General features: G+C 65.8%; 52 protein-coding genes (2 of these 52 only partly in view). 33 read left to right on the forward strand and 19 right to left on the reverse strand.

All coding sequences use genetic code 11. From position 1 onward, the window contains the following. Window positions 1-50 carry the start of an MFS transporter gene (locus tag H7A86_RS20130; protein ID WP_119132627.1) on the reverse strand. It extends 1,312 nt beyond the left edge of the window, so only the first 50 of its 1,362 coding nucleotides appear in the window; its start codon is at window positions 48-50; the stop codon falls past the left edge of the window. 440 nt (window positions 51-490) lie between these two features. On the opposite strand from H7A86_RS20130, the gene H7A86_RS20135 reads away from it, so the two are divergent. The 3 genes from H7A86_RS20135 (at window position 491) to H7A86_RS20145 (ending at window position 4,295) form a co-directional block, all read left to right on the forward strand. Further along, complete coding sequence (locus H7A86_RS20135; RefSeq protein ID WP_119132669.1) at window positions 491-931, forward strand: lysozyme inhibitor LprI family protein; 441 nt, start codon at window positions 491-493, stop codon at window positions 929-931. Window positions 932-967: 36 nt separating this feature from the next. Then, window positions 968-2,824, forward strand: a complete 1,857-nt coding sequence (locus H7A86_RS20140) for a peptidoglycan-binding domain-containing protein (protein ID WP_119132628.1) — start codon at window positions 968-970, stop codon at window positions 2,822-2,824. Between the two features lie 205 nt (window positions 2,825-3,029). Next, on the forward strand, window positions 3,030-4,295 hold the full coding sequence (locus tag H7A86_RS20145) for a phospholipase D-like domain-containing protein (RefSeq protein ID WP_164739643.1): 1,266 nt from the start codon (window positions 3,030-3,032) through the stop codon (window positions 4,293-4,295). 42 nt (window positions 4,296-4,337) lie between these two features. Here the strand turns inward: H7A86_RS20145 and H7A86_RS20150 are convergent, their stop codons facing one another. Beyond that, window positions 4,338-4,874 carry a CcdC protein domain-containing protein gene (locus H7A86_RS20150; RefSeq protein ID WP_119132629.1) on the reverse strand — a complete coding sequence of 179 codons (537 nt, stop codon included), beginning with the start codon at window positions 4,872-4,874 and terminating at the stop codon, window positions 4,338-4,340. Window positions 4,875-5,143: 269 nt separating this feature from the next. Between H7A86_RS20150 and H7A86_RS20155 the strand changes: the two genes are divergently transcribed. From H7A86_RS20155 to H7A86_RS20170, 4 genes are all read left to right on the forward strand, one after another. Continuing rightward, the gene (locus H7A86_RS20155) at window positions 5,144-5,350 is read left to right on the forward strand and encodes a hypothetical protein (protein ID WP_104586339.1); all 207 of its coding nucleotides are present in this window, start codon (window positions 5,144-5,146) and stop codon (window positions 5,348-5,350) included. After that, on the forward strand, window positions 5,337-6,443 hold the full coding sequence (locus H7A86_RS20160) for a type II toxin-antitoxin system RelE/ParE family toxin (RefSeq protein ID WP_119132630.1): 1,107 nt from the start codon (window positions 5,337-5,339) through the stop codon (window positions 6,441-6,443). The genes H7A86_RS20155 and H7A86_RS20160 overlap by 14 nt, the downstream gene beginning before the upstream one ends. Before the next feature lie 137 nt (window positions 6,444-6,580). Beyond that, entirely contained in the window at window positions 6,581-6,835 is a 255-nt protein-coding gene (locus H7A86_RS20165) for a FitA-like ribbon-helix-helix domain-containing protein (RefSeq protein ID WP_102582218.1), read from the forward strand. Then, a complete protein-coding gene (locus tag H7A86_RS20170; RefSeq protein ID WP_102582219.1) occupies window positions 6,832-7,248 on the forward strand; it encodes a type II toxin-antitoxin system VapC family toxin in 417 nt (138 codons plus the stop codon). The genes H7A86_RS20165 and H7A86_RS20170 overlap by 4 nt, the downstream gene beginning before the upstream one ends. Before the next feature lie 125 nt (window positions 7,249-7,373). Here the strand turns inward: H7A86_RS20170 and H7A86_RS20175 are convergent, their stop codons facing one another. Next, entirely contained in the window at window positions 7,374-7,934 is a 561-nt protein-coding gene (locus H7A86_RS20175) for a hypothetical protein (RefSeq protein WP_119132631.1), read from the reverse strand. Between the two features lie 697 nt (window positions 7,935-8,631). Here H7A86_RS20175 and H7A86_RS20180 point away from each other — a divergent pair. After that, on the forward strand, window positions 8,632-10,257 hold the full coding sequence (locus tag H7A86_RS20180; protein WP_119132632.1) for an alpha/beta hydrolase: 1,626 nt from the start codon (window positions 8,632-8,634) through the stop codon (window positions 10,255-10,257). A gap of 82 nt (window positions 10,258-10,339) precedes the next feature. Here H7A86_RS20180 and H7A86_RS20185 read toward each other — a convergent pair whose 3' ends face one another. Next, on the reverse strand, window positions 10,340-10,741 hold the full coding sequence (locus H7A86_RS20185) for an antitoxin Xre/MbcA/ParS toxin-binding domain-containing protein (protein WP_126968946.1): 402 nt from the start codon (window positions 10,739-10,741) through the stop codon (window positions 10,340-10,342). Window positions 10,742-11,045: 304 nt separating this feature from the next. On the opposite strand from H7A86_RS20185, the gene H7A86_RS20190 reads away from it, so the two are divergent. Both H7A86_RS20190 and H7A86_RS20195 read left to right on the forward strand, forming a co-directional pair. After that, window positions 11,046-11,501: a hypothetical protein gene (locus H7A86_RS20190; RefSeq protein WP_180707969.1), complete on the forward strand. Its 456-nt coding sequence runs from the start codon at window positions 11,046-11,048 to the stop codon at window positions 11,499-11,501. Between the two features lie 337 nt (window positions 11,502-11,838). Next, complete coding sequence (locus H7A86_RS20195) at window positions 11,839-12,597, forward strand: hypothetical protein (protein WP_119132634.1); 759 nt, start codon at window positions 11,839-11,841, stop codon at window positions 12,595-12,597. A gap of 173 nt (window positions 12,598-12,770) precedes the next feature. Here H7A86_RS20195 and H7A86_RS20200 read toward each other — a convergent pair whose 3' ends face one another. Continuing rightward, window positions 12,771-13,079 (reverse strand): hypothetical protein, encoded by a 309-nt coding sequence (locus H7A86_RS20200; RefSeq protein WP_180707970.1) that lies wholly within the window; start codon window positions 13,077-13,079, stop codon window positions 12,771-12,773. A 118-nt stretch (window positions 13,080-13,197) separates the two neighbouring features. Then, entirely contained in the window at window positions 13,198-14,076 is an 879-nt protein-coding gene (locus H7A86_RS20205) for an RluA family pseudouridine synthase (RefSeq protein WP_425509761.1), read from the reverse strand. Between the two features lie 407 nt (window positions 14,077-14,483). On the opposite strand from H7A86_RS20205, the gene H7A86_RS20210 reads away from it, so the two are divergent. From H7A86_RS20210 to H7A86_RS20245, 8 genes are all read left to right on the forward strand, one after another. Continuing rightward, on the forward strand, window positions 14,484-14,975 hold the full coding sequence (locus H7A86_RS20210) for a hypothetical protein (RefSeq protein WP_104586316.1): 492 nt from the start codon (window positions 14,484-14,486) through the stop codon (window positions 14,973-14,975). Further along, window positions 14,972-16,624 (forward strand): XVIPCD domain-containing protein, encoded by a 1,653-nt coding sequence (locus tag H7A86_RS21120; RefSeq protein ID WP_232099139.1) that lies wholly within the window; start codon window positions 14,972-14,974, stop codon window positions 16,622-16,624. The genes H7A86_RS20210 and H7A86_RS21120 overlap by 4 nt, the downstream gene beginning before the upstream one ends. A gap of 234 nt (window positions 16,625-16,858) precedes the next feature. Next, complete coding sequence (locus H7A86_RS20220; protein WP_119132636.1) at window positions 16,859-17,686, forward strand: restriction endonuclease; 828 nt, start codon at window positions 16,859-16,861, stop codon at window positions 17,684-17,686. Between the two features lie 354 nt (window positions 17,687-18,040). After that, window positions 18,041-18,649 carry a hypothetical protein gene (locus H7A86_RS20225; RefSeq protein WP_146098341.1) on the forward strand — a complete coding sequence of 203 codons (609 nt, stop codon included), beginning with the start codon at window positions 18,041-18,043 and terminating at the stop codon, window positions 18,647-18,649. Beyond that, window positions 18,646-19,311 carry a hypothetical protein gene (locus H7A86_RS20230; RefSeq protein WP_146098340.1) on the forward strand — a complete coding sequence of 222 codons (666 nt, stop codon included), beginning with the start codon at window positions 18,646-18,648 and terminating at the stop codon, window positions 19,309-19,311. Before H7A86_RS20225 ends, H7A86_RS20230 begins: the two co-directional genes overlap by 4 nt. A gap of 200 nt (window positions 19,312-19,511) precedes the next feature. Then, the gene (locus tag H7A86_RS20235) at window positions 19,512-19,844 is read left to right on the forward strand and encodes a hypothetical protein (RefSeq protein ID WP_119132637.1); all 333 of its coding nucleotides are present in this window, start codon (window positions 19,512-19,514) and stop codon (window positions 19,842-19,844) included. Between the two features lie 577 nt (window positions 19,845-20,421). After that, a complete protein-coding gene (locus H7A86_RS20240; RefSeq protein WP_104586310.1) occupies window positions 20,422-20,676 on the forward strand; it encodes an antitoxin in 255 nt (84 codons plus the stop codon). After that, on the forward strand, window positions 20,676-20,846 hold the full coding sequence (locus H7A86_RS20245) for a type II toxin-antitoxin system RelE/ParE family toxin (protein ID WP_180707971.1): 171 nt from the start codon (window positions 20,676-20,678) through the stop codon (window positions 20,844-20,846). The genes H7A86_RS20240 and H7A86_RS20245 overlap by 1 nt, the downstream gene beginning before the upstream one ends. Here H7A86_RS20245 and H7A86_RS20250 read toward each other — a convergent pair. The 6 genes from H7A86_RS20250 to H7A86_RS20275 form a co-directional block, all read right to left on the reverse strand. After that, window positions 20,784-21,158, reverse strand: a complete 375-nt coding sequence (locus tag H7A86_RS20250; RefSeq protein WP_232099354.1) for a hypothetical protein — start codon at window positions 21,156-21,158, stop codon at window positions 20,784-20,786. The genes H7A86_RS20245 and H7A86_RS20250 overlap by 63 nt on opposite strands. A gap of 352 nt (window positions 21,159-21,510) precedes the next feature. Further along, complete coding sequence (locus H7A86_RS20255) at window positions 21,511-22,566, reverse strand: virulence RhuM family protein (protein ID WP_119132638.1); 1,056 nt, start codon at window positions 22,564-22,566, stop codon at window positions 21,511-21,513. A gap of 138 nt (window positions 22,567-22,704) precedes the next feature. After that, window positions 22,705-25,119, reverse strand: a complete 2,415-nt coding sequence (recD, locus tag H7A86_RS20260; protein ID WP_119132639.1) for an exodeoxyribonuclease V subunit alpha — start codon at window positions 25,117-25,119, stop codon at window positions 22,705-22,707. A gap of 368 nt (window positions 25,120-25,487) precedes the next feature. Beyond that, window positions 25,488-29,573 (reverse strand): exodeoxyribonuclease V subunit beta, encoded by a 4,086-nt coding sequence (gene recB / locus H7A86_RS20265; RefSeq protein WP_119132640.1) that lies wholly within the window; start codon window positions 29,571-29,573, stop codon window positions 25,488-25,490. Continuing rightward, on the reverse strand, window positions 29,570-32,974 hold the full coding sequence (gene recC / locus H7A86_RS20270; protein ID WP_119132672.1) for an exodeoxyribonuclease V subunit gamma: 3,405 nt from the start codon (window positions 32,972-32,974) through the stop codon (window positions 29,570-29,572). Before recC ends, recB begins: the two co-directional genes overlap by 4 nt. 385 nt (window positions 32,975-33,359) lie before the next feature. Then, window positions 33,360-38,618, reverse strand: a complete 5,259-nt coding sequence (locus tag H7A86_RS20275) for a putative Ig domain-containing protein (protein WP_425509762.1) — start codon at window positions 38,616-38,618, stop codon at window positions 33,360-33,362. A 527-nt stretch (window positions 38,619-39,145) separates the two neighbouring features. On the opposite strand from H7A86_RS20275, the gene H7A86_RS20280 reads away from it, so the two are divergent. The 4 genes from H7A86_RS20280 to H7A86_RS20295 all read left to right on the forward strand — a co-directional run bounded on the left by H7A86_RS20280 (window position 39,146) and on the right by H7A86_RS20295 (window position 41,448). After that, a complete protein-coding gene (locus tag H7A86_RS20280) occupies window positions 39,146-39,691 on the forward strand; it encodes a phage tail protein (protein WP_119132641.1) in 546 nt (181 codons plus the stop codon). Between the two features lie 71 nt (window positions 39,692-39,762). Continuing rightward, window positions 39,763-40,290: a phage tail protein gene (locus H7A86_RS20285; RefSeq protein ID WP_115678192.1), complete on the forward strand. Its 528-nt coding sequence runs from the start codon at window positions 39,763-39,765 to the stop codon at window positions 40,288-40,290. Window positions 40,291-40,347: 57 nt separating this feature from the next. Then, window positions 40,348-40,884, forward strand: coding sequence for a phage tail protein (locus H7A86_RS20290; protein ID WP_119132642.1), 537 nt, complete (start codon window positions 40,348-40,350; stop codon window positions 40,882-40,884). 36 nt (window positions 40,885-40,920) lie between these two features. Next, window positions 40,921-41,448, forward strand: coding sequence for a GNAT family N-acetyltransferase (locus tag H7A86_RS20295; RefSeq protein ID WP_115678194.1), 528 nt, complete (start codon window positions 40,921-40,923; stop codon window positions 41,446-41,448). A gap of 6 nt (window positions 41,449-41,454) precedes the next feature. Here H7A86_RS20295 and H7A86_RS20300 read toward each other — a convergent pair whose 3' ends face one another. Then, entirely contained in the window at window positions 41,455-41,742 is a 288-nt protein-coding gene (locus tag H7A86_RS20300) for a DUF6916 family protein (protein WP_104586190.1), read from the reverse strand. A 235-nt stretch (window positions 41,743-41,977) separates the two neighbouring features. Here H7A86_RS20300 and H7A86_RS20305 point away from each other — a divergent pair, with 235 nt between their 5' ends. The 6 genes from H7A86_RS20305 to H7A86_RS20330 are packed head-to-tail and all read left to right on the forward strand — an operon-like array spanning window position 41,978 to window position 46,092. After that, the gene (locus H7A86_RS20305; RefSeq protein WP_024940544.1) at window positions 41,978-42,772 is read left to right on the forward strand and encodes an ABC transporter ATP-binding protein; all 795 of its coding nucleotides are present in this window, start codon (window positions 41,978-41,980) and stop codon (window positions 42,770-42,772) included. Next, entirely contained in the window at window positions 42,772-43,521 is a 750-nt protein-coding gene (locus H7A86_RS20310; protein WP_104535395.1) for an MlaE family lipid ABC transporter permease subunit, read from the forward strand. Before H7A86_RS20305 ends, H7A86_RS20310 begins: the two co-directional genes overlap by 1 nt. A gap of 11 nt (window positions 43,522-43,532) precedes the next feature. Next, complete coding sequence (gene mlaD / locus H7A86_RS20315; protein ID WP_104586196.1) at window positions 43,533-44,066, forward strand: outer membrane lipid asymmetry maintenance protein MlaD; 534 nt, start codon at window positions 43,533-43,535, stop codon at window positions 44,064-44,066. Beyond that, window positions 44,063-44,725: an MlaC/ttg2D family ABC transporter substrate-binding protein gene (locus H7A86_RS20320; RefSeq protein ID WP_104586194.1), complete on the forward strand. Its 663-nt coding sequence runs from the start codon at window positions 44,063-44,065 to the stop codon at window positions 44,723-44,725. The genes mlaD and H7A86_RS20320 overlap by 4 nt, the downstream gene beginning before the upstream one ends. After that, window positions 44,715-45,014 (forward strand): STAS domain-containing protein, encoded by a 300-nt coding sequence (locus H7A86_RS20325; protein ID WP_104650361.1) that lies wholly within the window; start codon window positions 44,715-44,717, stop codon window positions 45,012-45,014. Before H7A86_RS20320 ends, H7A86_RS20325 begins: the two co-directional genes overlap by 11 nt. Window positions 45,015-45,024: 10 nt before the next feature. Continuing rightward, window positions 45,025-46,092: an MlaA family lipoprotein gene (locus H7A86_RS20330; protein ID WP_119132643.1), complete on the forward strand. Its 1,068-nt coding sequence runs from the start codon at window positions 45,025-45,027 to the stop codon at window positions 46,090-46,092. A 154-nt stretch (window positions 46,093-46,246) separates the two neighbouring features. On the opposite strand, the gene H7A86_RS20335 is transcribed toward H7A86_RS20330, so the two are convergent. From H7A86_RS20335 to H7A86_RS20355, 5 genes are all read right to left on the reverse strand, one after another. After that, window positions 46,247-46,666: a lysozyme inhibitor LprI family protein gene (locus H7A86_RS20335; RefSeq protein ID WP_104585875.1), complete on the reverse strand. Its 420-nt coding sequence runs from the start codon at window positions 46,664-46,666 to the stop codon at window positions 46,247-46,249. Between the two features lie 125 nt (window positions 46,667-46,791). Beyond that, complete coding sequence (locus H7A86_RS20340) at window positions 46,792-47,343, reverse strand: glutathione peroxidase (RefSeq protein ID WP_119132644.1); 552 nt, start codon at window positions 47,341-47,343, stop codon at window positions 46,792-46,794. 153 nt (window positions 47,344-47,496) lie between these two features. Further along, window positions 47,497-47,901, reverse strand: a complete 405-nt coding sequence (locus H7A86_RS20345) for a hypothetical protein (protein WP_180708182.1) — start codon at window positions 47,899-47,901, stop codon at window positions 47,497-47,499. A 181-nt stretch (window positions 47,902-48,082) separates the two neighbouring features. After that, entirely contained in the window at window positions 48,083-49,666 is a 1,584-nt protein-coding gene (locus H7A86_RS20350; protein WP_119132645.1) for a DNA recombination protein RmuC, read from the reverse strand. 181 nt (window positions 49,667-49,847) lie between these two features. Further along, window positions 49,848-50,855 carry a zinc-binding alcohol dehydrogenase family protein gene (locus tag H7A86_RS20355; RefSeq protein WP_119132646.1) on the reverse strand — a complete coding sequence of 336 codons (1,008 nt, stop codon included), beginning with the start codon at window positions 50,853-50,855 and terminating at the stop codon, window positions 49,848-49,850. A gap of 96 nt (window positions 50,856-50,951) precedes the next feature. On the opposite strand from H7A86_RS20355, the gene H7A86_RS20360 reads away from it, so the two are divergent. The 5 genes from H7A86_RS20360 (at window position 50,952) to H7A86_RS20380 (ending at window position 55,189) form a co-directional block, all read left to right on the forward strand. Beyond that, on the forward strand, window positions 50,952-51,875 hold the full coding sequence (locus H7A86_RS20360) for a LysR family transcriptional regulator (RefSeq protein WP_104650398.1): 924 nt from the start codon (window positions 50,952-50,954) through the stop codon (window positions 51,873-51,875). 135 nt (window positions 51,876-52,010) lie between these two features. Beyond that, window positions 52,011-52,241: a hypothetical protein gene (locus H7A86_RS20365; RefSeq protein ID WP_104585887.1), complete on the forward strand. Its 231-nt coding sequence runs from the start codon at window positions 52,011-52,013 to the stop codon at window positions 52,239-52,241. Window positions 52,242-52,441: 200 nt separating this feature from the next. Then, window positions 52,442-53,062, forward strand: a complete 621-nt coding sequence (locus tag H7A86_RS20370) for a glutathione S-transferase family protein (RefSeq protein WP_119132647.1) — start codon at window positions 52,442-52,444, stop codon at window positions 53,060-53,062. 127 nt (window positions 53,063-53,189) lie between these two features. Continuing rightward, window positions 53,190-53,570 carry a hypothetical protein gene (locus tag H7A86_RS20375; protein WP_104585894.1) on the forward strand — a complete coding sequence of 127 codons (381 nt, stop codon included), beginning with the start codon at window positions 53,190-53,192 and terminating at the stop codon, window positions 53,568-53,570. 203 nt (window positions 53,571-53,773) lie between these two features. Continuing rightward, the gene (locus tag H7A86_RS20380) at window positions 53,774-55,189 is read left to right on the forward strand and encodes an amino acid permease (RefSeq protein WP_104650369.1); all 1,416 of its coding nucleotides are present in this window, start codon (window positions 53,774-53,776) and stop codon (window positions 55,187-55,189) included. A gap of 202 nt (window positions 55,190-55,391) precedes the next feature. Here H7A86_RS20380 and H7A86_RS20385 read toward each other — a convergent pair whose 3' ends face one another. After that, a protein-coding gene (locus H7A86_RS20385) for a GH92 family glycosyl hydrolase (RefSeq protein ID WP_119132648.1) crosses the window boundary here: on the reverse strand, window positions 55,392-56,576 show its 3' end. 1,293 nt of this gene lie beyond the right edge of the window; the window shows 1,185 of its 2,478 coding nt (coding positions 1,294-2,478); its start codon lies beyond the right edge, outside the window; its stop codon occupies window positions 55,392-55,394.

The raw sequence follows: 56,576 nt of genomic DNA on the forward strand, positions 1-56,576 counted from the left end.
GGGGCTGCGCCAGAACCGGCGGCGATCGGAGACGTTGGGGGTGCGCTCATGCAGTCAGAACCTCGTGGGTGGGACACCCGGGAAGTATAGGTGCGTGCTTGTGTGACGCATGTAAGCATTTCGGCGCATATACAGGCGCCGCAACCGGCATCGGTGCGCGCGCTTCAGCCCGCTTTCGATGTCGGTGCAACCGGCGATTTGCTTTGAATCCCGGGGCGGTCGAAGCAGTATGCGTGCCGCTTGCCGGCCGCCAGCCTGGCGGTAGCGATGCGTTTGACCCGCGCCTGCACCATCTGGCAAGAGGTTGCCCGGAAGATTCAAGGGTGGCGTTGCCCTCTTTACATATGCATCACGTGCATGCACTACGTCCTGGCCATCCGCTCGCCACGGGGGGGGGGGGCGAAGCCGGCTGCGATGTCGTTTGCGATACCTTAAGCATGTGCCTGCAAGGCTTCCGGCCCGGTCCGGCCTGTTCACAAAGGAGTGCATCGTGGAAAAACAAAGGTTTCAACCTCGCGTGCTGTTGCTGGCGGCACTCTCGGTCGGCGGCATGAGCTGTGCCCAGGCGACAAATGATCAGCGTACTGACGCCAGCACACCGAAAGGTCTGTCGACGACCTATCTGGCTTGTCAAAAGCAGGCGCGCGGCGCGATAGAGCACGCCGCATGTGTCTCCCAAGAAGAGACGGTCCAGGACAGGCGGTTGAACAAGGTGTACAAGCAACTTCTGGCGTCGCTTCAGGCAGATGGCAGAACCAAGCTAGTCGATGCACAGCGTGCATGGCTCTTGTCCAGAACCAAAGATGGAAATCTGGAAGCTGTGATCTACGGTGACAGCCAACCGGAAAATATCGAGAGTGCTGAGGCTGCCATGTTACGGCTCTCCGCCCGCGCTGATCAGCTGGAAAAATATCTCGCACTGATCAATTGATTCCAGTTAAAAAATCTCGCCAAGAAAGGAACTCTTATGCCTAGCAACATTGATACTCACGATCTGGACACCGTGTCTGGAGCTGTCTACTTTTCCGTTGGACGTGGAACTGAAGGCGGCGCTGCGTCTTATCATCTGTCCATTGCAGGGGTTACCGTCGGCACATCCGAACCGCGGTGGGGCGAAGTTGGTCGGGTCGCACAGAATAGTGGCTATAGCTTGGGCACGATTCAGGTCGATTTCGGTCAACGCGGCACGTGGCCGTTAGGTTCGATCGAGAGCCGTACCCTGCAGCCAGGCGAGCAGACTTATGTGGACGGCGTCATCCAGCAGGCGGCGGCATACGCGCAAGCACACAATCTGCCTTTCGCCCAGAACCACGCCGATTTACGCCGCGACCTCCTGAGCCATGGCAATGGCCTGAACGGCCGATCCTCGCTCAGCTTTGTCGATACCGGGACGCGCGACAGCATGAATGCATGGGCCGGGTCCACAGAAGGCAAGCAGTGGATTCACAGCAACATCGATTACCCACAGGTCAGGAATGCAACCCAGACGGCGATGGGAATCCTGGATGCACACGGAGACAACATCGTAGAAGATCGCCGCTTCGAAGCAATCAGTCTCCTGGCGAAGACCGCCAATCAGATGCCCAGCCAGTTGCCGAAACTTGAGAAAGTCCTCAAGGACGGTGGCGATTACGATGCATTGTTGGCAAAAGCGGATCAGATTCGTGCAACCCATGGCTATTACGACGGACCCAAGGCTGCGAATATTGCCGAGAAATACGAAAATGCGTATTCCCAGAATCAAGCAGCCTTGGATCGCGCTCATTCCAAGGTCAACAGCAAAGATTTTGATCCTTCCTCTGAACGCAACGATCCCGATGTACAGAAGGCCTTGGAGCTTGTCCACGCGTCCCCGAGTCGGCAGGCTTCGCCGAGCCATGTCCTGAAGGAGGGATCGACTGGCCGGGAGGTCCGTAAGCTCGAATCCAATCTCAGCGCGCTCGGATATACAGCCTCCAATGACGATTCTTTCACGGTGGATCGGACATTTGATGCCTCGACCAAGCAAGCCGTAGAGGCATTTCAACAAGCCAATGGACTGACCCCTATCGATGGGAAAGCAGGCCCGGCGACACTCAAGGCCATCGATCAGCAAGCGCGTAGTCTGCAATCCAGCCTGATCGAGCTGGGCTTCACCGGAGCAGATACCAAGCCTTTAAACGTGGATGGCTATCTGGGTAATGGAACGCGCCAAGCCGTGAGCGCCTTTCAGCAAGTCAATGGGCTTCCAGTCACTGGCGTTGCAGACAGGGAAACGCAGCAAAGCCTGACGCAAAAAGTTGCACAGCAGATTCAGGCACACTCCCCCGCGCATGCCCCAGGTTCAGACCGAAGCGAAACTCCCAGCTCCGGGGTGGTGTCACCTGTCGATCCGGAACACACCAGCCAGCCCATCTCCAGGCCCGCAACCAGCATTCCCCTGCTGTCGGATCCCGGTCACAGTCATCATTCCTTCTTTCGTCATATGCTGGACAAGGTGCATGCCGCCGAAACGCAACGCGGCATTCCACCGGGGATCCATAGCGAGCGCCTTGCAGGCAGCTTGTCGGTAGAAGGGATCCGCAGTGGGCTGACGTCGGTGGACAGGGTCGAGCTGAGTCAAGATGGTTCCCTGGCACGTGCGGTGCAGATCAGCGCTACCCGTGACGAAACCTCGCTGAATCGCAGTACCCCGCCTGTGAATACTGCACAAGCAGTGAGTCAGACACTTCAGGAGAGTAGCGAACACGCGCAAGAGGCAGTGGCCATCGAACGTTCGCGAGCCGCGATGGAACAAGCGCAGCAGCAGAATCAGGCACGCGGCTCCGTCGGCATGATGGCCTGACAACGCCGCCTTTGCCCGCTGCACCTCCGCCCAAGGCGGAGGCAGCGTCTGATGGGATCTTTTCGGTGCGTCGTTCGTTTTTGGCGGGCTGGCGAAGTCGTTGCCTGCCATGATCATCTCATCCCTTCACGGCCCCCATGCCGCCCGGCTTGCCAGAATGCCGGCCGCTTGGGCCGTCGATGGCAGGGGAACAGGGGTTGGATGCATGACATGGATCATCGTGGCCACGGTCGTCACCACGCTGGTGGTGGGGCTGCTGCTGCTCAACTTCGCCACGCCCGAGAAAAAGCTCGAGCACATCCCCAGCCATTGCTACGACGTGTCCGACCCGCAGTTCAAGCGCGAGATGTCGGTGTTGCTGGGTCCGGCGATCCTGCCCGGCAACAAGATCCAGGTACTGCATAACGGCAGCGAGATCTTCCCGGCGATGCTGGCCGCCATCCGCAGCGCGCAGCGCACCATCACCTTCGAAACCTATATCTACTGGTCCGGCGAGATCGGCCGCGAGTTCAGCCAGGCGCTGTCCGAGCGCGCGCGCGCCGGGGTCAAGGTGCGCGTCACCATCGACTGGGGCGGCAGCCTGAAGATGGATGCGTCGCTGGTCGAGGACATGACCAAGGCCGGGGTGGAAGTGCATCGCTACCGCCCGCTGACCTGGTACAACCTGCACCGCGTCAATAACCGCACCCATCGCAAGCTGCTGGTGATCGACGGCCGCATCGGCTTCACCGGCGGCGTGGGCGTGGCCGACCAGTGGATGGGCGATGCGCAGGACCCGGAGCACTGGCGCGACTCGCATTACCGCATCGAAGGCCCGGTGGTGGCGCAGGTGCAGGCCGCCTTCAACGACAACTGGATCAAGAGCACCGGCCGCGTGCTCAACGGCGCCGAGTACTACCCGGAGCTGGCACCGGCCGGCGACAGCGACGCGCAGCTGTTCGTGGCCTCGCCGGCCGGCGGCAGCGAGAGCATGCACCTGATGTACCTGATCGCCATCGCCGCGGCGCGCAGCTCCATCGACCTGGCCGCGGCCTACTTCGTCCCCGATGCGCTGATCACCCGCTCGCTGCTGGAAGCGCGTGCGCGTGGCGTACGCATCCGCGTGCTGCTGCCGGGCAAGCATATCGATGCGGTCTCGGTGCGGCTGGCCTCCAAGGCCAGCTGGGAACCGCTGCTGCAGGCCGGCATCGCCATCCACGAATTCCTGCCCACCATGCTGCACACCAAGCTGCTGATCATCGACGGCCTGCTGGTCTCGGTGGGCTCGACCAACTTCGACATCCGCTCGTTCCGCCTCAACGACGAGGCCAGCCTGAATGTCTACGACCGTGACCTGGCCGCGCAGATGACCGAGGTGTTCGAGCGCGACCTGCAACGGGCCGAACCGTACACACTGGAACGCTGGCGCAAGCGGCCGCTGCGGCAGAAGCTGGGCGAGAAGCTGGTCCTTCCGTTCCGCTCGCAGGTGTGATGCAGCGCGGACGCCGCAAGCAGCGGCGGCGCCCGACGACCCTCACGACAGTGGCGGCGGCACCGCGATCGGCGCAGCCTGCAGCCGCAACTGGCGCAGCCGCCACCACAGCCCGCCCAGATGCACCAGTGAATACAGCACCAGCGCCGCGGCGATGCCCAGCGTCAGCGGACTGGCCTGCGATCCGGCCGCCGCCGCGCCCGCGCTGAAGGCGCCATCGGCCCAGCGCCAGGCCAGGCGCCCGAGCAGCACCAGCATCAAGCCACCGCCGATCCACGGATTGGGCGTATACCAGCCGCGTCCCTCCACCCATTCGGCATGCGTGTAGCGCAGCGATGCGGCGCCCAGCCCGATGCCGACCAGCGTTCCCGCGGCGATCCCCGGCCGGACCTGCGGCAGGCCATAGACCGCGTATGCCAGCGCCGCCGCGGCAACCACCAACACCACGGCACGCAGCGCCGTGCTTACCGGCTTCCAGCGCTGGCGGCCGAAGCTGCGGCGGATGCGCCGGTAGTAGAGGAAGGCGATGGCCGCCATCGACAGATACGGCGTCAGCGGTGCGATGGCAGCAGCGGGCATGGCGATTCCTTTGCGGGGTGAGGTGACCACCGCAGAATGAAACCGCCCCCGGTAGCGAACAAGATGCCAAGTGTCACTTTCTGCGCGCGCAGGCGGCCTGGCCGGGCCGCCGCTGCCACGTCCGGCCATCGCGACGGACCAGAGGCCCTCGCGCAGGACCGGTTTCCCTGCCACTGCCGGTAAACGCCTCAACCGCGCGCCAGCCATTGCCACACGCGAACCAGAGCCGCACGGGTAGACTTGCCGGCAGAGCTCCCCACCGCAGTGCCATGTCCGCCATCAAGCAAGAAGCCCATACGCTGATCGACACGCTGCCCGAGACGGCAGGATGGGACGACGTGGTTCGCGTCGTGGACACCGCCAGCTTCGAGGCCGCCGTGCTGGAGGGCATGGCCGCAGCGGATCGGGGCGCGGTTGTCGCACCGGCACAGGTGGCGGCACTGTTCGCCAGATGGGGCGTTGATGTTGCGGCGTGACTGGACTGTCCCGGCCGCCAGGCAACTCGCACACGCCCAGGATCACTACCACGCGCTCAGCCCGACCGCCGCCGCCGCGATGGCGCGGCGGGTGCTGGACGCCACCCGCACCCTGGCCGAGCAGCCCGGGCGCGGCCGCGCCGGCCGCGTCGCCGGCACCCGCGAATGGGTGGTCAGGCAAACGCCCTACGTGCTGGTCTACCGCGTGCGCGACGACGCGCTGCAGCTGCTGCACGTCCGCCTGGAAACGCAGGACTGGCTGCCGCGCACCGAGCCGCTGATCGAGCGCATCGAACCGTGGATCGCCGCGCTGATCAGCGCCCTGCTGCATGTGCTGATGCTGCTGATCCTGCTGTCGGCCTCCACGCCCACCATGACCCCGCCGCAGGGCTCGGCCAGCGGTGGCCGCACCAAGGTGGATTTCGTCGGCGACACCTCCACGCCCGACCAGCCGGTTCCGTCGCCGACGCCCACCCCGCCGTCGCCAACGCCCGCGCAGCCGCCACCGGCCGCCTCGCCGGTGCAGTCCACCCTGGTCAAGACCGCCAAGAACCCGATCCCGCCGGCAGGCAACACCCGCCGCGGCGGCCTGGTCGAGCAGCGCCAGACGCAACCGGTGCAGCGCCCCACCCCGCCGCAACCGCCGGCAGAACCCTCGTCGCCGCCGCAGCGCCGCCCCGAAACCTGGACCGGCCGCCCACCGGGCATGCTCGAAGAAGAAGCCGATGCCGCCGAAGACGGCATGTCCAACACGCCCACCATCAGCGAAGGCCGCCGCCGCGACCGCAGCAACGCCCAACCCAGCATGGATGTGGGCGGCTACCAGGTCTATTACGAAGTCCGCAGCGAAACCCAGCTGCGCAACTGGCGCGACCAGGGCATGAAGGAACTGGCCATCATCCTGCCCGGCACCCAGTACCGCATGGTCTGCCCGCTGGAAGTCGCGCTCAAGCGCGGCTCCAGCAAATGCCGCCTGCTGCCGCCGGACTCGCCGGAGCTGAAAGACATCGGTGATGCCCGCGAGGTCATCAACATGATGGAGGTCTACAAGCAGGGCGAGCCGGTGTGGCGCGGGCCGGGGCCGTATCGGTGAGTGGTGGGGCCAGGTTGGCCCCGGATGCCACTACGGCTGGTGCGGTGAGGACTGCTTCGATACCGGGTGTGGTGAAGTTGTCTAAGTGCTTGCACTTCTCTAAAGTGCAAGCAACCTGATTCCACCGGGAGGGCGACATGCCTTCTTTCACCGTCCGCAATATCCCCGATGAGGTGCATCGCGCGATCCGCGCGAGGGCCGCACTCCACGGCCGCAGCACCGAGGCGGAGATCCGCGCAATCCTTGAATCAGCGGCCAAACCGGCAGACCGGGTCAAACTCGGCTCCCTGCTGGTGGACATTGGCCGCGACGCTGGCCTGACCGCAAAACAGGCCGACGCGTTCGACACCTTACGCGACAAGACCGCAATCAAGCCGATCAGCCTGAAGTGATCCTGCTCGATACCAATGTCATCTCCGAGCTTTGGCGGCCTCAGCCCAACCCGAAGGTCGTTGCCTGGATCGATGCGCAGGCTGTCGAGACACTGTTCCTGTCGGTGGTAACGGTGGCCGAATTGCGTTTTGGCATTGCAGTGATGCCCGAGGGCCGCAAGCGATCCACGTTGCATGCACGGTTGGAAAGCGATGTATTGCCGCTGTTCAATGGGCGCCTGCTGGCGTTTGATCTGGACGCATCGCACGCATTCGCGACACTCGCATCGAAAGCCAGAGCCGCAGGACTCACACTCGGTCGCGCCGATGCCTACATCGCTGCAACGGCAGCCGCGCAAGGCCTGACCGTTGCCACCCGCGATACGGCACCGTTCGCGGCGATGGCGCTGGACGTCATTGACCCGTGGAGTTGATCAGGCGCGTGCGGTGACAAACCGCCGTTTCGCCCGCCCCCTCCAACGTGCTGCTTTGAAAACAGCAGCCGAACGCGCCGACGCTGTCTTCGGCGCGTTCGCCGATTAACCGGCGGTTGCAGACATCAGCGGCCCTGGTCTTTGCCCAGTTTGGTACCCAGTGCTCCTTTGAACGGCGCCGGATTGCTGGTCACCAGGCAGTTGTAGGGTTTGTCGCTGTTGAGAACCAGCACGGACGACTGCGGCCCCTTGAAATCCAGCCCGACCGAAAACAGCACATAGGTGTCGGGCAGCGCGCTCGGCCGAAACGCGCCGAAGGCATACTCCCCAGCCACGCCCAACGGCGCCAGCGGTATCGTCACCGTCAGCGGCTGTGTGGCCACAGGCGATGGCAGCGACGAGGACGCGGACATCATCTTGGATTGCACGTCGATGAAGTACTTGGTGGTGACCGCCGAGCCCAGGTACTTGGAAGCCGGTGCGGAAACCTGCTTGCGACAGGCCGCAATGTCTTCAGGCTTCTGATCCTGCTGGCCCGTCTGCAGCGTGGCAAAGACATGGGTCAGCGTGACCGTGTCCGTCTTGCTGACCGGTGCTGCAACAGCAGCGTCCATGCACAGCGCGGCCACGACGAGTGAAAGGCCACAGGCCGCAAGCGCACCGCGATAGCTGGTTTTACGTTTCATTTCGATCACTCCTTGGTCTGTGATGCAAGGTGCCGGCAGCGGCCGTTGCGCGGCTGTCGCTTGCGCCTTGAATGGAATTCGCAACGGCACCTGTGCATAACGCCAAGCGGCAGATGATCGATTGCGTACGATGACGCCCTGCGTGTGTGTGGGAAGCACCACACCTACGCCACCCAGCTGGCCACGCCGCTGGTGTGCTCATCGTTGAAGACCAACGCCTCGCAAACCCGGCAAATCGTCTCAACAACCTCGTTGCGTGATGCAGTGTGGAATTCGGGAGCAAACACCGTTTCTGTTTCTAGCATCAGACATCAGTCGAGACCGCACGCAACGCATTTACCACTAGGACCAAACATAATCTGCCGCAGCAAGCGCGCCTGACCGGAAACAAGTGAAATCTGGAACCAACATTAGATTGGCTGTTTGTCGGACATTTACCTGGTTGGAACTGACGCGGGCTTTCGTTTTAGTTACTTGGGGCTGGCGAGGCTGACCCAGCTTCACGCTATGGCTTGCGCTGCTCGTGATACCGGGTGGAGTCGGGGTCGGGTCCGGTTGAGGAGGTGATTCCTGGACAGGCAGATCGGATACGGTGACCAGACCTCGCGATGGCGGCGCACGGCCGGCCGGGAACTGGCTACAGTCTGCGCAGGGCCGTGTGTGCCCGCCTCGTCCACCTGCGTTCCAAAGGATCTGCATGTCCCTGCATCGTCTTGTTCCCCGCCTGGGTCTGGCCATTGGCCTGTTGTGCGCCTGCTGCGCGCACGCCGCCGCACCGGCAGCGGCCCATCGCCTGCTGCGTGTCACGCTGGACGGGGCCAGCGACCAGCCCGTGTCCGGGCGCCTGCTGGTGTTCGCCACGTTGGCCAAGGACGCCCAGGCCGCGGCCAAGGATGGAAAGGACGGCAAAGCCGGCAAGGTGGAAGAGGTGGACGTCAGCCCGTTCCGCCCGACGGCGGTGGCCGTGGCGGCGCAGGAGGTGACCGCGCTCGCCCCCGGCGCCAGCGTCGAGATCGACCTGGACAACATCGCCTTTCCCAGCGGGTTTTCCGCGCTGCCGGCCGGCGAGTACCTGTTCCAGGCCGTGCTGGATCCGGACCACAGCTACGGCTACAGCGGCCGCGATGGCGGCGACCTGTTGAGCGAGGTCACCGCGGTGACGCCGGGCAAGGGCAAGCCGTTGCCCACGCTGAAGCTCAGCAGGCAGGTGCCGGTGTCGGACGACCCGTGGCAGGTGTCGCCGCGGGCGCCGCAGGCGATCCGCGACGCCATCCCGGAGGCCAGGCTGCATAGCGCGGACGCCTCGCTGGTGAGCCCGGCGCTGAGCGCGTTCTGGGGCCGGCCGGTGTCGCTGCGCGCCCGCGTGCTCACCCCGCCGGGCTACGACGCCAAGGCCGCCGCCCGCTATCCCACCGTGTATGTCACCCACGGCTTCGGCGGCAACTACAACCGCCTTGCCGGCAGCATCGCCGCCGCCTGGAGCGCGATGGCGGCCAGGCAGATGCCGCCGATGATCTGGGTGTTCCTGGACCAGTCCACGCCCACCGGCACCCACGAGTTCGCCGACTCGGTCAACAACGGCCCCTGGGGCACCGCACTGACCGAAGAGCTGATCCCCGCGCTGGAACGCCAGTACAAGATGGACGGCAACGCCCGGGGCCGTTTCTTGAACGGACATTCGTCCGGCGGCTGGGCCACGCTGTGGCTGCAGACGCGCTACCCCAAGCTGTTCGGCGGCACCTGGTCCACCTCGCCCGACTCGAGCGACTTCCACGACTTCACCGGGCCGGACCTGTACGCGCCCAATGCCAACGTCTACCGCCGCCCGGACGGCAGCCAGTTCCCGTTGATCCGCGACCAGGGCAAGGTGGTGGCCGACCTGGAGACCTTCGCCAAGCTCGAACGCGTGCTCGGCCCGTACGGCGGCCAGCTCACCTCGTTCGAGTGGGTGTTTTCCCCGCGCGGGCCCGACGGCCGCCCGCTGCCGATGTTCGACCGCGACACCGGCAAGGTGGACCCGGCCGTGGTGGCCTACTGGCGCACGCACTACGACATCGCCGCGCGCGTGGCCGCGCAATGGCCCACGCTCAAGCCGGACCTGGACGGCAAGATCCACCTGATCGTCGGCACCGCCGACACGTTCTACCTGGATGGGGCGGCGCGCAAGTTCCAGGCGGTGCTGGACGGCCTGGGCGCCAAAAGCGACTTCCGCTACCTGGAAGGCCGCAGCCACTTCGACCTGTACAAGGAGGGCGAGGACAGCAACGCCTTGATGAAGAAGATTGCCTGGGAGATGTACGCCGTGGCGCGACCCAAGCAGTAAGCGTGCCCACGCACGGCCGGCGCTGTCGATCGACGGGCCGGCCACCGGCGCGCCAAGGCGCGCCGTGCAACGCTGTCGATCCTCAGGCCGAGCGCTTGGACAACTCCCACTCCAGCTGCTGCCTGAGCACCAGCAGCAGCACCTGCAGGCGGCCACCGCGCACCAGCGCGGCCGGCGTCTGCCCGTCCAGGGCGTTCATGGGCTTGCGGAACCAGCCGATCAGCGCCTCGTTGTTGCCGCCGTTCAAGGCCCAGGCGTGGCAGACGATCTCGCCCAGGTTCTCGATACCGGTGCTGCCCAGCAGCTTGAGGTGCTCCGGCGTGAAGGCGAACAGCGTCAGCACCAGCTCGGCATCGGCCGCCTTGCCGTAATCGGCCTCCATCTGCTGGCTGTGCGCGGTGCTGTAGATCAACGCTTGCGCGCGGAAGTCTTCGGCACGCCGCATGCCGGTGAGCAGTGATGCAATGAGGTCGGCGCGTTCCATGGGGCAGTCCAGCGGTGTGATAGCGCGCACGCTATCGACGTTGCCGCCGCCGCTCAATCAGGAGACTCCTGACAGGCGGTATGGGCGTCAGCGGCCGTTATAGTCCGCGCCGGCCGGCGTTGGCGGCGTCGGTGGCCTGGCGGCGGCGTTGGCAGCCGATTGCTGCTTGCGCGCGGCCGCCGCAGCGGCGTCACCCATTGGCCGTGCTTGACGTGCACATTGCTAGGATTCGGGCGCGTCACTGGCAGCAGCCCGCGCCTGCAGGGCTGCAGTACTGGAGTGTCATCTCATGAGGAGTTGTCAGATGCCCTGGAAACCCGCTTTCGCCATGCTTGCCCTGTCCGCCGCTGCGCTGCCGGCGCTGGCCCAGTCCGACCGCCAGGTGGTCGAGGACACGCTCACCCGCTCGGCCAACGTCTGCCCCGGCCACAGCACCGACCGCACCGGCCCCACCGTCAAGGCCGTGCCCGTGGGCGCGCTGCGGGTGATGCTGGAACGCGGCCTGGTCATGTGCCCCGACCGCCGCCTGGACGCCGCCGCGCCGGCGGTGTTCTACGGCCGCCTGGGCGTGTTCGCCTGGAACCCGGAAGTGCCCGCCAGCTCGGCAGTGATCGTCAAGCAGATCGACACCATGACCCGCAACGAGGACTACCCCGCCGAGACGCTGGTGTGGGACGCCAAGGGCACCGCGCTCAAGCAGCAGACCGTGCCGATGTTCGAGTCCCGGCCGGGTGCGGCGGTGCTGTACAAGGTGCGCTAAGTCCAAGGCTCACAGAAGCACTCAGTCCCCTGGCTGCAACGGCTGCGTCCTCTCATTCCATCTTGCAGCCGCGGCTCGCCTACAAGGATGCCCGCCGGCTGCCGTACCTGACATCGCGCCAGGTGCGGCGGCCGGCGGTCTGCAGGAAAACCGGCCGTGGGCACGGACCGTATTGTCGGCGCATGCGGCACGCCGTTCTGTCCACTGCCTATACTCGATTTCGGCACGCAGCATAGGAGGATGCATGAGACACCCACTGGCCCTGGCGGGCCTCGCATGCATCGCATTGGGCCTCGCCGTTTCCGGCTGCAGCGCAACACAAACAGGCGCCAACACCATGACCAACGAACAAGGATGCGTCCGGCAACGCGGCGGTCCGCAAGACCCCGGCACCAGCCCGCCACCGGTCATGGAGGCGTGCCTGGGTCCGTACAAGCTGCATATTCCAGCCAACTATTTCGACGACCAGATGGGCCCGAACTTCGATGGTAGCTTCGGGCTATATCTGGAATACCCGGATTTAAATGCGTTTGCTCCTGGCGAACGTGCCCACCTGAAGCTGGACGTGGCCACCCGCACCGTCAATATCGGCTATCGCTATCTCGACCGCGTTGATTCCGATGTGTTTCTTCGGCGGCAGTACACGCCGGACGGCGCGGCGCAGGACACCCCGGAAGCCGATATCAACACGCGCATCAAAGGAGCTGAAAAAGACGGGCTCACGCCTTACTACGCCAACATCGCTGCGTACCGCGAGCACTACCTGGCGCAAGGGCTGAAACCATCCAATTCCATCATGGACGCAAGCTACTACAAGGATTGGTATGTCAGCCGCGACGCACAAGGAAACATCGATACCATCATCAAGTGCACGTCCCGCGAGGTCGAACAGTCGGGCGTGGAGGTCCGCGAGGGCAAGCTAGTGCGCAGCAAGGAGCGGGAACTTCCCCGCTGCGAGCACATCTTTGTCATTCCGGAACTGAAGGTCGCAGTAGAGATCGACTATGTGCGCGTTGCGTTGAAGGACTGGAAGAAGATCCAGGACCGCGCACGGAGCGCACTGAAAGACTTCATGCCGGCCCCCAGCGGCACCTGAGCGCCTGCCAGCGACGAGGTGATGCATGACAGGACTGACGCAAGACGCTCCTCGGATCGCATGGACGGTGACTCGGCAGCAAGATACACCCACCCACGTGCGCGCCTGCCGTGCGTTTGATGCTGGGCGCTGGAGTCGGTACTCGCAGCATTCCGACATCCTGCGTCGCCACGTCAACCGGTTGTGTCTACCCCGCCGTCATGCAGCCGCTGCGTGTCGATCTCATCGACGATGGCGCGCACCGCGCGGGCAGCGTTGAAGATGTTCTCGCCCAGAACCGACAGACTGGTGGCGTCCAGCGACTTGCCGCTGCACACCGCCACCATGTCGCTCTGCGCGGTGATCGTGCGCAGCAGCGTGTGGAACTGGTCGATCTGCTGCAGGGTGACGCCGAAGGTGAAGGGCTCTGCGTTCGGTTGCAGCTTGGCCGCTGGCCGCACGCGCTGCCGCGTATTGGTCGTAAGAGCTTTCGAAGTGGTCATGGCGTCCATCCTCGACGTGAGCGGACGGGATGTCCGCAAAGCCAGCGTAACGCGCTCTTTCGGATATCTGAAAACCAGATATTTCGCCTGGATTTCTAGCGAAGCAGACGCTCGCGTCTCAAGCTGGCTTCATGGGTTCGACTGTCGCGGTGAAGCACCGGGGTTCACCGGTAATCGGATCATCGAACGCCAGCGTGTGCGCGAACAACTGCAGCGGCCGTTCCGGATCATCGGGCCGCTGATCTTCCAGCTCTGGATAGAAGCGGTCATGCAGGATCGGTGCGCCCAGCGCGGCCATATGCACGCGCAACTGGTGCTTGCGCCCGGTGACCGGCTCCAGCCGGTACGTCCACGTGTCCGCACCGCGCGCGACCACATCGATCACCGTCTCGCTGTTCGGCTCGCCCACGCCCTCGCGCATGCGGAAGAACGGCTCGCCCGGCTCCAGCCGGCTGCGATGCACATGCGGAAACGTCAGCCCCGGCAGCGGCGGTGCCACTGCCAGGTAGTGCTTGCGGATGCGTCGCTCACGAAACAGCGCCTGGTAGGTCCCGCGTGTTGCAGGATTCGCCGAAAACAGCACTAGCCCCGCAGTGTCGCGATCGATGCGATGCAACGGCACCAGTGCGGGATTATCGACGCGTCGCACCAACCGCGTCAGCAGCGTCTCGCGCACATACGCACCAGCTGGCAGCACGGGCAGGAAATGCGGCTTGCACGCCACCACCAGATGTGCATCCGCATGCACCACCGTCTCGGCAAATGGAATGACCGGCTCGTCCACTACCTCGCGGAAGTACAGAATCTCGGCACCTAAGCTATACGGCGCAGAGACATCAAGCGCGCTGCCTTCGGCATCCAGCACACGCCCACGCGCGAAGCGGTCCTGCCAGATGGCGGCATCCACACCCGGAAAGCACGCGCATAACGCCTCCAACACCGTGGACCAGGGGCCGGACGGGAGCTGGAACTGGCTGGCGGGAAGGCCATCAAGCATCGGGCGTGCTGGAAGCATGACCACAACAAGGCGCACTCACACGGGGAGGGATGGAATCGTACCCTGCCCACGTTTGCCGTTCTCTCCTGATTTCTGCAAAAGGTGAACAGACAAGCCCCAACCGCAACGAGTGACTGTCAGGCGATACGCATAACGCCACGTTGGGCAATGCCGCAGCTCCATACCAAGTAGATGGGGATGCGCTGTTGCTTCAGACACCAACCGGTCTTGGGCGTGCGAAAGACATTTCGGTTATTCAGTAGTGACTTCGGTTCTTCAGTAGTGACTTTTGCCAACAGCCTACCTGCGATTTTTTGTACCGTAAGCGAATTGAAAACTGCTGTTTGCAGTAAAGTCGCTGTGCCCTACGCCCGACTCGCCGATAGCGAAGATCAAGGAAGCGTTCAATGACAGCCCAAAGACAATTCAACAAGAAGATCATGCGTTGCATGTCACTTACCGTGGTCGCGCTGAGTGCAGCATGCTCGAATGCTTCGCCACCGGCTGGTGCGACGGTCGGTAACTTTGCAAACAAGTGGGCGTACGCCACAGCCTGCGGTTCTGGCCACTTTCTGAGCGTTGACCTCAATCAGCAGAAGAGCCATGTCACGGGAGAGTGGAGCGAAGGGACCAATGCTCGTGGAGGTGGCGGAAAATTGGAAGGGGATGTGCGTAGCGGAAAGCTCTACGTTCGCTACTGCAGCGATGATGGCGAGGCAGGCTATGAGGCATGTCCCAACTTTTCGGGGGAAGAAGATTACTTCGTTCTTGAAAAGGGGGCCTTGGTTCGCTATCAGAAATTCGGCGATACATATAAGCGAGATGTCGCCTTGCACCCTGATATCAAGGGCAAGCAGATTCCATCCGAAACCTGTGCAGGCACGGAGAGCGACTCATGAGCAGGCTGACAGATCAGGAGTTGCGGGCCACGCTGTACTTTGCTGTCGGCGTGTCATCCGAAAGCGGCTATGCCGCTTATCAATTGGAGGTCGCTGGCGACAATCTCAGAACACCGTTGCTAGAGCCGGCCGACAACAGTGGCTACACGATCGGCACCATCCAAACTGACTTGGGACAGCACTATCAGCCGAACATGCCCAACGGGGAGAACGTTCCAAGGGACCTCGTGAATGCCTATCAACAATGGGCGCATGGACAGCAGCAAGATCTTGTTCTCAGCCAACAGCAGGTTGATCAGACAATCGCCGATCTTGGCCGTAACGGCGGCGCTATCCGCGTCGATGCCGGTCGGCCGCTCGATGCTGAAGTGAAATCCAAGCTGGACACATTCCTTTCTTCTAACGAGGGCATCAGCTGGGTACATCAACGCGATGTGGCGCAAATCGACAAGTTGATGGATCGCGCTATCGCGCCCTTGCAGCGGAGTGAGCTCTACCAGAATGCGTCTCTGGACGATCAAGTAAAGTTGGCGACGATGGTTGGGAAAACCTACAACCAGAACGAAACACGCACCGCGCCGATGATCCGCAACATTGAGGCAAATCAGTACCATTCGCTCGCGGATGTGAGTGCCGCCATTGATGATTTGAATCCGAGGGCGACTGGACGTGGCGACTATCTGGAAGCTGGGCGAGACAAAGCGCTGGAGGGCGCCGATGTGGTAACTGCATTGCGCAATGCGGATTCGCGTAGCCCGCTTGCAACAGCATGGACCAATGTGGTCGCCAACCCGCTTGTGGATCCGACAACACTCAATGCGCCGCAGGCAGGCCAAAACTTGGCGCACGAATACCATGCGGTGAAAAACCTGTTTCTGCACTACAGCCGTGCAGAGGAATTCGTGGGCGCGCTGGATCGTGGCGCTACCTATCAAAATGCTTCAACGGACCGGGCAGACCCAACGCGATTCAATGGTGCCGGCTTTTATGCTGCCGGTAACGACTTGGTGACCTGGGACAAGACAGGTCAGGGTCACGCATTCTTGAATGATGCTTGGAGCGGTGTTGAGCGGCAGAATCTTGCGCGAGTGCGCAACGATGACGGAACCACAGATCTGAACATCAACGAAAATGGTCAGGCGCGTAGATTGCTGCATGTCGATCCACATGCAAATCCATTGCGCGGATCGGAAGAACCAGCGCAGCCAACGCTGCATGATCAACCGCCCGTGGTGCCTAGGCATGGTTCTTTATTTCCATCACAAAACCCGCTGCATCGCCAAGCCGAAGATGCTGTTCGCCGCCTTGAGCAAGGCCTCGGCCGTGAGTACGACGACAACAGCGCACGGCTGGCAGCAAGTAGCGCGTACTTAGCTAAAGATAATGGGCTGACAAGAATCGATCATGTCGTGCTGAGCGAGAACTCTAAGTCTGTGCGACAAGGCGAGAACCTGTTCGTTGTAGAGGGGGCGTTGAACGATCCCTCACACAAGATGGCGCACATGAAGACGAACGACGCCATCGCACAGCCGGTTGAACAATCTCTGGCGCAATTGCAGTCCTTAGGTGATACGCAGCGGCAGCAACAGTCCCAGCAACAAGAGCAGCAGCGCGAACAATCGATCACTCCGCCGCCTCGTATGGTATGAGAAGGCACGAAATAACTTTGGCCCTGAGGTTTCGCGATGGCATTGACACTCCCACGCACTCAGGCGCGTTGATAGACGCGTAAGCGGCCTCAAGCTTTGGAGCAAGAATTGGGCTTCTCACGTTCGAGCGCGTGAGGCTGATGTCTGGTGGGACATTGCTCGCAACGGCGCAGATGCTCTGCTGACAAAACCTGTTGCAGCGGCTATGGTCGAAGCTGGAACGGGGGTTCATGCATGGGACGCAGAAAGAAGCAGAGCGGGTTTGAAGCGTTGGCCGCGATGCCGTGGCCGGCTGGTTTGGTCGCAGGAGTCGTTGCGTATCTTGCGGTGCGCTACGGCATCGGCTGGTGGTTTTCTCAACACGGCGGGATGCTTTCGCAGGGCATTGCCCAGCAATCGAGCGGGATGCTCGCGCCATTGGCGTGGATGCTACTCGGCGTCTGCTGGCTTGCTGCGCTGTTCTCCTATCTGGGCACACGCAGCCGGCAGCGCTTTCTGGAAACACGCACAAGCCTGGAGAGCCTGGCCGCTGGCGGCTGGCGCCAGTTCGAACAATTGGTTGGTGAAGCATTTCGCCGCCAGGGCTACAGCGTCGAAGAAACAGGCCTGGGCGGCGCAGACGGCGGCATCGACCTGATCCTGCGCAAGGACGGCCGCCGCACGCTGGTGCAATGCAAGCAATGGAAGCGCCAGCAAGTTGGCGTCAGCGTAGTGCGTGAAATGTTCGGCCTGCTCGCTCATCACCAGGCCCACGCGGTAAAGATCGCGTGCATCGGCACGTACACGAAAGATGCAGAGCGCTTCGCCGACGGTAAGCCGATTGAATTGATTAGCGGCGAACAGCTGGTGAGGATGATTCGGGAAGTGCAACCAGCAGTTGCAGCGCAGCCGATGTCGGCGCGGGTCGAGCCTGTCTTTGCTTCCACTGCATCTGCTCCGTCTCAATCGAACTGCTCGCGTTGTGATAGTGCGCTTGTGGAGAGGAGGAATCGGAGTACTGGCGAACAGTTTCTTGGATGTAGTCAATTTCCGAAGTGCACAGGAGTTCATAAGTTGACATGACCCAGTTATTGAACTTGCATTTAACATTTATCCGAATATTACCTAAGCTCAATTACTTCAATAAATGGAGTCTGTGTGGCTCGCAATAGGATTATATTTCATTACGACGGCCCAATTGCTACCGATCACAAGGTTACACTCCGAACCTTGGGGAGTACTTTAAATCACCTACAGTCCGCGATTGATCGTGCAACAATTGAGCTTAGGCATGGTCAAGTAAGAAAGCATGCACGTCTAAGGACTGATGACTACCCCTTCGCAGACTTCATTGTGGGTGAGCCTCAGGATGGCGGGTACATCCTAAACCTAATAAATTCGGGTCCGCTGAGAATCGTTGATCGGATCACGGCTGCAATGGATCGAGCTTTCAGAGAGGCCTCTAGCGAGTCGCTAAACTTCACTGAAAGTTTGGCAAGCCAAGCGGAGCGTCGCGAGATCGCGGTGCATGCAGGTGCCCAGCGGCCGATTGCTCTTTCGAATTCTGAAGTTGTCAATCAGAATCCAGAAGCAAGGCAACTTCGCTACGCTGACCGTGCGATCAATCGAGAAATTGATCAGGTTTTAGCCCAGCTTAGAGTTGATAGATACGAAGGTTCAACACTGGAGCTAATTTTGGCTGGGACAAATACGTCACCTGCATATCTTTTTGACCGCGAGAAGGCGCAGCGTTTCCATCATGTAGTAGCGGAGAGAACATTGGGCGATCCGTTGCTTCTGGAAGTGCGGCTTCGCGCGCTCGATGGCGGTTCGAAATCGCGCTATCCAGTGGGAAAGGCAATTCACGTTGAGAGCGGCCTAACTTTCGGCCTCCACTTTAGATCGTCAGATAGTTTTAATTCAGTGGTCGGATATATGCGATCAGGTGACGCGCCGATCGTTTCAATCATCGCTTGTCCAATTATAGAATACGGGACCTTTGACTCCCAGGCCGGGGATATGTTTTTTATAGGCCTGGCGAAATGAGTGCGTTGGACAATCTCTCGAGCAAGTATCTCGACGAGGTTTCCTCTTTGATCCCGATGTCGTCAGTTGGGGCCTTTTTGTTTGGAATTGCATTTTTTAGTGCCACTGATGAGAGTGACGGATCGCGATGGCTTGATCTTCTTGCAATGAAGTATGAGAGAGTTTGGTTTTTGCGCGATTTATTGCTTGCTCAGGATATTTGGCGGATCGTTCTTATTATTTTTCTCTCTCTGATCGGTGCGGTGCTATCACGGGCAATTGCTATTCGTGCCCTGTCCAGGGGCATGCACACCAATTCTTTGGAGATAATTCGGGTATTCGATAAGGCAAGAGATGTTAGTGAAAAAAGAGGTAGCGAAGCTAGCTTCGAGGTGGAGGCTACCAAATCGTGGCGTGCAAGACGTATGCGTGGAGTATGGAATATCTTTAAGATGTCCTCTTTTCTTTTTTCTATCGGACTTATATCCATTGCGTCTTTCAAAATTATTGATGTTGGCATTGGAATTTCTATCGTGGTCTTGGCTTCTTTTCTCTCTGTAAGGTTTTCGATCAGGTACCTAAATGCTTGCCTGCCAGAGAGAATCTTTCTGGACTCTGCAGTTGGCCTACTTGCACCGAAAGTGGTCGAAGAACTACGTCAGTCAGTTGAGACGAATAAATAAGATATACATAGTCAAGCGGGGTTCGGTTGTGTAGTTCTCGCACGATTCCACGCAACCGGAAGCAAAAGTGGGTAACGGGGTCAGGTCGACTTTTTAAACCTCGTCAGCGCTCACTTTCGAACGCGTGGTCGAGTACACCTTGACCTCCCATACATCTCCAACCCGCCATCCTCGCCGCAGCCTCAACTGGAGAACACACGATGATGAAGTGGATAGGCACCGCGCTGGCCGCGGCACTGCTGGTGAGCGGTTGCGCCAAGGTGGAGGGCGAGAAGTTCGTCGGCCACTGGGTCAATGTGCAGACACAGGAAGAGACGATGGACATCGAGCGCAATGGCGAGACCTTCATGGTCCGCAGCACCACGCCGAAGTTCTTCAGCCGCAAGCCCAAGACCGAGAGCTACCCGGCGGTCTACAAGGACGGCGCGCTGCAGGTCACCAACGATGGCGAGACGGTGAACTTCGCCATCGACGCGGCCAACGGCCACCTCAACACCGGTGGCGAGCAGTACCAGCGCGTGCCGGCCAAGTAAGCCCGCCGCTGTCGCCAACGCCCGCGTGCCGACCTTCACCGTCGCACGCGGGCGTTGGCGTTTGTGACCCAGCCGGCCACGCCGAAGGGCTACTGGTGCACGCTGCGTCGCGCAGACGCCGGGCCGGACACACCGCCCGTCGCCCGGCCTTGCGCTGCCGCTGCCCTTCCACCCCGCGCAAGCCGTACAGTGCGCAGGCACGCCAGGGTCATGGCGCTGCCCCACCGATCAATCCAGCAACTACGAGGGTGTCATGAGCAAGGGGATGGACCAGAAGAAGAGCCAGAAGAAAGAGCCGACCAAGACGCTGAAGGAAAAGCGCGCGGCCAAGCAGGAAAAGAAGGGCAAGTAAGCCGCCCGGCCTGCAAGACGGCAGACGAGGTCGGGCGCAGGCCTGGCCTCGCGTTTTTTAGGCGTGGCGCGTGGCGCTGAGCGTTGGCTTGCGAACCCGGCCTGTCGGATTCTCTCAATCGCTACTGACATGGCCTGCGTAGCGCCCCAACGCGCTGTTGACCGAACAACGGGCCGGCCAGACCGGTTGTGCTAATGTGGGTTTGTGCGGATTTCGGAGCGCGTCATGAGCCGTTTGACCATCGACCTAAGCGATCAGCAGCACCAGAGCCTGAAGGCGCTGGCGGCTTTGCAAGGCAAGACCATCAAGCAATACGCCCTTGAACGCCTGTTCCCTGGCGATATAAACGCTGATCAGGCATGGCATGAGTTGAAAAGCCTGCTTGGGGGACGTGTCGAGGAAGGCCTTGCCGGCAACGTGTCTACCAAGAGCATCAGCACCATCCTGGATGAAGAATTGGCCGAGGGCCGTCGTGGCTGATGCACGGCTACGTCCTCACCGACGCAGCCGAAGCCGATCTGCGCGGGATCATCCGCTACACCTCGGCACGCTGGGGCCAGCCGCAGGCTCGCCGATACATCGCAGACCTATCGAGGCGTGATCTCGATGATGTTGGATGTAGCAGTCTTCAGCGACGTCATATCGGCTGAGGTGGTTTTACTCTTTGATTCCTGCTGCTCCCGATAACGTATAAATGGGTGTACTCCGACCGAGTAATTGCGCCCAGGCATGATCTGGTAACTCAATGACAGATTGATCGTCCTGACGATTGACTGCCCCGGCTTCAAGACAAGAGATGGCGTGGAACCTCGGACGTTATGCACATAGATGCCGCGATAGTCGACAGGGCTGCCGTCCTCTTGCATGACCTTGAACAGATTGGTCTGCAACACCCCGCCTTTGTCTACGTCTGGAACATACGAGGCAGGTAGCTCGATGGGCTGGTCACCTGCGTTGGCCATCGTGACTGAGACGGATGCTCCAGCTGTCGCTGTATGCGCTGCCTGTCTGTTTTGGAGTCTGATCTCCAGCCTCCCAGCCGCAGTCGCGCTGGAGCAGGCTGACAGCGCGAGAATCCCAAGAACCCATATCGCCTTCATCATTCACCTCTTACGCGCAAGCGCTTCTTTGTCGTCAGTTCTCATGCCATCTCTCCGGCTTGGGGTACGAGCCCTGGACGGGCGGAACCACCGTGGCGGGCGACTACTGGGCAGACGCTAGTCGCGATTCATCCTCGGAGCGATCTTTTCAATCCAACGTGCACTATCGCGCGCGGTTGGGGACCTGACGCTTTGGCGCTTCCCACATCACCGTCTAGCGCAAGTCCTCGTCGGCACCGTCCACCCGGTCTCCTGCATCAAGCTGCTGCAACAAGCGATCGAAATCGCTCACGAACAGCTGGTCCTGCACGATGCGGTACTTTTCGAACTCGCTTTCCGCATGCGCTTTGGCGATCTCGGCGGTGACGCGCCCTGCGTCCTGCAACACCTGCCGGTCGGTTGCTTCGATGAAACGATTCAGACGTGTTTCCCAATCCTGCATGGTCATCGGAATCTGCCGCAGTGCCATGTCCTCGGCCAGGTCCAGATAGGCCGATACGAGGCGTTGCAACTGCGCCATCTCGCCGGTGGTCAGGTAGTTCTTGGCAACCGCCACGTCGAACTTCTGGATCTTCCCGCGCGGTGCATCGGCCCAGGTGGTCAGGCCCATGTGCTGCTTGCCGGCATCGGCTCGGTGGTAGACGACTTCTGCTGAGGTTTGCCCGTGGATGGCCCAGTGCAGCTTGTTCTGCACTGTGGCGAAGAACCGCTGGGTTGCCTGCGCGGTGGCATCGTAGTCCAGGGCGGTGGCGTAGATGTCGGTGATCTTCTGGTAGAACTTGCGCTCGGAGAGACGGATCTCGCGGATGCGCTGCAACTGCTCTTCGAAGTAGCGCTTGCCGAGCACCGTGCCGTCATTCTTCAGGCGCTCATCGTCCATCGCGAAGCCCTTGATCGTGAAGGACTCGATGATGGTGGTGGCCCACTTGCGGAACTGCACCGCGCGCTCGGAATTGACCTTGTAGCCCACGGCAATGATGGCCGCGAGGTTGTAGTGCTTGGTGTCGTAGCTCTTGCCGTCGGCGGCAGTTATTCGAAAATTTCGAATAACTGCATCTGGCTGTAACTCGTTGTCAGCGAACACCTTTTTCAGGTGGTAGTTGATGGTGTGGGTTTCGACATCGTAGAGCTGGGCCAGCATCTTCTGCGTCAGCCAGACGTTTTCGTCGGCATACGCCGCCTGCACGCCGCCCTCGCCTGCGGCGGCCACGAAGGTCAGGTATTCGGCCGCCGACGAGCGGACGAGCGAAATTTCATGCTTTTTCGCCATTGATGCCTCCCATGCTGGCGATACCGCACAACCAGTTTTTCTTCGTCCATGATGCTATCCGGGCATGCCCGGTGATGGTGATAGGCGAAAGTGCCGTTCTGCCGTAAGTGATGTTGCCATTGCGCCGGCTCGCGTCCATCAGAACAACGACCCCTGCACAGGCAACGCAGTGGATGGTTCTGTTGCTTGCTTGGCGGGTGCCGCCTGCTGCTGCGCACCCAACCGCCACGCCAGGCCCGAGATGCGCGCGGCGTGCCGGGCGAGCGCGCTGCGGATGACCGCTTCGCTGCCGGCCAGGTGCAGGGCGCGGCGGGCGCGGGTGATGCCGGTGTAGAGCAGTTCGCGGCTGAGCACGCGGGCGTCGCGGGTGGGCAGTTGCAGCCAGACGGTGTCGAATTCGCTGCCCTGGGCCTTGTGCACGGTCATGGCGAAGGCGCTTTCGTGCGCGGGCAGTGCGGCGGGGTGGAAGCCACGCACCTGGCCGTCGCCGTCGCCTTCGAACCAGGCGACCAAGGGGCCTTGAGCACGGCTGTCGGTGCCTGGGTCACGGCGGTTGGCGGTGCCGCCGGGCTGGCCTGGCGCTGACGAGGGACCTTCGTCGCTGCGCCCCGGGGAGGGACTCGCGTCGCTTCGCAGGCAGATGCCGACGTCGCCGTTGAACAGGCCGTGGCGGTAGCTGTTTTCGGTGATCAGCAGCAGACGGCCCTGGAACCAGGGCGAGGCGCTGCCGAGACGGCGGGCGCCGGAGCCGGTTTCGGCCAGCAGTTGTTCGATACGGGCGTTGAGGCCGCGTGCGCCCTGCGGGCCGGCGCGCACGGCGGTGAGCAGGCGCAGGCGCGCGGCATCGCGCAGGGCAGCGGCCGGGTCGTGCGCGTCGGCCAGCGCGCGCCAGTGCGCGAGCAGTGCGTCGCGGCCCAGGGTGAGCGGGTCTTCGCCGTCTTCGTGGAAGTGCACGCCGGCCAGCTCGCCGCTGCGCAGCAGCGCCAAGGCGGTGTCGGCATCGCCGGCGCGCACGGCGTCGGCCAACGGGGCCAGTGCGAAGTCGTGCGCCTGACGGTAGCCGCGCAGCAGGTGCACGCGGTGGCCGGCCAGGCCGCCGCTGTGGGTGGCGGCGGGCGTGGTATCGCCGGGCGCGTTGCCGAGCAGCGGTTGCAGCGCCTGTGCATCCTGCGGCTGCAGGGTGTCGCCGGGGCCGGCGGCCTGCAGGATGGCGGCGAGCACGTCGCCGGCTTCCACCGAGGGCAGCTGGTCGGCATCGCCGAGCAGGATCAGCTGGGTGCCGTCGGCCACGGCTTCCACCAGCTTGCACATCAGCGGCAGGTCGACCATGGAGGCTTCGTCGACCACGATCAGGTCGAAAGGCAGCGGATTGTCCGCGTTATGGCGGAAGTTCGGGGAATCGGGAATGACACCGAGCAGGCGGTGGAGAGTGCTGGCGCCGGTGGGGAGGAGGGAGTTCCAGGTGGACGGCTGGCCCTCACCCGCCCTTCGGGCACCCTCTCCCGCTTGCGGGAGAGGGGAAACAGCGGGGTTTGCTGGCTCTGGCGCTTGAAGAAGAGGGGAAGCGACGGGGTGCGGTGGCTCTGTCACTTGATGGGGAGGGGAGGCGACGGGGTGCGGCGACGGCTTCGCTTGCCCGGGCGCGGCTGCAGCGGGGGTGGGTGCGAGCTGGATGCCGTCGGCGATGGCGCGGGCAACGGCCAGGCGCAGGCTCTCGGCCATGCGCTCGGCGGCGCGGCCGGTGGGCGCGGCCAGGGCGATGCGCGGTGCCGGGGTGTTGGAGGCGTGTGCCTGGGCGATGCGCAGCAGCAGCAGGCGGGCGATGGTGGTGGTCTTGCCGGTGCCGGGGCCGCCGGTGACCAGCAGCAGGGTGCGGCGCAGCGCCAGGGCGGCGGCCTGGGCCTGGCGGTCCTGGTGGTGGGATGGGGCCGGCGGGTGCGTGCCGTCTTGGTAGACGGATGGCGCGGGCGGGGCCGTACCCTCTTGGTGGACAGATAGCCCGGGCAGGCCCGTACCCTCACCCGCCCTTCGGGCACCCTCTCCCGGGGGGAGAGGGGTTGGGTCCACGGGGTGAGTGGCTGGGGTCGGGTTTGGGAATAGCTGTGCGAATAGCGGGGCCAGCGTGGCGGCGTCGAAGGGCGGCGGCGACTGGGCGGCGATGCGTTGCAGGCCCAGCGCCAGGCGGCGTTCGTACTCGCGGTAGCGGCGCAGGTAGAGCAGGCCGTGTTCCAGGACCAACGGGCAGTCGGCGGCGGCGGGGTCTTCCGGAGCCGGCTGGTCGACCCAGCGCGAGGCGGCCAGGGTGCGCTGCCAGTCGGCGGGGTCCGGCAGTGCGGGCGATGGGCCCTCGCGCGCGTCCAGCAGCATGGCGGCGCGGGCGGGGTCCAGCCCTGCGTGGCCGCTGGTGACGGCCAGCGAGGCGAGCGCAGCGCCGGCCAGGACCTGGGGGTCGGTGTCCGGGGCCAGGCGTTGCAGGCTTTGCGCGAGCGCCAGATCCAGCGGGCGTAGCGTGTCGGCCTTGATCAGGGCGCTGAAGAGGTTTGGCTGGTTCATGGGGTGGACGCCTGCAGGGCGGAGGCGCCGCGGGCGAGTTGTCGATCGGCACATTTCTGACCCTGCACGACACCCTCACCCCGGTCTCCGCTGCGCATCCCGGCACGCGCGCCATGGCGCGCAAGCGGTGTGTGCTCGCCCCGAGGGGCGCGCGGCTTGCGCACAGCGCTGGGCGGGAGTGCGGTCTGTTGGGTCATGGCTCGGATGCTTCGGCGGCGGACGTACCCTCACCCCAACCCCCGCTCCGCGCCCCAGCCCGCGCCAGCGGCGCGGGCGCTCCAAGGCACGCGCGCCAGTGGCGCGCAACCAGCGCCTTATCGCCCCCGGGGGAGCGGGGCTTTGGTGCGTCAGCGGTAAGGGGCTGTGCGCTAGCGGGCATCGGGCGTGCCTGGGTTGCTGGATGTCGACTCTGGGGCGCTGCCGGCGAACAGGGCGTCCAGGGCCTGGACCAGGGCCGGGTCGAAGCGCCAGGCGTGGATGCCAGGCGCAACGGAGACGGATGCCGCCTGGATGCCGGGTGCGGGCGTGGCGGACATGGCGTCGCTGGCGGGATCGGCGCCGGGGTTGGCGACGGCGTTGCGGGCAGGATCGGAGCCGGAGCCGGAGTTGGCTGCGGCATTGCGGGCGCGGTCGGAGCCGGGGTCGGTTGCGGCGCCGCGGGCAGGGTCGGAGCCGGGGTTAGCCTCGGCATCGCGGGCGGGATCGGCGCCGGGGTTGGCCTCGGCGCTGCGGGCAGGGTTGAAGCCGGGGTCTGATGCCGGGTTACGGCTGGCGTCCAGGCCGCGGCAGAACAGGTAGCGCACGCCGCCGAAGTCGCGGGCGTAGTCGTAGCCATCGCCCAGGCGGAAACGCAGCCAGCGGTGCAGCGCGACGGTGTAGATCAGCGCCTGCAACTCGTACTCGCTGTGCGCCATGGCGCGGGCCAGGGCGTCGGCGTCGTAGCTGGGCAGGCGGTTGGACTTGTAGTCGAGCACGTACCAGCGCCCGTCCACGGTGTAGGTGAGGTCGATCAGGCCGGTCATCAGGCCTTCCAGCCGCTGGCGCGCGCCGAAGGCCTGGCGCTCGCCGACCACGCCAAACCGGTGCAGCAGTGCCAGCAGTGCCTCGACGCGGGTGGGCCGCATGGCGAAGTGGAATTCCATCTCGTTGCGGCGCTGCGGCGCGGGTACGGCGGCCAGGGGGGTGCCTTCGGGCAACATCACGGTGAGGGTGTGGCCGATCAGGGCGGTGAGCATGGCCAGGCCGTCGTCCCATTCCTTCTCGACGTAGCCGCCGCGTTGCAGCGCCTCGAGGATGGCGGCGGCCTGCCCTTCGGGTGCGGGTTGGCCGGGCTGCCACGCCTGCCAGGCGGAAAAGTCGCAGCGCTCGAACACGTCGTGCATCACCACGCCGAAGCGGTTGCCGGCAAAGCGCGGGTCGAAGGCGTCGACCTCGGTGGCCACCGCGATCGCCTCGCTGCCGGCCGGCTCGTCGCTGCCGCCGCTGCCGACCACGGTGGCGCTGGCCATCGGGTCGCTGGCGGCGCCGGCATCGGCATTGGCCAGCTGGGTGAAGCTGTAGACCCACCAGTCCGGGGCGATATGCCGCTGCGGGGTGCGCGCGGGCGGCACCTGCGCCTCGACCGGCGGCGGCAGCCGCAGCAGGGTGGCCGGCGGCGTGGACGTGTCCACCACCACCGCGCCCTCGCCGGCCGCGCCCTGCAGCGCGTCGAGCGCGCGCAGCATGCCGGACAGTGCGGTGCGCTCGTGCTGGTGGAACGGGCCGCTGGCGATCCACAGCGCGTGCTCGGCGCGGGTCAGGCCGACGTAGAGCAGGCGCGCGTCTTCGGCGCGTTGTTCCTGCTTCCAGGCCGCTTCGGCGGCGCTCCAGCTTGGGTCGTCTTTGTCAGTCTTCCAGTGCAGCTGGCGGCCGAGCTCGGGCGCATGCACCACGCAATGGCGGCCGGCGCCCTTGTCGCTGCGGCCGATGCCGATGTACGGCAGGAACACCAGCGGATACTCCAGGCCCTTGCTCTTGTGCAGGGTGACGATCTGCACGCGGCGCGCGTCCGATTCCAGCCGCAGTTGCTGGGCTTCGTCGTTGTCGTCGGCATTGGCGATGCGGCGCGACAACCAGTCGACCAGGCCATGCGGGCCGAGCGCGCGGGCGTCGGCTTCCTGCAGCAGTTCGGCCAGTTGCAGGTAGTTGGTGAGGCGGCGTTCGCCATCGACCAGGGCCAGCAGGCGTTGCCCGTGCGCGGCTCCCAGCTCGCCGATCAGGGCCAGCGGGCCGCCGCGTTGCCAGCGTTCGCGCCAGTCCAGCGCCTGTTGCTGCCAGCGGCGGTGGCGCTCGCCATCGTGTGCAAGCGCGGCGATGGCGGCGGCGTCCGCGCCAATCAGCACGGTGGCCAGGGCGGCGCGCAGGCGGCTGTCGTCACCCGGGTCGAGCAAGGCCTGCAGCAGGGCCAGCAGTTCCAGCGCTTCGTCGGTGGCGAACAGGCTTTGCTTGCCTGCGGCGACCGCCGGAATTCCCACCGCGCCCAGCGCCTGTTGCATGCGCGTGGCCTCGCCGTGGCTGCGCACCAGCACGGCGATATCGCCGGCCTGCACCGGGCGCGCATTGATGGTGGCGGTGCCGTCGCGGCCACCGGCCAGCCAGCCGCGAATCGCCGCCACGCAGGCGGCGGTGGCCAGCTCGCGGGCGCGGCCGGCGCTCCAGGGTTTGGGCTTGCCTTTCGCAGGCGGCGGCGGTTCCGGCGCACGCCACAGCGTCAGCGCCGGGGCGGGGCCGCCATCGCGTTGCAGGTCGGCATCCACCCGCTTGGTGCCGGGCTGCACCGGGTGGAAGGCGATGCCGTCGGTGAGGAAGGCCTCACCGTAGCCGGCCTGTGCGTACAGCGCGTCGATGGCCGCCAGCACGCCGGGGCGCGAGCGGAAGTTGTGGCTGAGCGGCGGGGCGAGTTCGGCAGTGACCGCAGCGGCCAGATAGGTGCGCACGTCGCCACCACGGAAGCCGTAGATGGCCTGCTTGGGGTCGCCGATCAGAAACAGCGCCGGCGCCAGGCCGGCCGCGCGCGCGAGCGGGCCTTCGCCGAACACGTTGGAGAAGATCGCCCACTGGCGGTCGTCGGTGTCCTGGAATTCGTCCACCAGCGCGATGGCGTATTGCGCGCGCAGCCGCGTGACCAGGGCGCCGGCCTGCGCGCCTTCCAGCGCGTGCGCAACGCCATCGACCAGGTCGTCGTAGGTCTGCACGCGGCGCTGGCGCTTGAGCAGTGCCAGCCGCGCGATGGCGTCCTCGCGCAGGGCGTGCAGCAGGCGGATGCGGCGACGCGTGCGCCATTGTTCGACATGCGCCAGCGCGGTGAGATAGCCGTCGATCTCGTGGCTCAGCGGCGAGGCCGGGGTGCGCTCGACGAACTTCTTGTTGGTACCGGCGGCCAGTTCCGCGGCGGTTAGCTTGATCAGCTTGGGGTGCGGGGCGGTGTTGACCGATGGCGCGGCGGCGAAGCTGTCGAACCAATGCCACAGCGCTGCCAGCCACTCCGGTTTGTAGCTGACCTTGCTCAGGATGCCGCCGTCGATGGCGGCCATCAGGGTGTCGAAAAACGCGGTGCCATGCGCCTGGAATGCGGCGGCCAGTGCGGTACTGGTGTCCTGCACGGCCTGCAGCAGCGCAGCGGAATCGTCGTTTGTCGTGGCGGCCGCCGGCAGCAGCGTTGGATGGCGCACCAGTGCGCGCAGATCGCTGGCCAATGCCTCCGGGCCGCCCGACCACAGCGCGATCAGATCTTCGGCCATCGCCGCGTCGGCGGCGCGCTGGCGCCACAGGTCGGCGGCAACTTCGCCGAGCAGTTCGCGGTCGTTGGCGAGCAGTTCCGGCGCGGCAAAGGCCTGGCCGCTTTCCAGCGCGTGCTCGCGCAGCACGCGCGCGCAGAAGCCGTGGATGGTGAACACCGCGGCCAGGTCGATTTCTTCCACCGCCTGTTGCAGGCGGCGGCGCAAGGCGGCCGGTGTCTCGGTGCCTTTGGCCAGGTGGGTGGCGAGGATGGCGCGGGTGAGCAGGACGTCAGGCGGCTCTTGTAGGAGCGGACCTGGCCGCGACGGGTCGTTGGCGAAGTCGGTCGCGGCCGGGGCCGCTCCTACAAGAGCCGATGCGCCATCAGGCGCCGGTGTTGTGGGCAGGTCGGCCACAGTCGCGGCCTGGGCCGCTCCTACGAAAGGCGAAGGAGTCTCGGGGACCAGGGTTGCGGCCAGCACCAGGCGCTCGCGGATGCGGCGGCGCAGTTCCTGGGTGGCGGCCTCGGTGAAGGTGACGGCGAGGATCTGGCCGATGCGCAGGCCGCGCTCGACCACCAGCCGGGTGAACAGCGTGGCCAGGGTGAAGGTCTTGCCGGTGCCGGCGCTGGCCTCGATCAGGCGCACGCCATGCAGCGGCAGGTGCAGGTACGGGTCGGTGACCGGGCTGGCGCTCATTCGGCCTCCTCCTGCGCGCCGTGCCAGTGGCGCCAGCTCTCGACCAGGCGCTGCGGATCCAGCATGGCGTCGGCGTTGCCGCGCTCGAGCAGGTCGTACACGCGGTGGCTGGTGGTGGCGAACTCGGCGAAGCGCTGTGCATCGGCGAACGGGTCGCGGCCGCGGTTGACCAGGCGCAGTTCCGGGCTGTGCGATTCGCTCCAGCCGAAGCTGGATTGCCACTGCCCGGCGGCCTCCCTGATGGCCTTGTCCAGGTCGTCGCCGCGCGCGGCCTGGTGGTATTTCCAGCTGCTGTAGGGCGCGAAGGCCAGCGGCGCCTGCAGGCCGTGCCGATATAGCTGCAACAGTGCGGCCAATGCAGTTTGCGCCTGCGCCTGCGACAGCGGTTCGAGGTCGATGGGATGCGGGCCTAACCCGTCTTCGTGTTCGAAGAAGCGCACATACGGCGCGTGCTCGCCGGCAGCGCGCAGCAGCAGCCATTCCAGGCCGTGGCGGATCGCGCTGCGGCCGCTGAGCGCGCCGACCTGCACGCGCCCCACCCCGCTCGCATACCAGCCGGGCACGCGGCCGTGCACCTCGACATCGCCGATCTGCACCTGCAGCCGGTGCGACTGCGCCGGCGCCTCGCCGCGCCATTGCCGGAATGCCTCGGCATACGGGCGCAATTGCGCCACCCGCTCATCGAGCTGGCGTCGCCCCAGCGGCCCGGACGGCAGCAGCGCACGCGCGCGCAGACGCTCGTAGAGCCGGCCGGTGTCGCCGGCCAGTGCGGCGTCGAACACATGCTGCTGCAGGCCGTATTGGTCCAGCCCGCGCGTGGGCGCCAGCAGCGGCTCCAGGTCGCTGTCTTCGCTGGCCGGGTCGGGCAACCGCATGCCGAGACGATGGCGCAGGAACTGCCCGGCCGGGTCGGAAAACAGGCGGCGCAGGTCGTCGATCGAGACGCTGCCCGGCACTGCGCTGTCGTCGGCCGGCAACGCACTGGCCACCCACGGCGCGAGGGGCTGGCGCTGGCCGACCAGGCTGTCCACCGACGGTCGCCATTGGCGGCGATAACTGAAACGGCGCGGGTCGGCGCCGTGATCGCCCGGCGCACCGAAGGCGGCGGCGGCGAATGGCTGCAACGGGTGCTCCACCACCAGCGTGGCGATCGCCTGCGGGTCGGCGTGGTACTGCGCGGCGCTGCCCAGCAGTTCGCTGACCAGCACCGACGGTTCGCGCGCGCTGCCATCGCGCGCATCGGCGCCGAGATAGCTCAGGTAGAACACATCCTGCGCAGAGGCGAACAACTGCAGAAACAGGAACCTGTCGTCCTCGCGGGTTGAACGGTCGCCATGCCGGCGGCGCTCGGTGCCCAGCTCGGCGGTGAGGCGATTGAGCCCGGCGGCCGGGTCGCGGCGCGGGAAGTCGCCATCGTTCATGCCGAGCAGGCAGATCACGCGGAACGGCAGCAGGCGCATCGGCACCATGCGGCCGAAACTGATGCCGCCGGTGAGCAGCGGCGCGCGCGTGTCCGACTCGCCCAGCACCGCAGCGAAGTGCGCACGCACCACCTCGGCCGGCACCTTGCCAGCGTAGTCGGCGCGCACCGCATCGCGGGCGAACTGGTCGATCAATGTGCGCAGCCGATCCAGCGCGCGCTGCGCGCGCGGTGCCGACGGCGCCTTCGGAATCAACGCATCCAGCAGGCCGAGCAGATGCTCGCGCCACTGGACCGGCGTCATCGCTTCGGCAAGTAACGATTGATGGCGTTCGAGCACGCGCAGCAGCTTCAACAAAATATCGAGTGCGGCCAACGCGCTGCCTTCCAGCTGCGGCCAGGGCGCCACGCCGTCGATATCGTCGTCGGCGCCGCTGGCATGGCCGAGCAGCAGCCGGTCCAGTGCGAAGCGCCAGGTGTAGGCGTCGTCGCTCGGTGCCTGGTGCTGACGCCGGTGCGCCGCATCCAGCCCCCAGCGCGCGCCGGCCGCGTGCAGCCAGCCGCGCAGGCGTTCCAGCCCGGCTTCGTCCAGGCCGGCGGCCTCGGCGATCGGCGCGCTGGCCAGCAGGTCGAGAATCTCGTGCAGGCCGAAGCGTGCGATCGGCAGGCCGAGCAAGCTCAGGAACACCTCGGCCAGCGGCTCGCTGGCCAACGGGCTGGCATCGGCCAGCGCGTACGGCAGCGCGTCGTCGTTGCCGTGGCTGCCGAACACCGCGTCCAGGTACGGCACGTACGGGTCGATGTCCGGCGACAGCACCGCGATCTCGCGTGGCTGCAGTGGCGGGTCGAAGCGCGCATCGTCGAGCAAGGCGCGCAGCTGATCGTGCAGCACCTGCAGCTCGCGCAGCCGCGTGTGGCAGGCATGCACCTGCAGGCTGGGGTCGTGCAGATTCACCGTCGGCAATGCGGCGGGCACGCCTGGCGCGCGACGATGGAACAGGTCGCTCTGCATGCGGCGCAGCAGGCTATCGCCCAGGCCGCCGTCGGCCAGTGCGCGGCGGCCGGACTCCAGCGGGTCGGCGTAGACGGCGATCTCGGCCAGCGGATGCACCACCTCGTAATCGCCGACCAACGCCATGAAGTCGCGCCCGGCCGCGCCCCAGGCCTGCAGCAGCGGGTTTTCCTGTACCTGCTCGGCAAACAGCTGCACCGCGCCGTCTTCGCGGCGGCGTTGCCACAGGGTCTGCAGATCGCCCCAGTACCCTTGCGTGGGCGTGGGCAGATAGAAATGCAGCGTGCCCACGCGCGCCTGCGTGGCCAGCACGCGCAGCACGTCGGGCGAAATATTCAGGATGGCAAAGGCGAACAGGCGCCTGGGCAAGCCCTGCGGCAGCGGACCGTCCGGGCGCGCGTAGCGATCCAGGTACTGGCCGATGCGGCGCGCGCGGTATTGCCGGCCGGCGGCAATGCTGCGCCACAGCCGCGCCTGCGGATCATCGGGGTCGGCGCCGCCTTCCCAGCGCAGCAACCAGTCGCGTCGCCAGGCCTGGTACTTCTCGAACACGTTGCCCAGCTCGCCGGCCAATGCCCAGGGCTTGAGCGCATCGCCGTCGGACAGATAACCGGCCAACGGCGCCAATGCCGCATCGCTGCCCAGGTCGGCCTGCAATGCGGCATACAGCCGCCACTGCGTGGTGGCCATGTCCAGATCGTCGTCGGCCGGGCCGAGATTGCACTCCAGCGCGCGCGCGACGAATTCGCCGGGGGTGAGGAATTCCAGGTTGGCCGCCACGCCGTGCTCGGCCGCCAGCGTGGACTGCAGCCAGCGCCGCATCGCCACCTGCGGGATCAGCACCACCTCCGGCTGCAGCAACGGCTGCTCCGGCACCGGCCGGCGCAGCTCCTGGGCGAGCAAGGCGGCCAGCGTATCCAGCGCATTTGACGGATAGAGGCGGAAATCGGGCGCGGAAGTGGCGTGCATGCGTGCGTGCATTGTGCCGGATGCGGCCGTGCTGCGCTGTTTGCCAAGGATCTGCATGCAGCGGTCGGTGCCGATGCCCAGGGCTGTCCTATGACATGGGCAACTGCTCAGCCGCGCGTGGCGATCGACTGCCGAAACGCGGCAGACCTGAGCAAACCCGGCACCGACACCGGCAGGAAAGCAGACAGGCAGACCAGGCTGCACGCTGGCTTCGATGCACTGCGGCCGATGCGCGTGGCGGCCTGTCTACAACCCACCGTCGACCAATGCGCAGCGCAGCACCAATGCCGCCATGCAACACATACCGCCGGCGGCATCACAAACGCGATGGGCCGGGGTAGTCGCCCGGCCCATCGCGTTGCTCAGTGCATGACGCTGGAGACGATCAGTATTTCTTTTCCAGATTGATCATCCAGGTCTGATCGTTGTTGCTGTCGCCGTCGGTGATGCCGCGGTATTCCAGCCGCGTCGACAGGCCCTGCTCGGTCAGCAGCGCCGCACCGATGCCGACCATCAGGCGGTTGCGGTCGAACGCGCTCTGGCCGGCACGATAGAACGGCCCGCCGTTCAGGTCGGCATAGCTCAGCGTGGCATCGCCGCGGCCCTGGAAGTCGCGCTGGTATTCCACGCGCAACTGCGGGGTCAGCCGGCCCCAGGCCACTTCGCGGCGCCATTCCAGGCGCAGGCCCAGGTTGCCGGTGGTGGTGGCCACGTCCATGTCGTCATAGCGCAGCGCGAACGGCGCCACGCCGTCTTCGACATAGCCATCCAGCGTGGCGCGGGCCACATCCACACGTGCATACGGGGTGATCTGCAGTTCGCCGCGCTGCAGGTCCGCACCGGTGGAGACCGACGCAATCCACTGCTTGCCGTCGCGGTTGCCCTCGGCCATCGAGCTGTCGTCGGTGACGAAGCGGCGCAGGTCGTAGGACAGCAGCTGGTAGCCGACCAGGGTGTCGAAGAAGAACGCCTTGCCCGGATGGAAGCTGGCATACAGCGCCATGGTGTAGGCGGTGGCCTTGGAGTGGCTGCCGTTCCTGCCCACATCGCTGTCGTCGCGGCCCCAACCCAGGCCCGCACCGATCGCCAGCGACTGTGCCACCCGGTAATCGGCGCCCACGCTCAGGCCGTCGGTCTGGAAGTCCACCCCGTTGCTGTTGGACTGCTTGTCCAGGCTGCCCGAGCGGATTGCACCACCCACCCACAGCCCCAGATCGCCCTGACCCTGCGCGGTGCTGTTGCCGCTGCTGGCCATTGCCGGCGCATCGCGGAAGTCGTTGTCGGCCTCCTGCGTGTCCGGGCTGCACGGCTGCGCACTGATGCCGCGGTCGGCCTGGCGGCAATGCGAGGTCGGCTGGAAGCTCACCGCGTTGCTGAAGGTGCCGCCGCCGCGGTGGGTGGCTTCCAGGCGGCGCTGGAAGTTGTCGATCTGCGCGCGCGCAAAGCGCCGGGTGGACTCGGACTGCGCATCGATCAGGCCACGCACTTCCGCATCCACGCTGGGGTCGCGGCGCGGCGCGATGGTGAACACCACGCTGGCCGGCACCGAGGTGGCGAACGCATTGGACAAGGTGAACTGCACCGTGGCCTGGCCGACGAAGGCCGGGTTGGGGGTGAAGGTCAGCATGAACGTGGGCGTCTCGGCCATCGCAGCCGCCGCCGGCGACGGGCCGGAAGCACGCGCCGCCGCCGCGGTGGCGGTACCGCCAGTCCGGGTGATGGTGGCGGTACCGGCCGAGGCCGGCAGCACCGCGACCACGGCTGCAGCCACGAACGGCCCGCCGGTGGCATTGCGGGTCAGGTCGACCTGCTGCGCTTCGCCGGGCACGGCCGCGGCAGTCACCGACACCGCCACCGGACGTGCATTGACCGTAATGGTCAGCGTGACCGGCGCCGACGTACCACCGCTGCCGGTGACCGTGTAGCTCACCACATCGGTGCCGACGAAACCGGCGGCCGGCGTGTAGACCAGCTCCAGCCCGTTGACCACGGCGGTGCCGTTGGTCGGCGCGGTGGCAATGCCGATCGATGCGATGTTGCCGGTGTCGTTGGCGGTCACCGCCACCGTCACCGCAGCATCGGACATGGTCGCCGCCACATCCGCCACCGCCACCGGCGCCGCATCGCTCACCGTGAAGCTGTAGGCCTGGGTGGCGCTGGCATTGCCGGCGTCGGCCACCGCGATGGTGAAGGACGAGGTGCCCTGCGTCGTCGGCGTGCCCGACAGCGTGCCGTCGCTGGCCAGCGTCAGGCCAGCCGGCAAGGTGCCGCTGGCGATGCTGTAGCGATAAGGCGCGACGCCACCGCTGGCCGTGAGCACCTGGGTGTACGCGCTGCCGCGCGTCGCCGGTGGCAGGGTGGGCTGCGCCAGCACCAGCGTCGCCGCCGCGATGGTCAGCGTGTAGCCGCGGCTGGCCTGGGCCGCCGGGCTGGGCGTGCTGTCGGTCGCGGTCAGGGTGAAGTTGAACGTGCCCGACGAGGTCGGCGTGCCGCTGAGACCACCGGTCGCCGCATCGAGGACGATACCGCTCGGCAGGGCGCCGGCTGTCAGTGCATAGCTGTAAGGCGCGATACCGCCGGTCGCGGGCGCGATGGTCGCGGCGTAGACCTGAGCGGCCGTGCCGGCCGGCAAGGTGCTTGCTGGCAGGACCAGGTTCGGGCCGTCCACCGTGAAGGTATACGCCTGGGTGGTGCTGGCATTGCCGGCGTCGGCCACTGCGATAGCAAACGAAAAGACGCCTTCGGCGGTCGGCGTGCCGGACAACGTGCCGTTGCCCGACAGGGTCAGACCGGCAGGCAAGCGGCCGTTGGCGACGCTGTAGGTATACGGCGCGACGCCGCCGGACGCGGTCAGCACCTGACTGTAGGGCCTGCCACGCACCGCTGGCGGCAGCGTGGGCTGGCCAGGCACCAGGGTGGCTGCTGCAATCGTCAGCGTGTAACTGCGGCTGGCCTGGGCCGCCGGGCTGGGCGTGCTGTCGCTGGCAGTCAGGGTGAAGGCGAAGTTGCCCGACAAGGTCGGCGTGCCGCTGAGCGCACCGGTCGCAGCATCCAGCACCATGCCGTTCGGCAACGTGCCGGCCGTCAGTGCGTAGCTGTAGGGCGCGGTGCCACCGGTCGCAGGCGAGATGGTCGCCGCGTACGCCTGCCCGGCCGTGCCTGCCGGCAGGGTGCTGGCCGGCAACGTCAGGTTCGGGCCGGCCACCGTCAATGCATAGGCCTGCGCAGCGGTGAAGCTGTTTGCGTCGGTCGCGGTCACGGTGAAGTTGAAGCTGCCTTCCACCGTCGCGGTACCCGACAGCGTGCCGTTGCTGGCCAGGGTGAGGCCTGCCGGCAGCGTGCCGCTTGCTAGCGTGTAGGTGTACGGCGCGGTGCCGCCACTGGCGCTCAGCGTCTGGCTGTAGGCCGTGCCGCGGGTGGCGGCCGGCAGCGTGGTGGGCACGACCACGATGACCGGTGCCGCGATGGTCAGCGTGTAGCCGCGGCTGGCCTGCGCCGCCGGGCTGGGCGTGCTGTCGGACACGGTCAGGGTGAAGGTGAAGGTGCCTGCCACGGTCGGCGTGCCGCTGAGGCTGCCGGTGGCCGCGTCCACGACAACACCCGCCGGCAGGACGCCGCCGGTCAGTGCATAGCTGTAGGGCGCGGTGCCGCCGGTGGCGGGCGTGATCGCCGCGGTGTACGCCTGCCCGGCCGTGCCTGCCGGCAAGGTGCTCGCCGGCAGTACAACGTTCGGGCCGGCAACGGTCAGGCTGTAGGCCTGGTCGCCGGTGAAGCTCCCCGCATCGGTCGCGGTCACGGTGAAGTTGAAGCTGCCTTCCACCGTCGCGGTACCCGACAGTGTGCCGTTGCTGGCCAGGGTGAGGCCTGCCGGCAGCGTGCCGCTTGCTAGCGTGTAGGTGTACGGCGCGGCGCCGCCACTGGCGCTCAGCGTCTGGCTGTAGGCCGTGCCGCGGGTGGCGGCCGGCAGCGTGGACGGCGCAACCACGATCGGCGGCGCGGCGATGGTCAGGGAGTAGCTCTGCGTTGCCTGCGATGGCGTGCCGCTGGTGCTGTCGGTGGCGGTCACGTTGAAGCTGAAGCTGCCCGCAGTGCCGGGCGTACCGGTCAGGGCGCCGCTGCTGCCATTGAGCGTGATGCCCGCCGGCAGGGCGCCGGCGGTAACGGCGTAGGTATACGGGGCAATGCCGCCGGTCGCCGGAGTGAGCGCGCTCGAATAGGCCTGGCCTGCCGTGCCGGCCGGCAGGTTGGTCGCCGGCAGGGTCACCGTCGCGCCTGCCACGGTCAGCGTGTAGGCACGGTTGCCGCTGGTGGGGCTGCCGCCGCTATCGGTAGCGGTGGCGGTGAAGTTGAAGCTGCCGGTGGCGGTGGGTGTGCCGGACAGCACGCCGGCAGCGCTCAGGGTCAGCCCGGGCGGCAGCGCACCGGCCGTGACGGCGAAGGTGTACGGCGCGGTGCCGCCGCTGGCGCTCAGGTTCTGGCTGTAGGCGCTGCCGGCGGTGGCTGCCGGCAGCGTGGCCGGCCCGACAATCACCACCACATCGTCATTGACGATGGTGCCGGTGCCGGTGGCGCGCGCGATGCTGGCGTTGCTGGCACCGGACAGGCCGATGCTGAAGGTCTCGCTGGCCTCGACCGCGGTGTCGCCATTGACGGTGATCGCCACGCCCTGCGCAGTGGTACCCGGCGGAAATGTCAGCGTGCCCGACCGCGCGACGTAGTCGCTCCCTGCGGTGGCGGTGCCGTTGGCGGTGGCGTAATTGACCGACACGGTCTGGCCGCTGGCCGCGCTCAGGCTCACCGTGAACGTGGCCGTGGTGGTGCCGCTATTGCCTTCGTTCACGCTGATATCGTCGATCGACAGCGACGGCACGGCATCGTCGTTGACGATGGTGCCCAGGCCCTGCGCATCGGCCACTGTCGCGCCGGTGACGTTGCTGACGTTGACGAAGAAGGTCTCGTCGGGCTCGCTGAGCGAGTCGCCGTTGACCTGCACGGTGAAGGTGGCGCTGCTGCTGCCGGCGGGGATGGTCTGCCCGGCCAGGCTGGAGGCGACGTAGTCCACGCCGGCAGTGGCAGTGCCGTTGGCAGTGGAGATATCGAAGCTGACGCCGCCGGCGCCGGCCGGCTGGCTCAACGAGACAGTGAAGGTGGCATTGGTGGTGCCGGCGTTGCCTTCGCTCACGGACATGTCGTTGATCGACAGCGACAGCTGGTCGTCGTTGACGATGGTGGCGGTGGCGCTGGACGGACTGCCGATGCCATAGCCGCTGCCGCTGGCCACGCTGATCACCACCGTCTCGTCGGCCTCCACCGTGGTGTCGGCGACCGGGGTGACGGAAAAGGTGGCCGTGGTGGCGTTGGCGGGCACCACGATGCTGCTCGGCGCACCCGTGTAGTCGGTGCCGCTGGTGGCGGTGCCGCCGCGGCTGAGGTTCACCGTGGTCGCCGAACTGCTGCTCTGGCTCAGCGTCACCGTGTAGGTGAACGCTGCGCCGCTATTTTCGTTGAGGCTGGCCGGGCTCACCGCGATGCTGGCAGTGCGCGATGGATTGACGGTGATGTTGAAGACGATCTGGTTGTTGTCTTCGTCCAACAGATAGAACGAGTCCGATGTCGCACCATCGCCGTTATTGGTATAGGTCACCTGTTCGGTGCTGTCAGGATTCTGACCGGGAAGACTGTATGTGCCATGCGCCGGGGGCACGCCGGGATCGGTCATGCCGATATTGGAAGGCCCGTCGCAATCGCCGACTTCGAAGGACACCGAGCCACCTGAGTTGACGGTGGCGCTTTTCGGAGTCGGGCAGTAGGCAGCCAGGGCGACGTGAGAGGTCGCCAACAGCAACAGCGCCAGCATCCAACGCAGCAGCAGGCGCACGCCACCCGAGGCGGCGAAGGTCGTAGACATAAGTTTTCCCCGAAAAAGCACGCCACCCCAAATGGCGTCGGCAGCGGTCCTGGTGCCTCGGATCAGCGCAACGCAATGCCTTAAGAGGCATGTGATTCAACTATAGCGCTATTTGAACTGGAACTGACTGCCAGTTAAAGAATGAAAAATTAATACTTCATCTCAATTAGGATCTTGGTGGCTTGTGGTATGCAATGTCGGCAGGTATGACTACGTCAGTCTCCGACAGTCGGTCGGCGGCGCACCTACGTAGGGAGAGCTGCATGAGTGAGTTCTTCATCGGCCAGATCATGTTGACCGGTTTCGCATTCGCGCCGAAGTATTTTGCGCAGTGCAACGGGCAATTGCTGCCAGTCAATCAGAACCAGGCCCTGTTCAGTCTGCTCGGCACGCGCTTCGGCGGCGATGGCAGGACCACGTTCGGCTTGCCGGACATGCGTGGGCGCACCCCGATGGGCTATGGGCCGTCGGCGGATCCGAACTGGCAGCCGCCTGCCGCTCCCATGGGCCAGGCGGCAGGCGCGGAGACGGTGACGCTGGTGGCAGACAACCTGCCCCCGCACAGCCACCTGATGAATTGCAGTAGCGCCAACGGCGACAACCGCACACCGACAGGCCGTCTGTTCGCGAACAACAACGTCGCCTCCGGGACTGCGCACGCGTTGTACGCCGCGCCTGGCGCGATGGTGCCGCTGTCCCAGTCCACGATCGCCAACAGCGGCGGCAGCCAGGCGCATCCGAACCTGCAGCCCTATACCGCAATCAATTTCTGCATCGCGCTGTCCGGCATCTTCCCTTCGCGCAGCTAGGCGCCTCCGTATCCGGGGGCGCCGGCGTACGCAGCCTTGCGTACGACGCCCCATCGACCAGGAAGAATTTCATGGGTACTCCCTTCATTGGCGAAATCCGCATGTTCGGTTTTGGCCGCACTCCCCAGGGTTGGCAGGCGTGCGACGGCTCGTTGCTGCAGATTTCCGAATACGAACCGTTGTACGTCCTGCTCGGCACTGTCTACGGTGGCAATGGCACCAGCACGTTCGGCGTGCCGGATCTGCGCGGCCGCCTGCCGATCCACCAGGGCCAGGGACCGGGCCTGAGCAACTACGTGCTCGCCCAGCACGCCGGCACCGAGACGGTGACGTTGACGGACCTGCAGATGCCGGCGCACACGCATACCGCTCAGGCCACCACCACCGCAGCGACGGCGACCGCACCGGCGGGGTTATTGCCGGCGGCGGTCAACGGCAGCACGTTCTACGTGAGCGATGCAACCGGTGGCACCACCTTGGCGATGTCCACGCAGAGCACCTCGTTCGCCGGCGGCAACCAGCCGCACGACAACCTCATGCCGACACTGACGGTGCAGTACTGCATCGCCACCACGGGCATCTTTCCGCAGCAGGCCTGATCCCCGCGCCGCGCCGGCAGGCCGCGGTATGCATCCGCTTCATCGGAGACTCTGTTCATGACCGAACCCTATATCGGCGAAATCCAGCTGTTCGGCTTCGACTACAACCCCTACGGCTGGGCGTTGTGCAATGGCGCCACACTGCCGATCGCGCAGAACACCACGCTGTACTCCCTGCTCGGCGTGGCCTATGGCGGCAACGGTAACAGCACCTTCCAGTTACCGAACTTTTCCGCACGCGCCGGTTGCCAGCAGGGCGCGGGGCCGGGCCTGACCCCGCACTCGCTGGGTAGCAACTTCGGCTCCGCGTCGGAAAGCCTGCTCAGCACGCAGATCCCGATGCACCAGCATGGCGTCAACATACTCTCGCAGCCGGACGTGACCAAGAAGACGGGCACGCCAGCCAACGGTGTGGCGCTGTCGTCGCTGAACGTCAACACCGAGCGCCCGTTCCTGGCGGTCGCGCCGGACAAGCAATTCTCCCCGACCATGCTGTTGCCTACCGGCAGCGGACAGGCGCACGAGAACCGCCAGCCCTATCTGGCCGTGAACTTCTGCATCGCGCTGCAGGGCGACTATCCGGCGTTCGACTGAGCGCTGCCGTCACCCGGGCGCGTTGCAGAGGCGGCGATGAAGATGCAGTTCGTAACGAGCGCTACCGCTAATCGGGGCGCGGTGGATCTTGCCCTGCGCCCCGAGCAGCCAGCCGACATCGCGTGGCTGCAGGCGCTTTATGCCAGCACCCGCAGCGACGAGCTGGCACCGGTACCGTGGCCGGAGGCGAGCAAACGTGCCTTTCTTCAGCAGCAATTTGCGCTGCAGCGCGCGCACTACCAGCAACATTTTGAAGGCGGCGACTTTCTGATCGTCCAGGCCAAGGATCTGCGTATCGGGCGCCTGTATCTGCACCGCGCTGCCGCGCAACATACGCTGGTGGATATCAGCCTGCTGCCGGACTGGCGCGGCCAGGGCATCGGCTCGCAACTGCTCGCCTACGCGCAGGCGGTGGCGCGCGAGGCCGGATGCGGATTGTCACTGCACGTGCTGCACGCAAACCCCGCCGCGCAACGACTGTATATCCGCCACGGTTTCGTCGCGGGTATGAGCAACCAGACGCATCTGCAGATGCACTGGCATTTTCCCGAGCACCGCGGTTGAACGCACTCAGTTGAAAACGGCCTGATACAGAAACCCGTCGCGCTCGCGCGCCACCGGCACCAGGAACACGCCGATCTCGCCCAGCCGCGTGTGTCGCAGCTGGTAGGTCTGCTGCGGAAACAGGAACGCCGAGCTGTTGCGGAACAGCAGCGAAAAGGGCGCCCGGTGGACGGCATGCGTGGTGGGCAGCGGCCGCGCCTCGACCAGCACGAATGGCACCTCGCCTTCGTTCAATGCGGCAGAGAACGTTTCATTGACGCTGCCTGCAAAGTGCTCCAGGGTCAGTAGATCCATTACGTACTCGTGGTCGGCCGGAACTCCGATCATCCACCTAGGGCATACCTGCCACAACACCCCTGCGCTCGCAGATTGCGTTGGGTCATGCATGAGACGGCTTGTTGCATGCATGCCGGCTGCAACGCGTCCGCTGCGATGCAGGCGTCATGCGATAATACTGGACGCACCGGTTCGGTTATGTTCAGCCGTGTGACGGCTACTCTATCGCGTTGGAATTCTGTTAAAGGCTTCGATGACGGCGTCCGCATCCCCTGTCGTGCAGTTGTCCGGTGTCCGCATCGATCGCGGCGGTCGTACGATCCTGCGCGACGTCTCGCTCGACGTGCCACGCGGCAGCATCACTGCCGTGCTCGGTCCGTCCGGCAGCGGCAAGTCCACCTTGCTGGCCGCGCTGACCGGCGAGCTGCGTCCGGTCGCCGGCACGGTCACCCTGTTCGGCAACGCGATCCCGCATGGCAACCGTGCATTGCTGGAGATGCGTCGCAATGTCGGCGTGCTGCTGCAGGGCAATGGCCTGCTGACCGACCTGAGCGTGGCCGACAACGTCGCGCTGCCGCTGCGTACGCATACGCGCCTGCCGGCGCCGGTGCTGCAGCGCCTGGTGCAGATGAAGCTGCATGCAGTGGGCCTGCTGGCCGCCGCCGATGCCTGGCCGCGCGAATTGTCCGGCGGCATGGCGCGGCGTGTGGCGCTGGCGCGCGCGCTGGCACTGGACCCGCCGCTGATGATCTACGACGAACCGCTGACCGGGCTGGACCCGATCGCCTCGGGCGTGATCATGAGCCTGATCCAGCGCCTCAACGACAGCCTTGGCCTGACCAGCATCATCGTCAGCCACCACGTGCACGAAACCCTGCCGATCAGCGACCAGGCCGTGGTCATCGCCAATGGCGGCATCGTGTTCGCCGGCACGCCGGAGCAGCTGCAGGACAGCACCGATCCGCTGGTGCAGCAATTCCTGCATGGCCAGCCGGATGGGCCGATCGCCTTCGATGCGGCGCCGCGGCGCGACCGGAGTGCCGCCTGATGGCCATGGTCGAGTCGATCCGCGCCTTCGGCCGCGCCGGGCTGTTTTCGCTGACCGTGCTGCGCGGCTCGGTACCCACGCGCGATTTCATCGCCGAGCTGGTGCGCGAGATCTACAAGGTCGGCGCGCGGTCGCTGCCGATCATCGCCGTCGGCGGCGCCTTCGTCGGCCTGGTGCTGACCCTGCAGGGCTACCGCACGCTGACCACCTACGGTGCGTCGGATGCGCTGTCCACGCTGCTGGGGCTGTCGCTGTACCGCGAACTGGCACCGGTGCTGACCGCGCTGCTGTTCATCGGCCGCGCCGGCAGCTCGATCGCGGCCGAGCTGGGCCTGATGCGCGCCACCGACCAGATCAAGGCGCTGGAGCTGATGGCCATCGATCCGGTCGCCAAGGCGGTGGCACCGCGCTTCTGGGCGGCGGTGCTGACGGTGCCGTTGCTGACCGGCGTGTTCTGCTCGCTGGCCATCACCGGCGGCTATTTCGAAGCCGTGCACGTGCTGGGCATCGACAACGGCACATTCTGGTCGGGGTTGAGCAACAGCGTGGACTTCTGGGACGACTTTGGCGTGGCCATGCTCAAGTCGGCGATCTTCGGCGGCACCGCCGCGTTGGTCGCCGCCTACGTGGGCTTCCACGCCGAACCGACCATCGAAGGCACCTCGATCGCCACCACCCGCGCGGTGGTGAACGCCTCGCTGCTGGTGCTGATGTTCAACTTCGTCCTTTCTGCAATGTTGTTTAGGTGAGTGGAATAACTATGGCCATGCGTGGACCACGACTCGAATTCGCCGTCGGCGCCTTTTTGCTGCTGACCCTGGCCTCACTGCTGGTGCTGGCGGTGGCCTCGACCAACCAGCGCTGGGGCTTCGGCTCCAGCCAGTACACGCTGACCGCGCGCTTCAGCCAGATCGGCCAGCTGCGTGCGCAGGCACCGGTGAAGATCGGCGGCGTGACCATCGGCAAGGTGTCCGACATCAGCCTGGATCCGACCAGGTTCGACTCGGTGGTGACCCTGTCGCTGGACAACAAGTACAAGGATCTGCCGGCCGACACCTCGGCCGGCATCTTCACCAGCGGCCTGCTGGGCGAGAGTTATATCGGGTTGCAGCCGGGCGGCGACCCGGAAACGCTCAAGCCGGGCGAAGAAATCGGCTTCACCCAGCCGGCGGTGGACCTGCTGCAGCTGGTCGGCAAGTACATGTTCAGTGGCGGCGGTGATAAATCCGCCGCAGAGGGTCAGGCCGCCCCGCCTGCCCAGCCCGCTTCTCCCTCTACGGAACCGCACCAATGAAAACCACCCTGCTCTCCGCTGTCCTGGCCTCGACCCTGCTGGTGTGCGCACCGGCCACCGTGCTGGCGCAGCCGGCTGCCGCCAGCGCGCCTGCGCAGGGCGCGGCCACCAAGACCGTCATCGACAGCAGCACCCGCATCCTGAGCACGCTGGACCAGCGCCGCGCCGAGTTCCGCAGCAACCCGGCCGCGCTGCGCCAGTACATCAATGGCGAATTGAACAAGGCCTTCGACCGCGACTACTCGGCCCGCCTGGTGCTGGGCGTCAACGGCCGTGGCGCCTCCGATGCGGACGTCAAGCTGTTTGCCGATGCGCTGGCCGACAACCTGATGCAGCGTTACGGCACCGCGTTGCTCAACTTCGAAGGCAAGCCGACCTTCCGCGCCAAGTCCGAGAGCGCGCTGCCGGGCAACCGCGGCGTCAAGGTGTCCACCGACCTGCTGCGCGCCGGCAACGACCCGACCCCGGTCGATTACATGATGCGTAACGTCGGTGGCCAGTGGAAGATCTTCGATGTGATGATCGAAGGCATCTCCTACGTGCAGACCTTCAAGACACAGTTCGACGCCCCGCTGCGCGAAAAGGGCATTGCCAAGGTCGCCGCAGAGCTGCGTAGCGGCAATCTGCAGGTCGGTCCGGCACCGGCCAATGGCAAGTAACGATTCCGTGCAACGCAATGGCCAGACGCTGGCACTGACCGGCGTGCTCGACCGCGACGCGGTCACGGCGGCCTGGCCGCAGGCGATTGCGCAACTGGACGGCATTCGCACGCTGGACCTGTCGGGTGTACAACGCCTGGACAGTGCCGGCGTTGCAATGCTGGCCGAACTGGCGGCGCGGCTACGCGCCACCGGTGCCGGTCCCGTCACGGTGGTGGGTGAGGCGTCCGGTCTGGACGAATTACGTGCCGCCTACCGTTTGTCCCCTACTTTCGATTTCCAGGCCTGAGCGCCACCCCATGACCCAGCTTCGCCCCCTTTCCCTGTTGGCCGCCTGCCTGCTGCTTGGTGCCTGCGCCAGCCACGCTCCGAAATCCGCGCCGCTTGCGTCCGCGGCCGAGACCGCCCCGGACGCGACCCCGGCGCCGGTACGCGACGACGCCGGTGTGACGGCGCAGCCGGCCACTGCCGGCTTTGCCGCCCCGGACGCCTTGCCGGCCACCGCCGCAGCCCCGGCCGACCAGACCGGCGCCGATGCCAGCGCCGGGACCGCCGGGACCGCAGGTGCCGCCACCTCGGCCGAGGACGACTACGCTGCGCTCTACGGCCCCACCACCCCGCAGGCCGGCGCCAACGGTGCATCGGGCCAGCCCGGTGATGCGCCGCCCTACGATCCGTGGGAGCGCTACAACCGCGGCATGCACCGCTTCAACCTGGCCGTGGACCGGGGCGTGGCGCGTCCGTTGGCCACCGGCTATACCAAGGTGGTGCCGCGTCCGGCACGCCTGGGCGTGACCAACTTCTTCGACAACCTCGGCACGCCGCTGACCATGGTCAACCAGCTGCTGCAGGGCCACCCGGTGTATGCGATGCAGTCGCTGGGCCGCTTCGTGATGAATTCCACGCTGGGCGTGGCCGGTCTGTTCGACCCGGCCTCCGCAGCCGGCATTCCGCGCCGCAGCGAGGACTTCGGTCAGACCCTGGGTGTATGGGGCTGGCGCAATTCGCGCTACTTCGAGTTGCCGCTGTTCGGCCCACGCACGGTGCGCGACACCTTCGGCCTGGGCGGCGACATTCCGCTCTCGCCGTTGCGCCAGGTCGACGACAGCGGCGCGCGCTTCGCCCTGCAGGGCCTGCAGCTGGTGGATACGCGCGCGCAACTGATGTCGCTGGATTCGCTGCGCGACCAGGCACCGGACGAGTACGCACTGACCCGCGATGCATGGATGCAGCGCCGCAACTACCAGATCGTGCGCGACCTGCGCAGCCATCGCCAGAAGGACAACGAGTTGCCCGACTACCTGCGCGAGGACAAGGACAGCACCGTGCCGGTGGATGCGATGCCGATCCCGCAGTGGATTCGTTGATCGATCTAGCGTGCGGTTTGGCGTCAATATGAAAGCCCGGGAGCGATCCCGGGCTTTTTATTTTCCGCCACCAGCATGCGAGGTGGCTAGGCTGCCTAGGCGCAGGCTTGCTTGGGGCAATCCAGATCGAAGGATCGAAGGTGCAGTTGCCAGGTCACTTGCCGGCGCGCAACTCCGGTTCGGGCCTGATCGACGGCGTGCGGTCGATATAGGTGAGATAGTGCTTCCATAGATCGTGCGCGCGCTGATCGTCGAGGTCGACGATGCAGCGCGCCACCTTGGCCGGCAGGACTGTCGCATCGTGCCAGCGCGTTTGCACATTGCCGCACTGAAGATCCCGGTACGTCGTCCACGCCGTCTGTGCGTTGTCGAAAGCGTCGGCGGCAATACCCAATGTGGAAACGGCCCGGTCGCGCGCGGTCGCCAGATAATCATCCAGACGTGCCTGCGCGATGCCGACTTGCTCGTTCCAGCAAGCGTTACTTTCCGGGGTTGTCTGCAGGTCGCGGCAAAGCTCCGCAGCGTGCAATGACGAACTGCCAGGCAGCATCAGGAGGACAAAGAGCAGACGCATCGACAGGGTCCTTGTTGAGTCACCTTCGCGATGCGTGCACCGACACGGTGGATGCAGCTTGCTGCGTCAGGCCACGCGTGCCACTGGCGCACACGCGTGGCGTCTCGTCCTGGTGGAGAGGAGCTTCAGGCAGCCGCTGCCAACGCTGCATCCACCGCCGCACGCAGGCGCGCATCGTCTGCCGGCACGTCGGGGGCGAAGCGGTCGATGACCTGGCCGTCGCGGCCGATCAGGAATTTTTCGAAGTTCCACAGCACGCCCGGTGCGGGGTTGGGTGCAATGCCGTAGCCGGCCAGTTTCTCGCGCATCGGGCCATCGCCGGTGGCCTGCGGCTGTGCGCTGGTCAACTGCTGATACAGCGGATGGATCTCGGCACCGGTGACGGCGATCTTGGAGAACATCGGAAAGGTCACGTCGTAGGTGAGCTGGCAGAACTGCGCGATCTCCGCCTCGCTGCCGGGCTCCTGCCCCTTGAAGTCGTTGGCCGGAAAGCCCAGCACTTCCAGTCCCTGTGCCTGCTTGTCGCGATACAGCGCTTCCAGGCTCTCGTACTGCGGGGTCAGTCCGCACTTGGAGGCGACGTTGACCACCAGCAGCACCTTGCCGCGATAGTAGGCCAGCGTGGCGGGCTCACCGTCGATGCGGGCAACCGGGATGTCGTAAAGCGTCTGGCTCATCGATACGTCCTGGACAGGTAGAGCCGAGAGCATAAACCGCCACGATGGCGCGAGCGAGACGGCTGGCTCATGGCGCTTGCAGTGATCTCCAGCGACGCGCACGGGCCAAGCGGCTGATCGACCCGTGCAGGCGCTTCACCACGTTCTAAGACGTCAATCGATGCACAACGCGGCCTGGCCCAAGCCGCCGATCACTTCCTGGCGGCAACCGAAGCGGTCGCTGTCGCGCTGGCAGGTGCCGGATGTCGCGGTGCCGGTCGGCACGATGCTGGTGGCCAGGCAATCACCGCTGCAGTCGGAACTGTCGCTGCAGGTCTTGCCGGCATCGGCATACGGCACCACGCAACGCACCGTCTGCATGCGGCCGACAGGACGCAGTTGCCCGCCCTTAGCCGTGCATTCGGCAGCGTCGGCGGAACCGGCGTGCGGTGGCTGCGGCGTACCCGCCGCAGCGCCCGGCCTGGTCGCCGGAGGCGTGCTGCATGCGGTCAGCAGCAGCGCGCAGACCACTGCATGGATCCATCGGGTTGCCATGTTGACACTCTCGTCTTGCATCAGGTGGCTGCAAGCATCGCGGTGGCGATGTCTGCGTGGCGTGCTCGCTATCGGCAAGAAGCCATGCCGGAGACCTGCGTTTTGTAGGAGCGGCCCTGGCCGCGATGGGGCGTTATCGGCAATGCCTGGTCGCGCCCGGGTGCGCTCCTACGTCGTGGCTTGTTGCGTCGCCTTGGGCGGCGGATCATTCCTGCTCGTCGTTGCTGTCGTCGTCGCTGCTGCTGGCGGTGTCGTCGCTGCCGGCATCGTCCAGCAGCGCCTGGGAGTGTTCGCTGGCCAGGGTTTCCACGCCGCGCAGGCGGCGTTCGATGGTGCGGGTCTTGCGGCTGGCTTCGCCCAGGCTCTTGCCGACCGTGCTGATCTGCCGCTCGGCCTTTTCGAGGATGCCGGCGAACTTGCCGAACTCGCTCTTCACCGCGCCCAGCACCTGCCAGACCTCGCTGGAGCGCTTTTCGATCGCCAGCGTGCGGAAGCCCATCTGCAGGCTGTTGAGCAGGGCGGTGAAGGTGGTCGGGCCGGCCAGCACCACGCGATGTTCGCGCTGCAGCAGGTCGACCAGGCCGGCGCGACGGATCACTTCGGCGTACAGGCCTTCGGTGGGCAGGAACATCACCGCGAAGTCGGTGGTCTGCGGCGGGCAGACGTACTTGTCGCTGATCGACTTGGCCTGGATGCGGATGGCGCGTTCCAGCTGCGCCGTCGACGTCTTGATCGCGTCGAGGTCGCCCTTTTCCTGCGCGTCGATCAGGCGTTCGTAATCCTCGCGCGGGAACTTGGCATCGACCGGCAGCCACACCACCGTGTCGTCGCCACGGCCCGGCAGGCGAATCGCGAAATCCACCGCCTCGGCGCTGTCGGGCCTGACCCGCACGCTGCGCGCGTACTGCTCCATCGTCAGCGTCTGTTCGAGGATGTTCTCCAGCTGCACTTCGCCCCAGCCGCCGCGGTCCTTGACGTTGCTCAGCACACGCTTGAGATCGCCCACGCCGGTAGCCAGCTGCTGCATCTCGCCCAGGCCGCGCTGCACCTGTTCCAGGCGTTCGGAGACGAGCTTGAAGGAGGCATCCAGCCGCGTGTTGAGCGTGGTCTGCAGTTTTTCATCGACGGTGGCGCGCATCAGTTCGAGCTTGCTGGCGTTGTCGTTCTGCAGGTTGGCCAGCTGTTGTTCCAGCGTGGCGCGCATTTCGCCGATGCGCAGTTCGTTGCGCTGGGTGAGTTCGGTCAGGCGTTGGCCCAGGGCCTCGGTGAAGCGCTGCTGCGACTCGCCGGCCTCCTGCCGGCCCTTGCGGGCATCGTCGGCCAGCGCTTCGCGCAGGGCGGCCATATGGGTGTCGGTGCGCGCGATCAGCTCGGTCAGCTGCTGGCCGAACACCTGGATGCGGGTTTCCTGCTGCTGGCCGAAGCCGTCGAGCTGGGTGCGCAATTCGGTCAGCCGCAGGGTGAGCAGTTCGCCGGTGCGTTGTTGCGCCAGGGCGCTTTCTTCGCGCGCCTTGCGTGCGTCTTCGCCGAGTGCATCGCGCAACAGGTCCAGGCGCTGGTCGGTGCGCGTGGACAGTTCGGTGAGATTGCGTGCGAAGGTTTCCAGGCGGCCGTCCTGCTGCCGCGCCAGGCCTTCGAGCTGCTCGCGCAATTCGCCGCGGCCGTCGCGTTGCTCGGCACGCAGCGCCAGCTCCAGGCCGCTGGTGGAAGGACGTCGCAGCAGGGCGATCAGCTGCAACACGAGGACTACGACAAGCAGTCCGAGAAGGATCAGGGATTGGGATGACATGCGCGCAGTGTAGCCGGGCCGGTCGCAGGGGCTGCGCCAGTGCGATGCCGGTTGGGCGGCCGGTGCTCAGTGCGCGGGCGCCTGGGACGTTGCGCCTGCGGCAATGCGCATCAAGCGACTCCGACGCGGCTGACGGCGTGGCGAGCCGGGCCAGAGCTGCGCAGTCGCAACGTCGCCGCGGTCAGAACCCTTCCAACACCAGCTTGCCGCGGGTGCGATGCGATTCCAGTGCGGCGTGGGCGCGGCGCAGGTTGTCGACGGTGATGCGGCCGTAGTGCTCGCCCAGCGTGCTGCGCAGCGTGCCGCTGTCCACCAGCGCGGCGACGCGGTTGAGCAGGTGGTGCTGGGCAATCATGTCGTCGGTGTCGAACAGCGAGCGGGTGAACATGAATTCCCAGTGCAGCGACGCGCTCTTGCGCTTGAGCGGCAGCACATCGAGCGTGGCCGGGTCGTCGATCAGGGCCAACTGGCCCTGCGGTGCGAGCACCTCGACCAGCTGGGCGAAGTGCTGGTCGGTATGGGTCAGGCTGGCGACATGCTCGACCTGGGCGATGCCGATGCGCTGCAGGCTCTCGCTCAGCGGCTGGGTGTGGTCGATGACATGGTGGGCACCGAGCGCATACACCCAGTCCTGCGTCTGCGGGCGCGAGGCGGTGCCGATCACGGTCAGCTTGGTCAACGTGCGCGCCAGCTGCACCAGGATCGAGCCGACGCCCCCGGCGGCGCCGACCACCAGCAGGGTCTGGCCCTGCCCGCCGTCTTCGGCGATGCGCAGGCGGTCGAACAGCAGCTCCCAGGCGGTGATCGCGGTCAGCGGCAACGCGGCGGCCGAGGCGTCATCGAGCGTGGCCGGCTTGCGCCCGACCAGGCGTTCGTCCACCAGGTGGTATTCGGCATTGGTGCCCGGGCGGTTCAAGGTGCCGGCGTAGTACACCGCATCGCCGGGCTGGAACAGGCTGACCGCGCTGCCCACCGCATCGACCACGCCGCTGGCATCCCAGCCGAGCACGCGCGGTGCGTCGACCGCGGCGTTGGCGCGCACCTTGGTGTCGACCGGATTGACCGAGATGGCATGGATACGCACGCGCAGGTCGCGCGGGCCGGGCTCGGGCAGCGGCAGGTCGAGCGCGACCAGCGCGCGCGCGTCGTCGATGGGCAGACCGTGCTGGGGATAGGCGATGGCTTTCAAGGCGGACGTCCTGCGGGGAGGGAACTGCATGGTCGGCCGCCGGCATTGCGAGAAAAACCGGCAAACTGCGCAAGCACTTTCACAGCTGGAGTGAAGATGGTCCGCTTCGACGACTTGGCGCTGTTCGTGCGCACGGCGGCACTGGGCAGTTTTTCCAATGCCGCGCGCGAGGCCGACCTGCTGCCCGGCCAGGTCAGCGCGGCAGTGGCGCGGCTGGAGCGGGCCCTGGACCTGCGCCTGTTTGCGCGCTCCACGCGCAGCCTGCGGCTGACCGCCGAGGGAGAGCAGTACCTGCCCTACGCACGCCAGGTGCTGGAGCTGCTGCGCGATGGGCGCGAGCAGGTGCGCGGGCACGACACCGAACTGCAGGGCGTGCTGCAGGTAACCGCCCCGTCGGACCTGGGCCGCAATGTGCTGCTGCCGTGGCTGACCGAGTTCCGCGCCGCGCATCCGCGCCTGCGCCTGCGCCTGCATCTGTCCGACCAGGTGGCGGACCTGTACCGCGCGCCGGTGGATGTGGCGTTCCGGCTGGGTCGTATCGACGATGCGGAGCATGTGGCGCTGCCACTGGCGCCGCACAACCGGCGGGTGCTGGTCGCCGCGCCGTCCTATCTGCAACGGCACGGACAACCGGCCACGCTGGACGCGCTGCGCGAGCACGCCTGCCTGCTGTATCTGCTGGCCGGGCGCGCCTACGACCGCTGGCAGTTCGAGCTGGAGGGCCGCCGCCACATCGTGCCGGTGCGTGGCGCGATGCTGTGCGATGACGCCGATATCGTGCGGCGCTGGGCAGTGGCAGGCGAAGGCATCGCCTATAAATCCTGGCTGGATGTCTGCACCGACGTGCAGGCCGGGCGTTTGCAGGTGCTGTTCCCGGAGTGCGGCGACCGCCTGCCTCTGCACCTGGTGTGCCCGCATCGCAAGCAGTTTTCGCCAGCGGTGCGGCAGCTGCACGCGCTGTTTGCGCAACGCTGCCAGGCGATGACGGCGCTGTACCCGCTGGCGTCCGATGCGCGTTGACCTGCTGCGCCGGAACAGGGGCGGGATGGATGCACGCGCGCCGCGGCAAGGTCTGCGCGACTGCCGCGCGCGTTGAGGTGCCCGTCACTGCGCAGCTTCTAGCCTGCCTGCATGACAGCCCGCCGCTTCCCGTCGATGCAGTGCTACGGCAATCGCCAGGGCCACTCCGGAGTGGTGGCCTATGCGGTGGCAGACGATGCAATCGCGGTGCGCTTTCGCAGTGGCGAGACCTATGTGTACACCGCCGCCAGTGCCGGCGCCGACGTGGTCGCGACCATGCAGCGCCTGGCCAAGGCAGGGCGCGGCTTGAGCACGTATATCAGCCAGAGCGTGCGCGACGCTTACGCGGGCAAGCTGACGGTGTAGGCAAGCGGCAATGGGACAGGTTGCACGCGTCGATCTGCATGGCTGCACGAATGTACACATGCCCATTGCAGCATCCGCTCCGTTGTACGCAGACGCGGCAGCCGTGCTGCTGCAATGATGCATCGACGCACGCGCGAGACGCAGAGCAGTCACTGGCGTAGTCGTCTGCACGCACTCACCACCTCCATCCCCGGGCACATATGCTGGACATCTACGGAAAGCCGACATCGATCAACGTGCGCAAGGTGCTGTGGCTGTGCGAGGAACTGGCGCTGGACTACACGCTGCACGCGTATGGCAGCGGGTTTGCATCGCTGGACACGGAGGCCTTTCGCGCGCTCAACCCCAACGCACTGGTGCCGGTGATCCGCGATGGCGATCTGGTGCTGTGGGAGTCGAACACGATCTGCCGGTATCTGGCCGCGCGTGCAGGACGCGCCGACCTGTTGCCGACGGCGCCCGCTGCCCGTGCGCTGGTCGAGCAATGGATGGATTGGCAGGCCACCGAACTCAACAACGCCTGGCGTTACGCGTTCATGGCCAGCGTGCGCGGCAGCGCGGCACATGCCGATCCACAGGCGATTGCGGCGAGCGTGCGCGAGTGGAACCGGCACATGGCCATCCTCGAGGCACAGCTGCAACGCGGCGGCCCGTTCGTGCTCGGAGCCGACTTCACCCTGGCCGATATCGTGTTGGGCTTATCCACGCAGCGCTGGCTTGCCAGCCCGATCGCGCGGCCGGCGTTGCCGGCGGTGGCGGCGTATCACGCCTGCCTGAAGACGCGTGCCGGCTTTCGACGTCATGGCTGCAATGCGCCGTAGACTACGCCTGCGCAAAAGCGAGCCAGACAGTGCGGCGATGCTGGATTTGCATGCGGATCGCATCGCATTGACCTCAACGTGACCTGCGCATCGCTAGGGTGAGGCTTCGTTCCTGCCAGGCCACCCGATGACCACCGCCACCAACCAAACCCGTCTGTTCGCGCTGGGCCTGTTCGTTTTTCTGGGCAGCTTTGCCGCGATCGTCTGGTACCTGATGCGGCCGTACGGCACGGCGTATTTCTTCCCGGTGCATTTTCTGATCGGCGCCGCGTTGCCGTTTTTGTTCTATGCCATTGGTGGAACACGGCTGTGGTTCTGGATCGGCATCGGGGTCACCGCACTGGTGCTGTTGTGGTTCAACTTCTGGGGGCATGACGCCAATGGCGCGGCGCCACGGGTACTCGATTGGACCCATTTCGCCGCCGGTGCGGTCGGCCTGATCGGCGCGTGGGCGGTGCAGTTGGTCTATCGCAATGTGCGCCCACCGCACCGCCCGTCTGTGGAGTGAGCGGGGATTTGGGATTGGGGATTCGCAAAAGCGGGATCGCGGGTGGCGGTCGCTTGGCCGGGGACCGGCGGGTGTGGCGCGCTGACAGCTGATACGGTACGCGTGCGCGGCCATGCTGGCGCCGACGCATGACCTTGGACCGATAGCTTTGCTGCGGCGCGTTGGGCGACACTCGCGCCTTCTTTTGTTCCCGCGAGGTCCGCATGTCGTCTTGGCTCAGGCGCAAACCCATCGATCAGGTCACCGTGCACGAGGCCGGCCGGCAGCTGGTCCGCAGCCTGAGTTGGCCGCATCTGGTCGCGCTGGGCATCGGCGCGATCGTCGGCACCGGCATCTATACGTTGATCGGCGTGGGCGCGGACAAGGCCGGCCCGGCGGTGCTGCTGTCGTTCGTGGCGGCCGGCATCGTGTGCGCCTGTGCGGCGCTGGCGTATGCGGAGATGGCCACGATGATGCCGGCTGCCGGCAGCGCCTACACCTACAGCTACACCGCGCTCGGCGAGAGCATCGCCTGGGTGGTGGGCTGGAGCCTGGTGCTGGAATACTCGCTGGTGGTGAGCACGGTGGCGGTGGGCTGGTCGGGCTATTTCGTCGGCTTCCTGCAGTGGTTGGGGGTCAACCTGCCGCATGCCCTGGTGGCCGGGCCGCATGCCGGCGGCATCGTCAACCTGCCGGCGGTGGTGATCACCTTCCTGGTCGCCGGCATGCTGATGGCCGGCACCAAGGAAAGCGCCACGCTCAACGCGGTGCTGGTGGTGCTGAAGATCGTGGCGCTGGGCGTGTTCGTGGCCATTGCGTTGCCGGCGTTCGACAGCGCCAACCTGCAGCCGTTCATGCCGTATGGCTTTCCCAAGACCGAAGGTGCCGATGGCGTGGAGCGCGGGGTGATGGCCGCGGCGGCGATCATCTTCTTCGCGTTCTATGGCTTCGATGCGATCTCCACCGCGGCCGAAGAAACCAAGAACCCGGGGCGCGATCTGTCGATCGGCATCGTCGGCTCGATGATCGGCTGCACGCTGATCTATGTGCTGGTGGCGTTGTCGGCGGTGGGCGCGATGAGCTTCACCGTGTTCGGCAAGAGCCCGGAGCCGTTGGCGCTGATCATGCGCGAACTCGGCCACGGCAAGGCGGCGCTGGTCATCGGTGCGGTGGCGATCATCGCGCTGCCGACGGTGTTGCTGGCGTTCCTGTATGGGCAGAGCCGCATCTTCTTCGTGATGTCGCGCGATGGCCTGTTGCCGCGCGGCCTGTCCAAGGTCAATGCCCGCACCGGCACGCCGGTGGCGATCACCCTGTTCACGGCGGTGCTGGTGGCGGCGTTGGCCGGCGTGGCGCGCCTGGATGAAATTGCCGCATTGGCCAATGCCGGGACCCTGGCGGCGTTCACTGCGGTGGCGGCGTGCCTGCTGGTGCTGCGCGTGCGCGAGCCCACGCGTGCGCGCTCCTTCCGGACGCCGCTGGCATGGGTGGTGGGTCCGGTGGCGATCCTGGGCTGCCTGTATCTGTTCTGGAGTCTGCCAAGCACGACGCAGGGGTGGTTCCTGGCCTGGAACGCGCTGGGTGTGGTGGTGTATGTGGCCTATGGCCGGCGCAATAGCCGGTTGGCGAAGGTGGGATAGTTCCTCCTCCCGTCGGGAGTGTGCCCTTCTCCCAGCGGGAGAAGGGGCTCGCAGTACGGATGAGGGGCGCCTCGGACACCCGGCAGGTGCCAGCGATGACGAACGCGTCGCCACGCGCCTTTAAGAATGAATCAACACAGGCGAGCTGTGCCCTTGCTTTCAGGCTGGGCGCCGGCCCGCGCTCGCGATACCGGCGCTTGAATCACGGTGCCGCCGCAGGCGTGGCGCAGAACGAGGCAGGCAATGCCTCTGGTTGCGTGCCCCAGCCCTGGGTCGGCGCCTGCTTGCTTAGTGCAAACGACAGCGTGCCGCCCTGCTGCAGCTGGGCCCAGTCCAGGAACACCTGCCGCTGCGGTTGCCCGTTGAAACGCACGCTGTCCACGTATTGCAGCGCGCGGCCGTCGGCGCCGGGGGCGTCGATACGCAGGCGCTTGCCGTTGCCCAGCGCCAGCGTGACCCGCTTGAAGCGCGGGGCATGCAGCAGGAACTGCCCGCTGCCCGGCACCGCCGGATACAGGCCCAGCGCACTGAACAGGTACCAGGCCGACATCGTGCCGAGGTCGTCGTTGCCGGTGACGCCATTGGGCGCGTTGGTGAACAGCTGCTGGGCGGCGCGCACCACGGTGGCGGTCTTCCACGGCTGGCCGATCAACGTGTACATCCACGGGGCGTGCAGGTCCGGTTCGTTGTTGGGGTTGTAGCGGTACTGGTTGTAGTAGCTGTACGGGCCGACCACCCAGTGCGTGCGCGCGGCGTTGAGCGGGTCCTTGAGCAGGTCGTCGTAGGCGAAGAACGCATCCAGGCGTTTGCCGGCCTGCTCGCTGCCATGCATGGCCTGCAGCATGCCGGGGATGTCCTGCTGCACCAGCCACTGGTATTGCCAGGCGGTGCCTTCGTGGAAGCCATGCTGCGAGCGTGGGCTGTAGTGATCGTCCGAGGGGGCATACCAGCTGCCGTCTTCCAGCCGCGGGCGCGGAAAGCCGCTGAAGCCGGTGTCGGCATCGCGCACGCCGGCGTCCCAGACGTTGTGCCAGTTGCCGCCGCGTCTGCGTAGCAGCGCGCTGTCGTCGATGTGGCCGAGCGCCTGCGCCATCTGCGCCAGCGCGCAGTCGGCCAGCGCGTATTCCAGCGTGGCCGAGCCGCCGTGGTGCGGGTCCACGTCCATGCCCTTGGAGGGGAAGGCACGGTCGTATTGCACGTAGCCGTTGGCCAGGTAGCTGGCGTTGCCCGAGCGCCCGGCGTGGCGCGAATTGATGGGCGGCTGGCCGAAGGCGTTCTGGCGCAGCGCGGCGTAGGCCTCGGTTTCACTGCCCTGCAGCGCGCCGAAGCGCCACAGGTCGACCATGAAGGGCGTCACCGGGTCGCCGGTCATGATGTTGGTGTCGTA

It is taken from the genome of Xanthomonas euroxanthea, from assembly GCF_903989455.1.
Classification (GTDB): domain Bacteria; phylum Pseudomonadota; class Gammaproteobacteria; order Xanthomonadales; family Xanthomonadaceae; genus Xanthomonas; species Xanthomonas euroxanthea.

Bases quoted from the DNA above. Each gene is read 5' to 3' on its own strand.
- H7A86_RS20140 (WP_119132628.1), top strand. From the start codon at position 968: ATGCCTAGCAACATTGATACTCACGATCTGGACACCGTGTCTGGAGCT.
- H7A86_RS20145 (WP_164739643.1), top strand. From the start codon at position 3,030: ATGACATGGATCATCGTGGCCACGGTCGTCACCACGCTGGTGGTGGGG.
- H7A86_RS20150 (WP_119132629.1), bottom strand. From the start codon at position 4,874: ATGCCCGCTGCTGCCATCGCACCGCTGACGCCGTATCTGTCGATGGCG.
- H7A86_RS20155 (WP_104586339.1), top strand. From the start codon at position 5,144: ATGTCCGCCATCAAGCAAGAAGCCCATACGCTGATCGACACGCTGCCC.
- H7A86_RS20160 (WP_119132630.1), top strand. From the start codon at position 5,337: ATGTTGCGGCGTGACTGGACTGTCCCGGCCGCCAGGCAACTCGCACAC.
- H7A86_RS20165 (WP_102582218.1), top strand. From the start codon at position 6,581: ATGCCTTCTTTCACCGTCCGCAATATCCCCGATGAGGTGCATCGCGCG.
- H7A86_RS20175 (WP_119132631.1), bottom strand. From the start codon at position 7,934: ATGAAACGTAAAACCAGCTATCGCGGTGCGCTTGCGGCCTGTGGCCTT.
- H7A86_RS20180 (WP_119132632.1), top strand. From the start codon at position 8,632: ATGTCCCTGCATCGTCTTGTTCCCCGCCTGGGTCTGGCCATTGGCCTG.
- H7A86_RS20185 (WP_126968946.1), bottom strand. From the start codon at position 10,741: ATGGAACGCGCCGACCTCATTGCATCACTGCTCACCGGCATGCGGCGT.
- H7A86_RS20190 (WP_180707969.1), top strand. From the start codon at position 11,046: ATGCCCTGGAAACCCGCTTTCGCCATGCTTGCCCTGTCCGCCGCTGCG.
- H7A86_RS20195 (WP_119132634.1), top strand. From the start codon at position 11,839: ATGACCAACGAACAAGGATGCGTCCGGCAACGCGGCGGTCCGCAAGAC.
- H7A86_RS20200 (WP_180707970.1), bottom strand. From the start codon at position 13,079: ATGACCACTTCGAAAGCTCTTACGACCAATACGCGGCAGCGCGTGCGG.
- H7A86_RS20205 (WP_425509761.1), bottom strand. From the start codon at position 14,076: ATGCTTGATGGCCTTCCCGCCAGCCAGTTCCAGCTCCCGTCCGGCCCC.
- H7A86_RS20210 (WP_104586316.1), top strand. From the start codon at position 14,484: ATGACAGCCCAAAGACAATTCAACAAGAAGATCATGCGTTGCATGTCA.
- H7A86_RS21120 (WP_232099139.1), top strand. From the start codon at position 14,972: ATGAGCAGGCTGACAGATCAGGAGTTGCGGGCCACGCTGTACTTTGCT.
- H7A86_RS20220 (WP_119132636.1), top strand. From the start codon at position 16,859: ATGGGACGCAGAAAGAAGCAGAGCGGGTTTGAAGCGTTGGCCGCGATG.
- H7A86_RS20225 (WP_146098341.1), top strand. From the start codon at position 18,041: ATGGATCGAGCTTTCAGAGAGGCCTCTAGCGAGTCGCTAAACTTCACT.
- H7A86_RS20230 (WP_146098340.1), top strand. From the start codon at position 18,646: ATGAGTGCGTTGGACAATCTCTCGAGCAAGTATCTCGACGAGGTTTCC.
- H7A86_RS20235 (WP_119132637.1), top strand. From the start codon at position 19,512: ATGATGAAGTGGATAGGCACCGCGCTGGCCGCGGCACTGCTGGTGAGC.
- H7A86_RS20240 (WP_104586310.1), top strand. From the start codon at position 20,422: ATGAGCCGTTTGACCATCGACCTAAGCGATCAGCAGCACCAGAGCCTG.
- H7A86_RS20245 (WP_180707971.1), top strand. From the start codon at position 20,676: ATGCACGGCTACGTCCTCACCGACGCAGCCGAAGCCGATCTGCGCGGG.
- H7A86_RS20250 (WP_232099354.1), bottom strand. From the start codon at position 21,158: ATGGCCAACGCAGGTGACCAGCCCATCGAGCTACCTGCCTCGTATGTT.
- H7A86_RS20255 (WP_119132638.1), bottom strand. From the start codon at position 22,566: ATGGCGAAAAAGCATGAAATTTCGCTCGTCCGCTCGTCGGCGGCCGAA.
- recD (WP_119132639.1), bottom strand. From the start codon at position 25,119: ATGAACCAGCCAAACCTCTTCAGCGCCCTGATCAAGGCCGACACGCTA.
- recB (WP_119132640.1), bottom strand. From the start codon at position 29,573: ATGAGCGCCAGCCCGGTCACCGACCCGTACCTGCACCTGCCGCTGCAT.
- recC (WP_119132672.1), bottom strand. From the start codon at position 32,974: ATGCACGCCACTTCCGCGCCCGATTTCCGCCTCTATCCGTCAAATGCG.
- H7A86_RS20280 (WP_119132641.1), top strand. From the start codon at position 39,146: ATGAGTGAGTTCTTCATCGGCCAGATCATGTTGACCGGTTTCGCATTC.
- H7A86_RS20285 (WP_115678192.1), top strand. From the start codon at position 39,763: ATGGGTACTCCCTTCATTGGCGAAATCCGCATGTTCGGTTTTGGCCGC.
- H7A86_RS20290 (WP_119132642.1), top strand. From the start codon at position 40,348: ATGACCGAACCCTATATCGGCGAAATCCAGCTGTTCGGCTTCGACTAC.
- H7A86_RS20295 (WP_115678194.1), top strand. From the start codon at position 40,921: ATGAAGATGCAGTTCGTAACGAGCGCTACCGCTAATCGGGGCGCGGTG.
- H7A86_RS20300 (WP_104586190.1), bottom strand. From the start codon at position 41,742: ATGGATCTACTGACCCTGGAGCACTTTGCAGGCAGCGTCAATGAAACG.
- H7A86_RS20305 (WP_024940544.1), top strand. From the start codon at position 41,978: ATGACGGCGTCCGCATCCCCTGTCGTGCAGTTGTCCGGTGTCCGCATC.
- H7A86_RS20310 (WP_104535395.1), top strand. From the start codon at position 42,772: ATGGCCATGGTCGAGTCGATCCGCGCCTTCGGCCGCGCCGGGCTGTTT.
- mlaD (WP_104586196.1), top strand. From the start codon at position 43,533: ATGGCCATGCGTGGACCACGACTCGAATTCGCCGTCGGCGCCTTTTTG.
- H7A86_RS20320 (WP_104586194.1), top strand. From the start codon at position 44,063: ATGAAAACCACCCTGCTCTCCGCTGTCCTGGCCTCGACCCTGCTGGTG.
- H7A86_RS20325 (WP_104650361.1), top strand. From the start codon at position 44,715: ATGGCAAGTAACGATTCCGTGCAACGCAATGGCCAGACGCTGGCACTG.
- H7A86_RS20330 (WP_119132643.1), top strand. From the start codon at position 45,025: ATGACCCAGCTTCGCCCCCTTTCCCTGTTGGCCGCCTGCCTGCTGCTT.
- H7A86_RS20335 (WP_104585875.1), bottom strand. From the start codon at position 46,666: ATGCGTCTGCTCTTTGTCCTCCTGATGCTGCCTGGCAGTTCGTCATTG.
- H7A86_RS20340 (WP_119132644.1), bottom strand. From the start codon at position 47,343: ATGAGCCAGACGCTTTACGACATCCCGGTTGCCCGCATCGACGGTGAG.
- H7A86_RS20350 (WP_119132645.1), bottom strand. From the start codon at position 49,666: ATGTCATCCCAATCCCTGATCCTTCTCGGACTGCTTGTCGTAGTCCTC.
- H7A86_RS20360 (WP_104650398.1), top strand. From the start codon at position 50,952: ATGGTCCGCTTCGACGACTTGGCGCTGTTCGTGCGCACGGCGGCACTG.
- H7A86_RS20365 (WP_104585887.1), top strand. From the start codon at position 52,011: ATGCAGTGCTACGGCAATCGCCAGGGCCACTCCGGAGTGGTGGCCTAT.
- H7A86_RS20370 (WP_119132647.1), top strand. From the start codon at position 52,442: ATGCTGGACATCTACGGAAAGCCGACATCGATCAACGTGCGCAAGGTG.
- H7A86_RS20375 (WP_104585894.1), top strand. From the start codon at position 53,190: ATGACCACCGCCACCAACCAAACCCGTCTGTTCGCGCTGGGCCTGTTC.
- H7A86_RS20380 (WP_104650369.1), top strand. From the start codon at position 53,774: ATGTCGTCTTGGCTCAGGCGCAAACCCATCGATCAGGTCACCGTGCAC.